This is a genomic window from Microbacterium sp. NPDC057741 (assembly GCF_042798735.1).
Taxonomy (GTDB): Bacteria; Actinomycetota; Actinomycetes; order Actinomycetales; family Microbacteriaceae; genus Microbacterium.
Genome location: NZ_JBHVJW010000009.1, coordinates 1 through 51,192, shown reverse-complemented (window position 1 = coordinate 51,192; position 51,192 = coordinate 1). Strand labels below are relative to the sequence as shown.

Below are 51,192 nucleotides of genomic sequence, written 5' to 3'. Positions count from 1 at the left end.
GCGCACCCGCGCTGCCGGGCCGCCGCAGGCACACAACCCACCCGACACCACACGAGGAGCCCTCGATGACCACCACCGCGAAGGCCGCCGCACCGGCGGCGACCGCGAAGCAGCGGCCGGGTGACCGCTGGTTCTCCGGGGCGGCTCTGTTCGCCGGGTCGATGATCCTCGTCACCCTGGCCGCCGTGGCGGTGTTCCTGGTCGTGCAGTCCATCCCCGGACTCACCGCGACCCCCGACGACGCCACGATCCTCAAGACCGACTTCTGGGCCTACGTCGCACCGCTCGCCTTCGGCACGATCTGGGCCGCGGCCCTGGCGCTGCTGTTCGCCGTGCCGCTCTCCATCGCCGTCGCCCTGTTCATCTCGCACTACGCCCCGCGCCGACTCGCACAGGGGCTCGGCTACATCGTCGACCTGCTGGCAGCCGTTCCGTCCGTCGTCTTCGGCATCTGGGGCATCGCGGTGCTCGCACCGGCGGCGCTGCCGGTCTACACCTGGCTGAACCAGAACATGGGCTGGATCCCGCTGTTCGACGGAAACCCGTCCGGCCGCAGCATCCTCACCGCCGCGATCGTGTTGGCCGTGATGGTGCTGCCGATCATGACCGCCATCTGCCGCGAGATCTTCCTGCAGACCCCGCCGCTGCACGAGGAGGCCGCTCTGGCCCTCGGTGCGACCCGCTGGGAGATGATCCGCATGGCGGTGCTCCCCTTCGCCCGCGGCGGCATCGTCTCGGCCGCCATGCTGGGCCTGGGCCGCGCGCTCGGCGAGACCATGGCCGTGGCCATGGTGCTCTCGGCGTCGGGAGGCATCACCTGGCGGCTGCTCACCGCACAGAACCCCAACACCATCCCCGCCAACATCGCGCAGACCTTCCCCGAGGCCTACGGTCTCAGCGTCAACGTGCTGATCGCGACCGGCCTCATCCTCTTCGTGGTCACGTTCCTCGTGAACGCCGCCGCCCGCTGGATCGTGAACCGCCGCAAGGAATTCTCGGGAGCCAACTGACATGACCCTCACCGCCACTCCCCCGGTCGCCCCGGCGCCGGCCGCATCGATGCGCATCACGAACGGACATCTGCCGGCGTGGAGCCCATGGGCGATCCTCGGCCTCGCGCTCGTCGTCTCCGGAGCCGTCTTCGGGGTGGTCGCCGTCAGCGGCGGCGGCTTCAACTTCGCCGGCTGGCTGATCGTCGCCGCGCTGCTGTACATCGTGCTCATCGCCGTGATCTCCACGGTCGTCGAGGGCCGTCGCAAGGCCACCGACCGGGTCGTCACAGGCCTCGTCAGCGGCGCCTTCCTGCTCGCGATGGTCCCGCTGATCTCGGTCGCGATCACCGTCATCGAGAACGGCGTCAAGGGCCTGTCCGCCGAGTTCTTCACCAGCTCGATGCGCAACGTGGTCGGCGAGGGCGGCGGCGCGCTGCACGCCATCATGGGCACCGTCGAGATCACACTCACCGCAGCGGTGATCTCGATCCCGATCGGCCTGCTCACCGCGATCTACCTCGTCGAGTACGGTCGCGGCCGGCTCGCCCGCGGCATCACGTTCCTCGTGGACGTGATGACCGGCATCCCGTCGATCGTCGCCGGTCTGTTCATCTACGCCCTGTTCGCGCTGATCATGGGGCCGGGCATCCGCCTCGGAATCATGGGCGCGCTGTCGCTGGCCGTGCTGATGGTGCCGGTCGTGGTGCGCTCCAGCGAGGAGATGCTGCGGCTGGTGCCGAACGAGCTGCGCGAGGCGTCGTATGCACTGGGTGTGCCGAAGTGGCTGACGATCCTCAAGGTGGTGCTGCCGACCTCGATCGCCGGCATCGTGACCGGCGTCATGCTGTCGATCGCCCGCGTGATCGGCGAGACCGCCCCGCTGCTGATCACCGCCGGATTCACCGCTTCGATGAACTACAACCTCTTCGACGGCCGCATGATGACTCTGCCGGTCTTCGTCTACACCCAGTACATGAACCAGGGCATCCCGCCCGAGGCGTACGTGAACAGGGCCTGGGCCGCTGCGCTCGTCCTGATCCTCATCGTCATGGCGCTCAACCTCATCGCCCGCCTCATCGCCAAGTTCTTCGCCCCGGCCAAGGGCCGCTGAGCGTAGGTTTTCAGACAAGGAACCCGATATGTCCAAGAGCATCGAAGTCAACGACCTCAACGTCTACTACGGCGACTTCCTCGCCGTCGAGGGCGTCTCCCTCGACATCCAGCCGCGCAGCGTGACGGCCTTCATCGGCCCGTCCGGCTGCGGCAAGTCGACCTTCCTGCGCACCCTGAACCGTATGCACGAGGTGATCCCGGGCGCACGCGTCGAGGGCGAAGTGCTGCTCGACGGCCGCGACCTGTACGCCCCCGGCGTCGACCCGGTGCTCGTGCGCCGCCAGGTCGGCATGGTGTTCCAGCGCCCGAACCCGTTCCCGACGATGTCGATCAAGGAGAACGTGCTCGCCGGCGTGAAGCTGAACAACAAGCGGATGTCGCGGTCGGACGAGGACGCGCTCGTGGAGCGCTCGCTGGTCGGCGCGAACCTGTGGAACGAGGTCAAGGACCGTCTGGACAAGCCCGGGTCCGGCCTGTCCGGCGGCCAGCAGCAGCGTCTCTGCATCGCCCGTGCGATCGCCGTCTCGCCCGAGGTGATCCTGATGGACGAGCCCTGCTCCGCTCTGGACCCGATCTCGACCTACGCGATCGAGGAGCTCATCGGCGAGCTGAAGAACGAGTACACCGTCGTGATCGTGACGCACAACATGCAGCAGGCATCCCGTGTCTCAGACCGCACGGCCTTCTTCAACATCGCCGGCACCGGCAAGCCCGGCAAGCTGATCGAGTACGACGACACCGCGACGATCTTCACGACCCCGTCGGTGCAGGCCACCGAGGACTACGTCTCGGGACGCTTCGGGTAGGACCGAGCACTGCTGATGGATGCCGCGGCGTACACGCCGCGGCATCGTCATTTCACGCCCGATACGCTGACGGCATGAGCGACGAGGCAGATGCGGGCGACGGTCCCGTGACCGCCCGCCCGCAGGAGCCGCTCCGGTCCCGCTCGTTCACGCTGTTCTGGAGTGCCACGACCATCCGCGCGTTCGGCGGAGCGATCGCGGGAGTCGCCTTCCAGATCCTGGTCGTCACGGTCGTCGACGCGACGCCGATGCAGATCGGCATCCTCGGTGCGCTCGGCGTCGTGCCCTATCTGTTCCTGGGATTGATCGTCGGCGCGCTGATGGACCGCTGGCGCCGGCAGCGAACGCTGGTCATCACCAGCATCGGACGGGCGGTCACGCTCGCGTCGCTGCCGGTGCTGCAGCTCACGGGCACGCTGACCTTCTGGTCCCTGGCCGCTGTCGTTCTCATCCTCGGGGTGCTGACTCTGTTCGCGGACTCAGCCGCGCAGCCCCTGCTCCCCCGCATCGTGCCGAGGGGCCAGCTGGTGATGGCCAACGCCCGCCTCGGCCAGAGCCAGACCGTCGCGGCGACCGCAGGACCGGCGCTGGGCGGAGCACTTCTGCACCTCGTCGGCACATCGCTCCTGTTCGCGTTCGAGGCGTTCATCAATGCGATCGCGGCGATCCTGCAGTGGCGCATCCCGGTCGAGGAACCGCGTCCGGAGCCCCGGGCCGCCGGCAGCCACGTCGGGCAGGACGTCATCGAGGGCCTGAAGTACACGTACCGGCACCGCACCCTGCGTCCGTTGGCACTGTCAGTGCACGTCTGGTTCCTCGGCAACAGCATCGTCACCACGACATTCGCGGTCTTCGTGCTGCGGGAGCTGCATCTGCCGGGATGGGCATACGGAGTCGCGCTCGCCGTCGGCGGCGTCGGCGGCTTCCTCGGCGCGCTGTTCGCTCCCGGGGTCGGAACCCGTCTCGGCGCCGGGCGGGCCATCCTGCTCGGCCGTGCGCTCGTAGTCGTGCCGTGGCTTCTGCTCGCCACCGTCCCGCTGACCAGCACCAGCGGCACCACCGTCGTTCTCGTGGCCGCTGCCGTAGCGCAATTCATCTATTGCCTGGCGATGGGAATCGAGGACACCAACGACATCTCTTACCGTCAGTCGGTCGCCCCCGACCTCCTTCAGGGTCGGATGAACTCGACGATCCGCACGGTCAACCGCGTCGTATTCTTCTTCGGCGCCCTGCTCACGGGAGTGCTGATGACGCTCGTCGGCTACCGGATCACGCTTGGCATCGGTGCCGCCGCGTTCCTCGCCGCGGCACTCGTGGTGATGCTCTCGCCGCTACGGGATGCTCGGCATGAGGAGACCGTCGACTGAGACCCCCGGAACGGTCAGAGCCCGGGCACCTCGGTCAGCTGGTCGGCCGTCGGCGCCTCGATGGTCACCGGCTCCCCCCACTTGGAATAGTCGAGCGTCGTCTTCATGACGCCCATGTCGACCACCGAGCGCCGGATGAGGTCGTCGCCGCCGACGTACATGTCGTAGGTCACGGTGTCACCGATGCCGGCCTCCGCCGGGACCTCGGCCCCCTGCGCCGCGAACAGCTTCTTTGTGTCGACGGTGAGCACGTAGTGGGTCGTGTCGACGCCGTCGATCTTCTCCGTGCCGTCCGCGACGGTGAAGTCCGTCAGCGCGGCGGAGAGCCCCTTCATCTGGTCCGCCAGGTTGCTCTGCGAGAGCGTGGACTCAAGCTGCGCCGCGATCGGGTTGTCGTCGTCGGTCGAGATCTTGACGAACTTGTTCTGCGTCATCTCACCCATGCTCAGGTAGATGGTGCCGTCGACGAGGATCATCTCCATCGAGTTGCCCCCGACCTCTGTGCTCAGATGCATCCGCATCTTCTTGGGGTCGCTGTCCACAGCCATGTCACCGGTGGATGCGACGGTCTGCCCCTGCGCGGTCATGTTCTGAACGACGTGCCCGGTGCTCGCCTTCAACTGGGCGTCGCTCAGTCGCTGCACGAAGTCATCGGCAGTCAGCCGGGTGGGCTTCTCCGGCGCCGCTGTCTTCGTCTCGGACGATTTCGAAGCGGTGTCGGACGCGGGCGAGGGCGAGCAGCCGGCGATGCCCAGCGAGGCGACGACGGCGATGGCGGCGATCGCGCACGCGCGACGGAGCGAGAGAGTCATGGAGAAGATCCTATGACCTCGCTGACAGCCCGCTGAACGCGTCGGCCGCACCTCCGGGCATGAAAAGACCGGGCCGCAAGAACGCCTCTCGGCGGAAGGCCGCTCGAAGCGGCAGAAGTTGGAGCCCGGGGTTATGCGGCCCGGCCGATCAAGTGTAACGCGTGTGACGCGGAGGTATTCCCCGCACCCTGCGCTCGCGTGCCGTCGTCTTCGAGACAGCCGCACGTCGTCGGTCGACTCTCAGCGCGGGCTGAGCAGGAACGCGTTGAGCTCGGCTGTCAGCGGGTCGATGGCGAGGACGCGGTCGTCGATCGCGACGATCGGCGCGGCCAGGCGCACGCTGGAGACGAGCCACGCGGCATCCGCCGCTGTGAGGTCGGATGCCGGGATCTGCGCGTACTCGGCCGTGAAGCCTCGCCCGGCGAGGTGTTCGTAGACGCTGAGCTGCGTCGTGCCGTGCAGGATGCCGCCGGACGGTGCCGGCGTGACGAAGCGGTCGCCGAATCGCAGGATCAGCGACGCCGTCGGAGCCTCGAGCACGTACCCGTCGCTGGTGAGGAACACCGCGTCGTTCGCGCCTCGACGGTGCGCCTCGCGGATCGCCGCCATGTTCACGGCGTAGGACAGCGTCTTCGCTCCGAGCAGCAGCCAAGGAGCACTCTCGGCAATGTCGATGCTGTAGCCGCGGTCGAGCGTGACGACGCGGATGCCCTCGGTGCGCGGCACCGTGAAGTCCGCTGCCTTCGCCGCGGTCGCCCAGGCGGTCGGCGTCGGCCCGTGCTCGACGCCTCGACTGAGGATGAGCTTGATCACGGCTTCACCCTTCGGGCACTCCGCCGCAGCCACGGCCACGGCCTGCCGCCACTGCTCGAGGTTCGGGGCGGGCAGCTCGCACAGCTCGGCGGAGTGCGCCAGGCGCTGGACATGCGCCTCGACCTCCTGCGGATGCCCGTCGACGACGCCGATGGATTCGAAGACGCCGTCGCCGCGCTGGGTGCTCAGCTCGCCGACGCTGAGGGCAGGGGCGGAGGCATCCACGGAGCGGAACGAATCGGAGTAGTCCGCGCGCTCCTCCGCGGCGTCCGCGGGCACGATCATCAGGGCGAATCGGGTGGCCATGGTTGAAGCTTAGGCGCCCGGGAGCGGGACGCGGCCGCCCTCACAGCCCGGTCTTCTCCTGTCCGGAGTTCATCTCTCCGCGACAGCCTGCGCCGTCCCTTCGTCGGGAGTCAGCACCGTCGACAGCATCACCCGACGACGCGCCCCTCTCGCTTCGAGGTACGGGGACAGCAGTTCACCGAGCCCCTTCTGTATCGTGGCGAGATCGTCCTCGTCGACGTAGAGCGCGGTGCGGCCGAAACCGGAGAGATCCCGCAGGCCCGGGTCGCCGTCGAGGAACCGGTCGAAGTCCGCGGCCACCTCTCCGAGGAAGGTGAGGAACGCCGTTCTCAGCTGGGAGACATCGAGCCGACGCAGCTCTTCGCGATCGACGTGCGCCATCCGCTCCCCCAGTGCCAGCGTGCGCTCGACCGCCCCGCGCACCCGGCGCTCGTCGACCACGGTGAGGATGCCGGTGTCGACGAGCGTCGCGACATGGCGGTAAAGCGTTGCCTGCGTCACGTCCGGCAGCGCGGCCCGCAGTTGGGCGGTGGTCAGGCTGCGCCCGCCCAGCTGCTGGACGATCCGCAGCCGGACCGGATGCAGGACGACGTGCGCGATCGATGATTCTCCTGGCATGCCGCTTCCCTCATTATTATCAAGCTGATAATGTTCTCAGTACTGCATCGATTCTACGCGGAGGCGGACATGACGACACTGGAGTACACGACGACCGGGCTGCGACTCCGGTTTCCCGGCTGGGAGTCGACGATGGCCGGCAGAAGCACCTTCACGGCCGCGGCGGCCGACATCCGGGGTGCGACCACCGAACCCGGGTGGACCTCGGAGATCCTCGGGATACGATCCGGACTCGTGGTGTCCGGCTTCCGGAAGCTGGGAGTCTTCACGCACCCCTCAGGCACCCGGCGCCTGGTCTCGATGACGCGCGGGCTCCCCCTGCTGCGAGTGCACCTCGATCGCGGTGCCACAGATTTCGACGAGGTGCTGGTGAGCACCCCGGACGCCGAACGCATCGCCCGATCCATCCATGAGGGCGCGCGCCGCTGAGCCCGCCCGGGCGGCCGGCGGCTCAGCGGCGCGTCAGGTCAGCGTGCCCGCGCTCCAGGACTTCGCCGACGCACTGAGATCGTCCGCGTATGCGCTCAGCCGGGCCGCGCGCCGGGTCAGATCGCTCGCACGGTCGGGCTCGGTGACCTCATAGTCGTCGGCGGTGTGCGTGGCGCCGGAGGCCTGCACCCGGCAGAACGACGCGGCGCGATCGAGCGCCACGGCGAAGTCGCCGCGGAACGCGCCGCGCATGATGGTGTCGATTAGCGTCACGAGCTCCTCGGGGCTCGCGGGGACCGGAGCACCCGCGACCAGTGCATCCGCGCTGCGCAGCTGCACTCGCCCGCGCTCGTACAGCAGCGCCGTCGTCGCCGGATCGCCGTGGATCGCGGCCTGAACCAGATACAGCCGCCACAGCGCGCCCGGCAGCGAACGCGCGGGCGCCTTCGACCACAGCTCCGCGATCTCGTCGATCCCATGCTTGCCGGTGTACGCGATCAGCCGCTCGGCACTCACGCCGCTGTCGTCGGCACGCACGCGCGCCAGCAGGGCGGATGCGGTGGCGTGCGCGATCCGGGTCTCCTCGGCCGGGTCGTGCGAGCCGACGAGATTGTCGAAGGCTGCCGCGGGGCGGCGCTCTGGTCGATGGAACTGCGCAGGCATCGCACCAGGGTACGCGCGATGCCCGAACGGGGCGCCCATCCCCGCACTCTAGACTGGAAGGACGGGCCTCTAGCTCAGTTGGCAGAGCATCGGACTTTTAATCCGCGGGTCGTGGGTTCGAGCCCCACGGGGCCCACCGTGTAACCATTCGATCGGATGGCGGCGCAGCGCACAGCAGTCAGGTGCGCGTGCCCTCCATCCGTTGCCGGATGAACCAGGTCCGCCCGCCGTCGCGGGACTCCTCGCCCAGCCAGCGGAACGACTCCTGGGTGATGTCGGAGAAGATCCAGCGGCTGATCGCCCCGTCCGCCTCCGGCTCGCCGAGCAGCACGATCCGATCGGCATCCGCACCGCCGTGCAGCACGACGAAGGCGCCGCTCGAGGCGCCGAACCACACAACGTGCCACGCGCGGGTGGCTGCGTCGAACATCCGCATACTCGACCCGATTCGGCGCTCACCCGCCGCCTCGCCACGGCCGGGCGCCGGCCCACTGAGCACATCCTGCACGGCGCGTCCGTCCAAGACCCAGCCGAACGTCCAGCGCCCCGGTTCGTCGTACACGCACGCGCCGTCGGCTTCGTAGAAGCGCACCCGCATCCGCCACTCCCCCACGAATCGGCCGAACAGGGCAAGCTCATCCGCGAAGTCGGGATGGGCGCCCGTGGCGCGTAGGTCCTCTTCGAACGGGCTTGCATCATCCAGCATGTCCCGGACACTACGCCGAACATCCGACACCGCTATCGTCTGGAACATGGATCCGCATGACCCCGCCTCGATCGCCCGATTCGTCGACGGGATCGGATTCGGCGTGGTCGCGACCGTCTCGCGTGAAGGCGCGCCGGAGGCCGCGCTCGTCGGTCTCGCCGCCGCGGATGACGGCACCCTGATCTTCAACACCCCGAATGCTGCGCGAAAAGTCGACAACCTTCGAGCGAACGCCCGCGTGGCGGTCGTGGTGAGCGAGGGTGACGTGAGCGTGCAGCTCGAGGGCGTGGCGACCGTCTCAGCCGGTGCCGAACGCGACCGGTACGGCCGCGCCTACGAGCACCGCTTCCCTGGATCCCGCGCGTTCGCGGACGGGTTCCTCGTGGTCGTCGTGCGCCCCGACTGGGTGCGGGTCTACGACGCCGGCAGCCGCCCGGCACAGGTCGCCGAGGCCGCCTGGCGAGACTGATCCCAGAAACTTCGGAATACCCCCCTGGGGTATCCAGTTGCTCCTCTTCGAAGCATCCATTCGAGGAGGAATCATGGACACCACCGGCACGACGATCTCTCGCGGCGGGTACCTGCTGACCGACGTCAGCGCTCCGGGCACCGCCGGCGACACGGGAACGCTGTCGTTCACGATCCGCGCCGCCGACGGCACGCCGGTCACCACCTTCGCGCAGAGCCATGGCAAGGCGCTGCACCTGATCGTGGTCCGCACCGACGGCACCGGCTACCGTCATCTGCATCCCGTGCTCGACGTCTCGACCGGCGTCTGGTCGACGCCGGTGACCTGGGATGCCGCGGGCTCGTATCGCATCTTCGCCGACGCGGCCCCGCTCGGCGCCGAGGGCGTCACGCTCTCGCGCACGATCGACGTGGCCGGCGATCTCCGCCCTGTCGAGTACCACGGCGAGCGCCGTCACGTCACGGTCGACGGATTCGACGTTCATCTCGACGGCCCTCTGCGCACCGGAGCAGGCGGCGTGCTGACCGTCACGATCTCCGAGCACGGGCGTCCGGTGCAGCGCCTCGAGCCGTACCTCGGCGCCTTCGGGCACCTGGTCGCGCTGCGCGAGGGCGACCTGGCCTACCTGCACGTGCACGCCCTCGGCGGCGACCCCGCGGACGGCGACCTCTCCGGCCCGGGGATCGAGTTCCACGCGTCCGCACCGACAGCCGGCCGCTACTTCCTCTACCTCGACTTCCAGATCGGCGGGCAGGTGCGCACGGTGTCCTTCGTCGTCGACGCATCGGCTGACCCTGCGTCGGCCGCCGAGCACCACGTGCACCACGCCACCCACGCCCACTGACCCCCACCCATCACGACTGGAGAAAGATCATGACCTCATCCCCCGCTCCGAGCCGCCGCCGATGGTGGGCGCTCGGACTCATCGCCACAGCGCAGTTCATGGTGATCATGGACACGTCGATCATCGGCGTCGCGCTCCCCCGCATGCAGGAGGACCTCGGCTTCACGCCGAGCACGCTCTCCTGGGTGTTCAACGCCTACGTGATCGCCTTCGGCGGCCTGCTGCTGCTCGGCGGGCGGCTCTCCGACCTGTTCGGCGCCCGGCGGCTTTTCGTCACCGGCTGGATCATCCTGCTGGTCGGATCCTTCGTCGCCGGTGCCGCAGGCGATGTCACCATCGAACTCGTCGGACGTGTCGTCCAGGGAGCGGGAGCCGCGCTCATCGCCCCCTCGGCACTCACCCTGCTGATGATGCTCTTCGGCGCGAACTCTAAGGAGCTCACCCGGGCACTCGCACTGTACGGTGCGGCGGCTCCCGCCGGCGGCACCGCGGGCGTCTTCCTCGGCGGCCTGATCACGCAGTACGCGTCCTGGCCGTGGGTGTTCTACATCAACATCCCGATCGCCCTCATCGCGGTCCTCGCCGCCCGCTCGCTGCTGCCAGGCGGAGCATCCGGCGCCCGCGGCGGCGTCGACCTGCTCGGCGCGCTCACCGCCACGCTCGGCCTCGGCGCGCTGGTCTACGGCATCGTCCGCGCCCCTGAGGCAGGCTGGACCTCGGCCGAGCCGCTGATCGCGATCGGCGGCGGCGTGCTGCTGCTCGCCCTGTTCCTGGTGATCCAGTCGCGCTCGCGCAGCCCGCTGATGCCGCTGTCGATCTTCCGTGCGCCGCGACTCGGCGCCGCGAACCTCGCGCAGTTCTTCCTCGGCGGCGCGTGGATCCCGATGTGGTTCTTCCTGAACCTCTACCTGCAGCAAGTGCTCGGCTACAGCGCGTTCCCCAGCGGCGCCGCGCTGCTGCCGATGACGGCGCTCATCATGGTCGGCATGATCGTCCTGGCACCGCGCGTGATCGCCCGGTTCGGCATGAAGACTCCGATCGTCGCAGGGCTCGCGCTTCTGGCGGCCGGACTCGGATGGCTGTCGCTGGTGCGCCCTGACGGCAACTTCCTCGTCGACGTGCTGCCCGGTTCCCTGGTCACCGCACTCGGCATGTCGCTGGCCTTCATCCCCTCGCTCGGTACGGCCATCTCGGCCGCCCGCGCGGAGGAGGGCGGACTGGCCTCGGGCATCGTGAACACCAGCTACCAGGTCGGCTCGGCCCTCGGGCTGGCGGCGATGACCGCCCTCGCGGCATCCTTCGGGGCCGAGCAGCTCGGCGACCTCCCGGCGCTCACCGACGGATACTCGGCGGCGTTCCTCGGCGCCGCGGCGATCGCGCTGGTCGGCGGCCTGCTCGCATTGGCCTTCTTCCGCCGCACGCCGGCGGCCGCACCGGCCGCCGAGCCGGCTCTGGAGGCGGCCGGCTGAGACGGGCAACCCGGATGCGGCGGTACGCGACAGCGGACCGCCGCATCCGACCTGCATGGACATGACGTATGTCATGGCCGATAGATGACATCGTTCATGACGCGCCATCTCTCGGCTGTCGAAGACTGGAGTCATGACAGAGACAGCCACCACATCGGCATCGGTCGCACCGAGCGCCGCGCCGCGGGCATCCGCCGGCCGGCAGACGCTCCCCGCGATCGACGCGACAGGACTCACGAAGACGTTCCGCGGCATCACCGCCGTGGACGGCGTGGACCTGCGAGTCCGCCAGGGCGAGGTCGTCGCGTTCCTCGGCCCTAACGGCGCTGGCAAGACCACCACCATCGACATGCTGCTCGGGCTCTCGCAGCCCGATCGCGGTGAGGTCAGCCTGTTCGGCCTCAGCCCACGGCAGGCGATCAGCCGCGGCCTCGTCTCCGCCGTCATGCAGACCGGCGGCCTGCTCAGCGACATCACCGTGCGCGACACGATGAAGCTCACCGCGTCGCTGTTCGCACAGACCACCGGCATCGATGCGGCGCTCGAGCGCGCCGGCATCCTCGACATCTCCGACAGGCGCGTGTCGAAGTGCTCCGGCGGTCAGCAGCAGCGTCTGCGCTTCGCGATGGCTCTGGTCTCGGATCCCGGGCTGATCGTGCTCGACGAGCCCACGACCGGCATGGACGTCGAGGGCCGGCACTCGTTCTGGCAGGCCATCCACGCCGACGCGCAGCGCGGCCGCACCGTGCTCTTCGCCACGCACTACCTCGAAGAGGCGGACCAGTACGCCGACCGCATCCTGCTGATCCGCAAGGGGCGGATCGTCGCGAACGGCACCACCGCCGAGATCAAGGCGATGGCCTCGGGCCGCACGATCGAGGCGGAGTGGGCTGACGCCGATCAGGTCGCCCTGTCGCGGCTGCCAGGGGTCGATTCGGTCGAGGTGCGCGGAACGCGCGTGATCGTTCGCTCCGGCGACTCGGATGCCGTGGCCCGCTACCTGCTCGGCCGAACCGACGCCCACGACGTCACGATCACCAGCCAGAACCTCGAGCAGGCGTTCCTGCGCCTGACCGGCGACGACTCCGACGCCGAGATCTCCGAAGGAGCATGACATGACCACCACAACGCTCGGGCGCCTCGACGCGATCGACCCGGCTGCCCGCCGCGCGCCCCACTACGGAGGCTTCAGCTGGACCTTCCTCTCCGTCGAGCTCAAGCGCCTGTTCCGCAACTCCAGCGTCGTGATCTTCACCCTGATCTTCCCGGTCGCGATGCTGATCATGGTGGGCCTTCCGAACAAGAACGTGCCGATCAGCGATGTGCCTGTGTCTCAAGGCGGCATGTCGGCGGCCGTGCCGATCATGATCTCGATGGCCGTCTACGGCGCGATGGTCGCCAGCACGATGACCGGCGTCACAGTCGCCGCAGAGCGCACCCAGGGGTGGAGCCGGCAGCTGCGGCTGACGCCGCTGAACCCCGTCGTCTACATCCTGGTGAAGGTGCTCTGCGGGTTGGTGCTAGGGGGTATCGCCGTGCTGATCACGCTCATCCTCGGTTCCGCGCTGGGCATCACCGCCCCGCTCGGCAACCTCATCCTCGCCGGTCTCCTGGCATGGCTGAGCTCGCTGATGATGACGAGCCTCGGGCTCGCTGTCGGATACGCCTTCCCCGCGCAGAACGCGATGCGCTACCTCGGCCCTATCCTGCCGATCCTCAGCTTCATGGGCGGACTGTTCTTCCCTCTGGCCCTGATGCCGGAGGGCGTGCAGATCGCCGCGAAGTTCACCCCCGTATGGGGCATCGCGAACCTGTCGCAGTCGGCGATCATGGGCATCGCGCCCGATGTCTGGGCGATCCCCAACCTGGTCGTCTGGTTCCTGCTGTTCACAGGATTCGCCGTGCTGATGTTCCGCCGCGACACCAAGCGCGTCTGACCACGTGATCGATCCGGCCGGGACGTGACGAGCCCGGTCGGTTCGATGCATCCGTGCGCGCCGACCACCAGCACGAGAGGATGAGGGGATGAGCGAGAATCGCGACGGCGACCGCGCCGCACTGCACCGCGACGTCGAACGCGCCGTGCGCAGCGCCGATTGGATCCCCGCCCCGCGAGACGAGCCCGCGTCCGGCGGCCCCCCGGCCTCGCACGCCGCCCGCGGCTCCGCAGTCACGCGCGGTCTGACCTGGCTGAGAGATGCCCTCCTCGCCCGCGGCGCGCGCCGCTGGTACTCCGGCGCCGCCATCAGCATCGGCTTCACGATCCTGTTCTTCCTGCTCCCGATGATTCAGGATGAACCCCCGCACACCGCGGTGCTGTGGACGTTCGCACTCGCCGTGTTCATCGTGCTGTTCCTGGTCTCCGCGCCGATCGCAATGGCACTGCCTGCCCGCTGGCGATGGGCACCGGCGACAGCACTGCTGATGCTCTCCACGGTGTTCGCCCTCGAGCTCGACTCAGGGTTCACCGGGCTGTGGGCGTATGTGGCCGTCTCGTACGCGATCTCCCTCATGCGGCCGCGCGCATCACTGCTGATCGTCATCGGGCTCGCCCTCGCCGCATTCGGCCTCGCCCTGTGGCATCCGCTCGGCGACCTCCCCGCCTGGGCGATGCCGCTGATCATCCTCTCCACCGGGGTGCTCATGATCGCGTTCGCACGCAACATCGCGACGGTGCGTCTGCTGCACGCGACGCGGAACGAACTCGCGGCGGTCGCCGTCGAGGAGGAGCGCAACAGGGTGGGGCGCGACATGCACGACATCCTCGGGCACTCTCTCTCGGCGATCGCCGTCAAGGCCGATCTCGCGGCAGCCCTGTCCGAACGCGACCCCCAGGCAGCGGCGCGCGAGATCCGTGAGGTGCAGACCCTCGCACGCTCCACGCTCGGCGACATGCGCGCCGTCGTCTCGGGCTACCGGCAAGTGCGGGTGGCGAGCGAGCTCGCGTCATTGCGCACCCTGCTGCCTGCGTCCGGTCTGACCGCGCACCTGCCGTCGACGACCGACGAGGTGCCGGAGCAGAACCGCGAACTGTTCGGCTGGGTACTGCGCGAGGCCGCCACGAATGTCATCCGGCATGCGCAGGCGCGGCAGTGCTGGGTCACGCTCGCGCCGCATCGCATCACCGTGGAGGACGACGGCATCGGTCCTGCGGAGGATCCCGGAGCTGCCGGCAACGGGCTGCGCGGACTGTCCGAACGGGTGCAGGACGCCGGTGGCGCTCTGCGCATCGGCCGCTCCCGCCGTGGCGGGTTCCTGCTGGAGGTGACGGCATGACCGTACGTATCCTCGTCGCCGACGATCAAGCCCTGGTGCGCGGGGCGCTGGCCACACTGCTGTCCCTCGAGGACGACCTCGAGGTGGTCGCCCAGGTGGGGCGGGGCGACGAGGTTCTGGATGCCGCACGCGAGCATCGTCCCGACGTCGCGCTGCTCGACGTCGAGATGCCCGGGATGGACGGGCTGGGTGCCGCGGCGCTGCTGCGGAAGGAGCTGCCGGACACCAGGGTGGTGATCGTGACCACCTTCGGGCGCGCGGGGTACCTGTCGCGAGCCCTCGCCGCGGGCGTGACCGGCTACGTCGTGAAGGACACTCCGTCGGCGGAGTTGGCCGACGTGGTGCGGCGCGTGATGCGCGGCGAGCGCGTGATCGACGCGGCGCTGGCGACCGATGCCCTCACCGCCGGGCAATCACCGCTGACGCCCCGCGAGGCCGACGTGCTTTCGGCTGCCCGCGGCGGCGGCACGATCGCCGACATCGCCGCCGAGCTGCACCTCTCCGAGGGCACGACGCGCAACTACCTGTCCTCCGCGATGCAGAAGCTCGAGGCGCGCACCCGCGTCGATGCCGCCCGCATCGCCGAGGAGCGAGGCTGGCTGGGCTGAGTCTGATCAGCCGCGCGATCAGGCCTGCCGCGCTCGGTGCCTGCGCACCGCATCGCGATTCGCGCATCGTACCGAGCAGTACCGCTGCCGGCCGTTGCGTGTGACATCGACCACCACCTTGCGGCAGGGCTCGGCCGCGCACCGGCCGAGCCGCCCCATGCCGCGACCGGCCAGGTGGAGGGCGGTTCCGACGCTGAGCACTGCTCCGAGCACGAGCGGCAGCGTGGCGGCGTCGTCTCGGTAGTGCAGATGCCAGCCTTCACCGTCGTGATCGGTGAGCTGCGGATAGGTGCCGCGAGCGGCCATCTGGGCGTTCAAAAGCGCCGCGCGCTCGGTCGCGGTGTCCGCGTCCACCACGCGCAGCCATTCGTCGAGCACCGCACGGGTCGCTGCGTGGTCGTCGTCGCTGTTCGAGAAGACCATCGTCATCCCGAAGTCGCGGGTGCGCGCCTCGATCCCGTCGCGGTCTTCGGGCCAGTCGTTCGCGAGCGAGGCCGCGAGCAGGACGGCGTACTCACCGTAAGGGTTGAGATGCATAAGAGCATTACATCATCGTGGAGGACATGACCGCATCTCGACCACTCTCCGCACCCACCCGGGCGTTGCCCGCCATCCATGAGCACGGCTGGATCAGCGAGTCCAGGCACAGAACGTCCGAGGGCGTGATCGTCTATGTGCGATGCGCCGGGTGCGGCGTTCGGCGAGTCGATCTGGTCGTCGCCTGCGGAGTGCCGCCCACCGCGTTCAGCCGGACCGCACCCCGCGCCGAATGACTCCGCAATCAGCGCGGCACGTCGATCACGCGCGAGGCGCCGGTGACGAGCGGATGCCACGCCCCGGCCGACAGCGCCGCGATGTCGGCCTCGAGAGCCGGCAGCTCGGCGGCGGGCGCCCACAGCTCGAAGACCGCGTCAGCCGCATAGGCCGTCTCGCCGAGGATCGCGCCGTGCGCGCCCACCCACTCGCGCAGCGCATTGTCGAACCGGCCGGCGTCGGCGTGCGGCACCGCGACGGTCGCCTCTGAGAGCAGCATCCGGTCCCGCAGCGACGCGAGGTCGAGCGCCTCCGAGACCGCGGACGAGTACGCGCGCACCAGTCCCCCGGCGCCGAGCTTCACCCCACCGAAGTAGCGCGTGACCACGGCGACCACGTCGGTCAGCTCGCGGCGGCGCAGCACCTCGAGCATCGGCATGCCGGCGGTTCCGGACGGCTCACCGTCATCCGATGACCGAGCCCGGTCGCCGAGCAGCCCGGTGACCTGCGCGGAGCAGTTGTGCCGGGCATCCCAGTACTGCTTCTTCACGGCCGAGATCACCTCATCGGCCTCCTCCGGCGAACCGACCGGCGCGACGTGCGCGAGGAAGCGGGACTTCTTGATGACCAGCTCGTGATCGACGGCGGCGGCGATGGTGGCCGGGTAGCCGGTCACGTCGGCAGCCAGCCGAGCTCGCCCGAGTCCAGCCGGGCGGCGATGCCGGCGAACCACTCGCGCTCGGCGGCGAGCTGGTGGCGGTCGTACTCCGCTTCGATGAGCAGGATCGGGGGCACGTCGGATGCTGCGGAGAGGTCCGCGGCGGCGAGCGCGATCGCCGCGTCCAGCGCGGCGACCCGCGCGTGCAGCGCGATCACCGCGTCGTCCCGACCGAGGATGCCGAGGAACGACAGAGCGGCGACGGTGACGGTGCGATCGCTCTGGGGCGTGGACAACAGGGCGAACACGCGCCGCCTCGCCTCGGCACGGCCGGCGTCGGTGAGGGCGAACACCGTGCGCTCGGGGCGGCCCCCGGCCTGCTCCGAGCCGATCGGCTCGATGAGGTGTGCGGCTTCGAGTCGCTGCACCGCGTGATAGATGCTGCGCGGAGCGCCGCCGACGAAGTCCTTGCGCGTCTCGACCACGAAGCGATGGATGTCGTACGGATGCCTCGGTCCGACAGTCAGCAGCGCGAGCACCGTGAGCGCCGGCAGATCGCGCTCTGCGCGGGTCAGCGGACGGTTCGGCTCGGTCATCCCTGCGAGTCTAGGGCTTGACAGCAACTTAGTGCATCCTGCACCATTACTTATTGCACTTTGCACTAAGAGGAGATGAGATGATCGAGTACCCCGCAGGCATCGACGAGGCCCTCGACCGCATCCGCCGCGCCTGGGACGCCGGCGACGCCACCGCGTACGCCGAGGAGTTCACGGACGACGCCAGCTACGTCATCTTCGCCGGCCTGATCAGCACCGGGCGCGACGAGATCCGCGCCGACCATGTGCCCGTCTTCGAGCGCTGGCAGCGCGGCAGTCGCATGTCGATGAAGGTCCTCGACGTGCGGATGCTGGGCGAGGACGCCGCCGTGATCGTCACGGAGGGCGGGATCGGCAAGGGGCGCGGCATCCGACAGGCCGGCGACATCAAACACGACAAGGTGCAGACCTACGTGCTCGTGCGCGAGGGCGACCGCTGGCGGTGCGCGGCCTTCCAGAACACGAAGCGCAACCGGCTGTTCGCCGCCGTGAACTCGCGCGAGAAGCAGCGCCTGGCCTCGGTCTGACCGGTTTCAGTTGCGCTTCAGCCTGCAACGGCGAGACTGGTCGGATGCGGATCCTGCTGGTCGATGACGAGGTGCGGCTCGCCGACGGCATCCGCCGCGGCTTGGAGGCCGAAGGCATGGTGGTCCGTGTCGCTCATGACGGGATGTCGGGCCTCGATGCCGCTCGCGACGGCGACTACGACGCGATCGTGCTCGACGTGATGATGCCCCGTATGAGCGGCTACCGGGTCTGTCAGACCCTGCGCGCCGAGGGTGACTGGACTCCCGTGCTCTTCCTCACCGCCAAGGACGGCGAGTGGGATGAGGTGGAGGGTCTGGACACCGGCGGTGACGACTGGCTGACCAAGCCGTTCTCATATCCGGTGCTGGTCGCACGGATCCGGGCGCTGGTCCGCCGCGGAGGCCGGGAGCGGCCGGCCGTACTCGAAGCGGGGGATCTGAGACTGGATCCCGCCGCCCGTCGCGTGTTCCGCGGCGAGGAGGAGGTGACCCTCACCGCCCGGGAGCTCGCCGTGCTGGACTTCCTGCTGCGGCGGCGCGGCGAGGTCGTCACCAAGCGCGAGATCATCGCGAACGTCTGGGGCGACGACTTCGACGGCGACGCGAACATCGTCGAGGTCTACATCGGGCATCTGCGAGGGAAGGTCGACCGCCCGTTCGACCGTGCCGCCATCGAGACCGTGCGCGGGGCCGGGTACCGGCTCGCCGCGATGGGCGGCTGAGGTGGCGGTTCGGAAGGTGCGGATCACGCGATCGATCCGCGCGCGGATCACGCTCGGCGCACTGATCGTGGTCGCGCTCGCACTCGGCATCGGCTCGGTCGTCGCCGTGCGCATCATGGAGGGGTCGCTCACCGCGGGCGTCTCGGTCGCGCTGGAGCAGAACCTGAAGACGATCGCCGATCAGGTCGACCGGGATCCATCCGCGGTCAAGGAGCTCGACAGCGACGTGCTCGTGCGTCTCGACCCCGCAGGCGACAAGGGCGGCCATGGAACGGACGACGATGACGAGGACGAAGAGCCCGACGACGACGCCGCCGGTCTGCCCACCGCTTCGGAGTCCGACCCCGCGCGGGTCGTCATCGACGGGGAGCCGTATCTCGTGGCGTCGGAGGAGACGGATGCCGGTCTGCTGACCGTCGCGCAGCCGCTGGAGCACGTCGACGACGCGGTGTCCACCGCGACCGGCCTGCTCCTGGTCGCCGTGCCGCTGGTGCTGCTGCTGATCGGCGGGGTGCTGTGGGTTGTCACCGGGCGCGCGCTCGCCCCCGTCGAAAGACTGCGCAGACAGGTGGACGGCATCGATGCGACCGACCTCGACGAGCGGGTCGACGCCGGGCGCGACGAGCTCGGCGCACTCGCGGGCACGATGAACGGTCTGCTGGACCGGATTCAGGCCGCGCAGCTCACGCAGCGCCGGTTCGTGAGCGATGCCTCGCATGAACTGCGCTCTCCGCTGGCGACGATGCGACAGCACGCGGAGCTCGCCGAGGCGCACCCGGAGGCCACGTCCCTCGCGGCGCTGAGCGACGTCGTGCTCGCGGAGGGGTTGCGGATGCAGGAGCTCGTCGAGGGTCTGCTGCTGCTCGCGCACCTGGATGAGCGCCGCGAGCGTGCGACCGCCCCCGTCGACCTCGACGACCTCGCGCTCACCGAGGCGCGTCGGCTTCGTGGGACGGGAGTCGCCGTCGACGCGACCGGCATCGGCCCGGGGCGGGTGATCGGCGATCCCGCCCTGCTCGGCCGCGTCGTGCGCAACCTTGCGGACAACGCCGCGCGTCACGCGCGCTCGACGGTCGCGATCCGCGTGACCACGCAGGCGGGCCGGGTGCTGCTGCAGGTGCAGGACGACGGCGGCGGCATCCCCCCTGCTGATCGCGAGCGCGTGTTCGATCGCTTCGTGCGTCTGGATGAGGGGCGCGCCCGCGACCAGGGCGGGAGCGGTCTGGGGCTGGCGATCGTCACCGAGGTGGTCGGTGCGCACGGGGGGACGGTGACGGTGGCGCATGCTGCGGACGGCGGTGCCCTGTTCAGTGTCGATCTGCCCGCCGCCTGAACGGTCCTTCAGGATGCTTCAGGAGCGGTTCACCCCCTCTCGGACAGGCTGAAGTCATGGATACCGAGAAGAACACACCCCAGGACGACGCCCCGACCGCCCGGATGTCCGAGCAGTCGGCGGATGCCGCCAACACGACCACGACCGAGCAGAAGCCGAGGCGACGGCCGGGACGGATCGCCCTGATCGCGGCCGCTGCGGCCGTGGCCCTGCTGGCGGTCGGAGGCGGTGCCTACGCGGTCACCGGTGGCTTCGACGACGACCGCGGGTCGCAGGAGGCTCCCGCTGACGACCATGACGGGGACGACGACGGGCGGCACGACGGCGACGACGGGCGGCACGACGACGCGGCCGATGACGACACGGCCGACGACCGCGGAACCGGCGCGCAGGCGCCCTCGGATGCCGCATCCCTGCGTGCGGCAGCAGAGAAGGCCATCGCAGAGACCGGCGCGCAGGGTGCGACCTCGATCAAGGCGGAGCACGGCGGCTACGAGGTGGAGCTGCGGCGCTCCGACGGTACCGAGATCGACGCGTTCGTCACCTCCGACGGTGCGGTGCGGGTGACCGACGACCAGGACGACCGCTCTGACGACGCCCTCATCGACCTGAGCCGGCTTCCCGCGCTGACCGGCGCGGCTGTGAAGGCCGCGAACGGGACCGTCGACAAGGTCTCAACTACTTCGCAGCCCGGCGCCGCGTACGAGGTCGAGGTGCGCGCGAACGATGGACGCGACGCCGAGGTCCTCCTGGGCGCGGACGCCGCGGTGGTCGGGGTCGACCTCGACGACTAAGCGACCTGTGCGGTCAGCTCGACCAGGGTTCTCACGGTGCGAAGGTTGCGCGCAGTGCCCGCCACACCGAGAGCCCGGTCGAGCACCGGACCGGTGAGCTTGGTGGACTGCACGCCGCCGTCGCCATAGTCGATCCACAATTCCCGTCCCACGAGCGAGATCCGCTCCCACGGCTGGAGCCGGGGCGTCAGCGCCTCCACAGCCTCAGGATCCGCTGGGCCGTCGAGGAACATCGCGTGCAGCATCTTGTCCGCCGCGGCATCCGGGAACGGGTTCTCGGCCAGCACCGCGACCAGCTCGTCGTGACTGCGCTGCACCACCGGCGTGTCGACGCCGAACTCCGTGGCGATCAGTGCGCGCACCTCCGCAGGATCGGCGGGCAGGTCGCAGAACACGTTGCCGCTGGCGATGTAGGTGGTCACATTCCGCAGCCCGAGCCGATCGGCGAGCAGCTCGCGCAGCTCGGCCATGGGCACCCTGTTGCGGCCGCCGACGTTCACCGCGCGCAGCAGCAGCGCGCAGCGGTCGGTCACCGGGACCCTGAGCTGGACGAAGGGCTCTCGACCAGCTCCGCGCCGACGTGCGCGAGCTCGGCCAGCGCAGCGGCGCTGGAGTCCTCCCCCACGCCCGCGACCAGGTCGGTCAGGATGCGCACGTGCACGCCGTGGGCGACCGCATCGAGAGCGGATGCGCGGACGCAGTGATCCGTTGCGATGCCGACCACGTCCGCCTCTACGATGCCGTGCGCTGTGAGGATCTCGGCGACGGTGGCCCCGTCCTCGGCGGTGCCCTCGAACATCGAGTACGCCGGGCGTCCCTGTCCCTTGCGAACGTGATGGGTGATCGCCGCCGTCTCCAGCAGCGGGTCGTAGTCGGCCCCGCTGCTGCCTGCGACGCAGTGCACGGGCCAGGTGTCCACGAAGTCGGGCTCGGCGGCGAAGTGCCCGCCATTGTCGCTCTCGGCGTCGTGCCAGTCGCGCGAGGCGATGATCACGTCGTAGTCGCCGACGCGCTCGGCGAGCAGGCGAGAGACACCGGAGGCCACGGCGTCGCCGCCCTGCACCGCGAGCGCTCCGCCCTCGGTGAAGTCGTTCTGCACATCGACGATGAGTAGTGCTCTGGACATGGCTCGAGCCTACGCCGCAGAGGGATCCAGAACACGGCGAAGGCCCGGGATGCTGCATCCCGGGCCTTCTGCGGAGCCACCTGTCAGATTTGAACTGACGACCTGTTCTTTACGAGGGAACTGCTCTACCCCTGAGCTAAGGTGGCCTGCGCCGCGAACCGCGGCACGATCAACGATCTTACCTGCTCACGGCACCACCGCGAAATCAGCCGCAGCGCAGGCCGTCCTTCGGCACCGTGTCATCGAGGAAGAACGAGTTCACGGCGTCGTCGACGCAGGAGTTGCCCTTGTTGTACCCGGTGTGCCCTTCGCCGACGCGGGTGATGAGCACGCCGTTCTCGAGCTGGTCTGCCAGCGACACCGACCACTCGTAGGGCGTCGCAGGGTCGTTGGTCGTGCCGACCACGAGGATGGGACCGGAGCCGGGTGCGACGATCTTCTCCCGCTTCCCGGTGGCCGGGTACGGCCACTGCAGGCACGGGTCAGGGGCGTTCCAGTACGGCGCCAGCGTGGGCGCACCCTTCTCCACCTTGGCGCGTGCGGCCTTCTCATCGGCGGGGTCGGTGTCGACCGGATAGTCCATGCAGTTGTACGCCGAGAACGCCTCGGTCTGGTTGTCGGCATAGGTGCCGTCCTCGCCGCGCCCGTTGTAGTTGTCGGCGAGGAAGAAGAGATCGGTGGGATCGCCCTGCAGGGCGCCGTTCAGCGCCTGACTGAGATAGTCCCAGTAGTCCTCCGAGTACAGCGCCTGGATGATGCCGGTGAGCATCGTGTCGGCGCCCATCAGCCGGCCGTCGCCGCCCTCGAGCGGGTTGCGGTCGACGGCGGCGAGGAGGGCGGAGAGATCGGTGCGCGCCTCGTCGACGGTTCCGTTGAAGGGGCATCCCTTCGAGGACACGCAGTGCTTGAGGTAGGCGGTCAGCGCCGACTCGAATCCGAGGGCCTGGGTGGTGCCGACCTCGAGCCCGGGAACCGAGGGATCGATCGCACCGTCGAGCACCAGGTGCGTGGCCCGCTCGGGGTACAGCTTCGCGTACGTGGCACCGAGGAACGTGCCGTACGAGTAGCCCAGGTAGTTGAGTTCCTTGTCGCCCAGGACCGCACGCAGCAGATCCATGTCGCGGGCCGCGTTCACGGTCGTGACGAACGGCAGGATGCCTTCGGAGTTCTCGTCGCATGCGGCCCCGAACGCCTTGTTACGGGCGTTGAGCTCGGCCTCCCACGCAGGGGTGTTCCGCGGGGACTTCGGGATGCCGTAGAGGTACTGGTCCATCCGCTTCGCATCGAAGCACTTCACGGCGGTCGATTCGCCCACTCCGCGCGGGTCGAAGCCGATCACGTCGAAGGACTTCTCCAGGTCTTTGCCGACCGCGTAGTCCAGGCTGCTCTGCACGAAGCTCTTGCCGCTCGCGCCGGGACCGCCGGGGTTCACCAGCAGCGATCCCTTCGCGGTGCCGCTCGCCCGATGCCGCACGATCGCGAGCTCGACCTCGCCCTTGCCAGGGTTGTCCCAGTCCAGCGGGGCCTTCACGTCGGCGCAGTCGAACGAGGGGCCGCAGCCGCTCCAGTCGAGCTGCTGGTCGTAGAACGGCAGCAGGTTCTCCGCGACGCCCGAGGTGTCGGGAGCCTTCGTGGCGGCGGGCGGCGACTCGGCGGGGATCATCGAGTACAGGCATCCGCTCAGCACGAGTGCCGCAGCAGCGGCACCGGCGACGACGGCGGCGATCCGGCGCAGCCCGGAGGTCGATCGGTTCTTCACGGTGTCCTTCCGCTCGTGACTGTCACGAGAAGGCTCTCCAGGGCGAGCAGCGGAGCGACGTTGCGCTCCAGAGACTCGCGCGTGTCGGCGAGATGGTCGAGGACGATCAGCGTGCGCTCGATCGGCCAGGATTCGGCGAGGCCGCGCAGTTCGCCCTCGAGCTCGCGGTTGATCAGATCGTCACCGCGGCCGTACTGCAGCATGATGACGTCGCGGAACATCGACTGCAGGTCGGTGAGCACCCGGTCGATGCCGTCGCGCAGGCTGCGGGTTGCGCGCTTCTTCTGGTCGTCCTCGAGCGCCGAGATCTGGGTGCGCAGCGCGGGCGGCACGGCCTGTCCCTCGGCGATGCCGACCGTGCGCAGCAGCGCTGCGCGCTCTGCAGCATCCCGCTCGGCGGTGAGCGATTTGGCGTCGTCGGTGGCGGCTTGGATGACGCGACCTGCGACGTCGACCGCATCGCGGACTCCGCCGACGCCGAGCACCGCGCGCAGGGTCTCATCGCGGCGGCGCCGCGCCGCCTCGTCGGTGGCGAGACGCTGCGCCATGCCGATGTGCCGCTGCGCGTGGCGCGCTGCCTGCTCGGCGATCTGCTCATCGACCCCGGTGCGCTCCACGATCAGGCGCGCGACGTCGGCGGCATCCGGCTCGCGCAGCCGCAGCGCGCGCACCCGGGAGCGGATGGTGGGCAGCAGATCTGCCTCGCTGGGCGCGCAGAGCACCCACACCGTCTGCTCAGGGGGCTCTTCGAGGGCCTTCAGCAGCACGTTCGAGGTGCGCTCGACCATGCGATCGGCGTCCTCGACGACGATCACCCGGTAGCGACCTGCGGAGGGGGCGAAATAGGAGCGGGCGACGAGATCGCGCGCCTCTCTGATCGTGATGAGCACCTTCTCGGTGCGCAGCACGGTGACGTCGGGATGCGTGCCGGCGAGCACCTGGCGCATGGTGTTCTCGTCGTCGGGACTGTCTGCGATGAGTGCGGCCGCGAAGGCGTACGCGAGGGTGGAGCGCCCGGACCCGGGCGGCCCGGTGAGCAGCCAGGCGTGCGACAGCGCGGCGGGGTCGGATGCCGCATGGCGCAGCGTCTCGACCGCGGCATCCTGCCCCCAGACATCCGTCCACGGAAACGGGGCGGTGGTCGTGAGGGTCATGCGCTCCAGCCTAATCGGAGGGTCCGACGCGCGCCGCTCAGAGCAGGGGCTCGACGCGGTCGCGGATCTGTGCAGCGATCTCGTGCGCGGGAAGCGCGGCGTCGACCACGAGGAAGCGCTCGGGCTCCGCTGTCGCCAGCCGCAGGTAGGCCTCGCGCACCCTGGCATGGAACTCCTCCTTCTCCGCCTCCAGGCGATCGAAGGGTTTGTCGTCGGCGTCCAGCCGCAGACGCGCCGTGGCAGGGTCGAGGTCGAGCAGCACCGTGAGATCGGGCAGCGCTCCCTCGGCCGCCCACAGCGACAGGTCGCGCACCTCGGTGCCGTCGAGCACCCGTCCTGCGCCCTGGTAGGCGACGGAGGAGTCGAGATATCGGTCCTGGATGACGACCTCGCCTCGCGCCAGCGCCGGGCGGACGACCGTCGCGACGTGATGCGCACGGTCAGCCGCGTACAGCAGCGCCTCGGCGCGCGGGGCGATGTCGCCGCGGTGGTGCAGCACGATGTCGCGGATCAGACTGCCCACCTCGGAACCGCCAGGCTCGCGAGTGTGCAGCACGCTGCGCCCGCCCGCGCCGAGCCAGGTCGAGAGCAGCTCGGACTGGGTGGTCTTCCCCGACCCGTCGCCACCCTCGAACGTGATCCAGAGTCCGGAGGTCACGAACCTGCCTGCTCTGCCGCCTTCTTGGCGGCGCGCGTCGCCGCCGCCTTCTTCGCTGCGGCCGACCGCGCGGCCGCCTTCTCGGCATCCGTCTTGGCGGGCGCCTTCTTCGCGGGCGCCTTCTTCGCGGCAGGCTTCTTCGCCGGAGTCTTCTTGGCACCGCGCTTCGGAGCCGGCCCCTTGGCGCGCTTGTCGGCGAGCATCTGCACGGCGACCTCGAACGTGATGTCGGTGGGCTGCTGGCCGCGCGGGATCGTGACGTTGGTCTCGCCGTCGGTGACGTAGGGCCCGAACCGGCCATCGCGGATGCGGATCGGCTTGCCGCTGACCGGGTCGGCCTCGAACTCGGCGATCGCGCTGGACGCCCGGCGTGAACCGGCGCCGTACTTCGGCTGCGCGTAGATCGCCAGCGCCTCATCGAGCGTGATGTCGAAGATCTGCTGCTCGCTCTCCAGCGAGCGGGAGTCGGCGCCCTTCTTCAGGTACGGGCCGTAGCGGCCGTTCTGCGCCGTGATCTCATCTCCGGACTCGGCGTCGACGCCGACGACGCGCGGCAGGCTCAGCAGCTTCAGCGCGGCGTCGAGGTCGATCGTGTCGACGGACATGGAGCGGAACAGCGACCCGGTGCGCGGCTTGGGCGCGGCATCCTTCTTGGCCTTCTTCTTCGGCTTGTCCTCTACGAGCTCGCCGGTGGCGGCGTCGACTGCCGCATCATCGGTGACCGGGTCGTTCTCCTGCACGTATGGACCGAACCGGCCGTCCTTGACGACGATGATCTTGCCGTTCTCGGGGTTCTCGCCCAGCACGCGGTCGCCCGCGACCGGCGCATCCACGAGCTCGCGCGCCTTCTCGGCGGTGAGCTCGTCGGGTGCGAGGTCCTCGGGGACGTTCACGATGCGGGGCTTGGCCTCGGGGTTCGCCGGATCGGCGACCTCGAGGTAGGGGCCGTACTTGCCGAAGCGCAGCGTGACGTTCTCGGCGATCGGCGTCGAGTTCAGCGCACGCGCGTCGATCTCGCCGAGGTTGTCGACGACCTGCCGCAGACCGACATGCTCGTCCGAGCCGAAGTAGAACGAGTTCAGCCACTCGGCCCGCTTCTGCTCCCCGCGCGCGATGGCATCGAGGTCGTCCTCGAGTGCGGCGGTGAAGTCGTAGTCGATCAGCTCGGCGAAGTGCTGCTCGAGCAGCCGAACCACACTGAACGCCATCCAGGTCGGCACGAGCGCCTGCCCGCGCTTGGTCGCGTAGCCGCGGTCGATGACGGTGCCGATGATGCTGGCGAACGTCGACGGGCGGCCGATGCCGTGCTCCTCGAGCGCCTTCACGAGGGATGCCTCGGTGTAGCGCGGCTTAGGGCTGGTGCGGTGTCCCTTGGCCTCGGACTCGGCCATGCCGAGAGCGTCGCCGACGGCGACGGCCGGCAGCGACTGGTTCTCGGCGGCGTCCTGCGAGTTGCGCTTCTCGTCGCGCCCTTCTTCATAGGCCTCGAGGAAGCCCTTGAAGGTGTAGACGGTGCCGGAAGCGGTGAACTCGACGCGCTTGCCCGCGGCATCCGCCTCGAGGGTGACCGTGGTCGTCTCGTACTTCGCGTCGGACATCTGGCTGGCGACGGTGCGCTTCCAGATCAGGTCGTACAGGCGCTGCTCATCGCGATCCAGCTGCGAGGAGACGGACGCCGGAGTGCGGAAGGTCTCGCCGGAGGGGCGGATCGCCTCGTGCGCCTCCTGCGCGTTCTTGCTCTTGGACTTGTACACGCGCGGCTTCAGCGGCACTGCGGCATCGCCGTACAGCGCGACCGCCTGGTTGCGCGCGGCCTGGATGGCCTGCGTGCTCAGCGCGACCGAGTCGGTGCGCATATAGGTGATGTAGCCCTTCTCGTACAGACGCTGGGCGGTGCTCATCGCCTGCTTCGCGCTCATCGAGAGCTTGCGTCCGGCCTCCTGCTGCATGGTGGAGGTGGTGAACGGGGCGTACGGGCTGCGGGTGCCGGGCTTGGCCTCGACCTTGGTGACGGTCGCGCGGGCCGCGGCGTCCACGGCGGCGGCGATCTCAGCGGCCTGCTTCTCGCTGAGGACGACGACGGCCTTCTTCAGCTTTCCGGTGTCGTCGAAGTCGGTGCCGCGCGCGAGCTGGCCGCCGTCGACGCGCACCAGGCGCACGCGGAACCCTTCATCTCGCTGCGCTCGCTCAGGGACCGACACGAATGCAGTCGACTCGACGTCCCAGTACTCGGCCGAGGTGAACGCCATGCGCTCGCGCTCCCGGTCGACGATCATCCGGGTGGCGGCGGACTGCACCCGGCCGGCCGACAGACCCGTCTTGACCTTGTACCAGAGCACCGGCGACACGTCCCAGCCGTACAGACGGTCGAGGATGCGCCGGGTCTCCTGCGCGTCGACCAGCGCGAGATCGAGCTCACGGGTCTTGCCGACGGCGGCCTGGATGGCGTCCTTGGTGATCTCGTGGAAGACCATCCGCTTGACGGGCACCTTGGGCTTGAGCGTCTCGAGCAGGTGCCACGCGATGGCCTCGCCCTCGCGGTCCTCATCAGTGGCGAGCAGGAGCTCGTCGGCGGACTTCAGAGCGCGCTTGAGCTCCGCGACGGTCTTCGTCTTGCGATCCGAGACGACGTAGTACGGGTCAAACCCGTGGTCGACGTCGATCGAGTACTTTCCGTACGCCTGCTTGTCCGCAGCCGGGATGTCCTTCTTGTCGGCGAGGTCGCGGATGTGACCCACCGAGCTGAGCACCTCGTAACCGTCGCCGAGGTATCCCTGAATAGACCGCATCTTCGTCGGGGACTCGACGATGACGAGCTTCTTGCCTTCAGCCAAGGGTGCGTCCTTTCTTCGAAGCACACCATACACACCGCGTTCGTGTCGTGAACACAGCGTCGATGAGGGGAGGTTCCGCAGTCAAGTCCCGTCGGGTGGCCCTGCTCGGGCCCGGGAGACGGCGGCGAGACCAGCGTACGCCGCCCTGACCTGCACCGTCGCCACCAGCCCGTCGACCGAGCACTCCACGAGGGACGCACCGGACGCCGCGGCCACCCGTTCCGCGACGACGCAGGGGTCGTCGGCGGCGGGCACGGCACCAGAGGCCGTGTCGGCGGCGGCGAGCGCGGCGGCGTCCGCCGCGGCGGCGGACCGCTGTGCCGTGACGGATGCTCCGCCCACGGCCGCGAGGCCGAGGGCGAGCGTCGCGGTGACGGCGAGCACCCCGGTCGCGAAGGCTGTTCCTGCCATGATCTCCTCCTTCCCTCACAGTCCTCCGGAGAGCGCGCAGCTCGAGGCGCGCAGCGGCACCGAGATCAGGCGACCGACGGAGAGTTCGGCGCTTGCGGTGACGCAGATCAGGTCGCCGCGCTGCTCGGATGCCGCCGCCGCACCGTCGACGGCGGCGCTGACGGCGCCGAACGCGCGATCCGTGCTCTCACCACGGCCGAGCAGCCGTGCGGCATCCGCCGCGGCATCCTGCAGGGAGACCTGGCGGGCGGCGGCTGCGAGCGCACCGACGCCCAGCATCATGACCAGGAGGACGGCGGGGACGGCGATGGCGAGCTCCGCCGCCACTGATCCCCTCTCGTCCGGCATCCGCCGCCCGCACGGTCGCATCATGACACCGTGAGCGCCCGGCGCACGAGGTCCGTGAGGATGCCGCGCACCTCGTCGGACTTCATGATCACGACCAGCAGCCCGGCGAAGGCAACAGCAGCCACTATTGAGCCGATAGGGCGTTTACCGTTTGCGGCCGATGCGCCAGAAGCGCCGCCTCCGCTGCTGGCGTGCGACTGCCTCGACCCCACCTAGCTTCTCGATCTCCGCACGCCGCTGCAGCTCGGCTTCATCAAGCTCTGACGGATCGACCTCTGCGCCGTTGGGGCGCATCGTTCCCGAGACCACGCCGTCGTATGTCATCTGCCACACGTCGACGGCCTCTTGCTGAAGCCCCTTCGGGGACCGCTCGCCCCGATACCAAGCCGCGACCTTGCTCGTCGTTGCGGTGACCAGCCAATGGTTGGCCGAGTTCGTTACCTTCGTCCCGTCGGCATAGGCGTGTATCAGTGCGATGCCGAGCACCCCCGCGATCTCGCCTTCGCCTTTCCCGAGCAGGTAGCCGAGTCGCGAAATCTGCTCGACCGCCTTCTCGCGGGTGTCCCACCAATCCCGCTCCGATGCGTCTCGGCTGAGCCGGAGCATCTTCATCAGGAGCGCGTCGACCTTCGCGAGAATCTCGCCGATCTCCTTTGCGCGTCTCGTCGCGCCGCTTCGCTCGGCGGTCGAGGCGATCTTTCGCCAGCGGCCCGAATACGCCACCGGCCAGCGTCCCGGCGACGCCGATCAGCGCAACAATCACGACGTCGGTCATACGGCCAGGCTAGCGGCGGCTCGACGTCGCCTTATATGTGGGTCATCGTCGCCAAATATGTGGGGCTCCCATATATTAGGTCTGACCAGGGCTTTTTGACTCGACTCGCCGCCGAAGCTTCGCTAGTCTTTAGGCAGTCAGCACCGCCCCGCATCGCCACTGAGAAGGTCGCCTATCGTCCGACTCCAGCGGGTTCCGTAGGAACCGTTTGGAATGAGACGAAATGGAATCCCGACCCCGTGTCGCGACCAGCCGCTACGGCGCTGCTGTCCGATATCACGGTCCCGAGTCGCCTGAGGCGGTGGATGCCCGCCGCGACCTCGCCGCTGCCAAGATCAGCGCCTCGATCGACTCGGCTCTGGCCGCCTCCGGCGCGCCGCTGAAGCCCGAGCACGCTGCGGCACTGGCGGCTCGCCTGCAGGGCGGTGCACGATGAACGCCGCGCCCGCTCCCGTCGACGACGGCACCGTCGCTCGGCTCGTCGCTATGGCTCCGCCTCTCTCGGTGGATGCTCGCGCCCGTCTCGCGGCGTTGCTCGCGCCGAGCAAGGGGGCGAAGCGGTGACTACAAGCGAAACCGCCCCGGTTGTGGCGACCAGGGCGGTTCAGAAAGATCGTTGCGACGCGACCGGTATCCACGATACCGCGCCCCTCGGACATTCGCTCCTGGCGCGCTACCTCTCCGAGTTCGCCGACGCTCGTCGAGCGCTGCGCGGTCAGCTCGTCTGCGTGCGCTTCTCCGGCTCCGCGCTCGACGCTGGCCTCTGCGACGTCACGGGCCGCGTGAAGGCCGCCGACCGCACCGGCCTCCTGCTGGTCACGCCTGGTCACGTCGAGCTGGACGGCTCCGAGGTCGTCGTGCTTATCCCGTGGGTTCAGGTCGAGCGGGTCGTCGTCGGCTGGTCCGCCGACGTCTTCCCCGAGGAGGTCGCATCGTGAGCGGCAAGCGCAAGAAGCGTCCCTACGCCGATGCGGTCACGGGCTACGTCTCGCGGGCCTGGCCGTCGGTGATCCCCGTCGTCGGCAAGGGCGGCAAGGGCAAGCTCCCGACCGGCTGCACCGGGTACGACGGCACCGTCTCGCGCGCCGACCGCGACGCCTGGGCAGCCTCCTCCTCCTGGCGCGCAGCCAACATCGCTATCCGTCACGAGCTGACGCTCGCGTTCGACGAGGACTCGGCCACGGTCGACGACCTCCGCGCGCTGCTCGAGGCTGAGCGCGGCGAACCTCTGCCCGACCTCGCGCCCACCTGGTCGTCGACCGCGCGCGGGAAGGACTCGCCTCGGCGTCAGCGCTTCTACCGGCTGCCGAGTGCGGTCCCGGAGGGCATGCGGATCCGATCGCGACCTCTGGTCGGGATGGAGATCCCGTGGCGCGGTCACCGCTATTCGGTCGTCTCCCCGAGCGTGCATCCGGTCACTGGGAAGCCGTACCACTGGTACTCGCCGACCGGTGAGCGTTGCGAAGCGCCCGCTGTCGCGGACCTCCCGCTGCTGCCCGTTGAGTGGTTCGAGGCGCTGCTGGAGCCGCGCGAGGATCGCTCCTCGGCCCGCTCCGTTGATCTGGACGAGTGGCACGATCGCGGCCGCACGAAGCCGACCAAGCGCGTCCGCGCTGCGGCGAAGTCCGTTCCGACCTCGGGCGTCGACAACAACGCTCTGATGTCCATCGTCGGTCCCGTGGTCGCTGCTGCGTGGGAGGACCGCGCCGGGCGTCGCTGGGCGCATGACAAGGCGCTGGAGCGCTACTCGGGCGGCTACGGACGCGACTCCGCCGCCCACTTCGAGCGCGCCTGGGCGCGAAAGGTGGCCGAAATGCCCGACGATCTGACGGCCACGTTCCCGCTCTCGAAGGAGGAGCGCAAGCGGGCTGCCGCTGCTCCTGCTGCGCCCGTGCCCGCCCCGGCGCGTGCCTCCTCGCGCGAGGTCCAGCTCGACGACGAGGAGCTCCTGCTGGATGCCCGCCGGGCGGAGGCGATTGCCGCCGACCTGCGCGGCCAGGTGCTCTACGTCGACGGTCATACGCCGTACGTCTGGGACGGCACCCGCTGGCAGATGCGGGATGCCGCCTACGTGCTCGAGCTGGTCCGGGGCTGGCATCTGGATCATGTCCCCGATGTGCGCGCGGGCGAGCTGTCGAGCTTCATGTCGGCGTCACGGATCCGGGCGTCCGAGGTGCTCATCCGGGGTCAGCTCGCGGTGCGCGCCGACCAGCTCGACGCTCATCCGCACCTGCTCAACGTCCGTAACGGCGTGCTGGACCTCCGCACCGGCGACCTCGCCGCACACGATCCCGAGCTGCGCCTGACGCACGTCACCGCGGCGCGGTATCTTCCCGGCGCGCGTCATGCCGACTGGGATGCCGCGCTGACGGCTCTGCCGGGCGACGTAGGCGAGTGGCTGCAGGTGCGACTGGGGCAGGGCCTCACCGGGCATCCGACGCCCGACGATCGCCTGCTGGTGCTCCACGGCGGTGGCAAGAACGGCAAGTCCGTGTTGCTCACCGCGATCAACTCGGCGGTAGGCGACGGGTTCTCGCGAGTGGTCCCTCACAAGGTGTTGCTCGGCTCTCCGAGCGATCACACGACCGAGCTGACGACGCTGCAGGGCGCGCGCCTCGCGTGGCTCGAAGAGCTGCCCGAGGGTAACCGCCTGGACGTCGTGCGCCTCAAGTCCGTGCTCGGCACCGAGTGGATCACAGCCCGCCGGATGCGCCAGGACAACTCGACCTTCCCGACGACGCACTCGCTCTACGTCACGACGAACTATCGCCCCTCGATCTCGGAAACCGACCACGGCACCTGGCGTCGCCTCGCACTGGTCGAGTTCCCGTTCACCTTCGTCACCGGTCGCCAGGTGCCCGATCCTTCTCGCGGGGAGCTGGTCGGTGATCCAGGCCTGCGGGGTCGACTGAAGGCGGGTCGGGCGGGTCGCGCTGAGGCCGTTCTGGCCTGGCTGGTCGAGGGCGCGATGCGCTTCTACGCGGCGGGCGAGGAGTTCTCGCCGCTGCCGCTGGAGGTCGAGGCGGCCACCACCGACTGGCGCGCGAGCGCCGACTCGGTGCACGGGTTCCTCGTCGAGAACGTGATCTTCGACGAGGCCGGGTTCGCCTCGTCGCAAGACCTGTACCGGCGGTTCTCCGCCTGGCTCGGCGATCGGGGTCATGCGAAGTGGTCGGAGACGCTCTTCGCCGAGCGCCTCGCGCGTCACGAGCTGATGCGCAGCGCGATCAAGGGTCGGCCCCGCATCGGCGGGAAGCAGACCACGGGCTGGACGGGGCTGTCGCTCCGCCCGAATCAGGAGGCGCTCACCTCCTGGGATACGAAATCGGAGGACGAATCATGACCAAGCTGACCGTTCACTCGATCGGTGCCCGACGCATCGAGAAGAGCCTCGAACGCGAACGTCTGCAGCTCGAGCGCCTGCAGCGCGAGATGGATGCGCCTGCTCCTCCACCCGGCGGCTGGGTCGAGGCCGCCCCGGTTCCGGTCGACGTCATCCACGCTCGCATCAACGCCTCGGCGGTCGCGCCACGCGCGCTGCAGGTCGAGTGCGTCGATCACGCCGCGGCGGTCGGCGTGCCGTGCTGGGGCGGGGCGTCCTCCGGCGTCGCCGGGGTCTGCCGCGACCGGCTCTCGCGTCGATCGGCGGTGGCATCGTGACCGCCGCGGCTCCGCTGCTCTCGGTCGCGGAGGTGCGCGTGCGCGTGCTGTCGTGCACGACCTGCGGCGTCGGCCCCGCCCATGAGTGCCGGACGTCGGAGGGTGTGCTCGGCTGGCTGGGCGTGCATCCGGATCGCGTCGTGGACGCACTGGTGCGCGGCTCCGAGGTCGACGAGCGGCTGTTCTGGGCCGCCGAGACGAGCCGCGACCCTGGGGTGATCGCTGCGGCGGCTCGCGCCCGCCTCGACCGGGCAAACCGTGGCATCGCCGCGGTCGCCTCCGCCGGGGGTGCATCATGACGCGCCGCTCCGGCTTCGTCGGCTTCATCCCCGCCGCTGCTGACCGCGCCGCCGTCGAGCACGCCTCGGCCGCGCGGCAGGGGCGGCTCGAGCGGGCCGCAGAAGAGGCGCACGCTGCCGCTGAACGTGCCCGCGCTGCCTCTCGGCGCTCCGCTGCGGCCGCTGCCGCGGGTCGCCGCGTACAACCGGCCCCAGCGCCCGCCCCGGCGGCTCCTGCGGCCCCTGCGGTCCCCACGCGCGTGGTCCCCGAGTCCGAGTACCAGCTCATGATGCGCGCGGTGCACACCGTGCTCAAGAAGTTCTGATCCCCGAAGGGAAGTTCTCTCATGTCCACCACCACCTCTCCCGCGGCCGTCCCGGTCGCCGTCCAGCTCTCCGGCTCGCTGCTGCCCTGCGGCATTTGCGGCGTCGCCGTAGAGGGTCCGCATCTGCAGCGCGATGTCGTCGAGCTGACGATCTCGGCCGTCGACGATCCGCGTCTCGGCGTCCGCGACCTGCACCCGCCTCGTGCTCTCGCCGTCACGCGCTGCGCGGCGTGCCGTGGCCGCCTCGAGCGTGCCCGTGCCGCCGTCGACGTGTTCGGCGCGTTCGCTGCCCGCCTCGGCTCCCGTTCCCTCATCGTCGAGCGTCTCGAGGCGGTGCTCGCCGTCGAGGGCATCACCGGCACCGCCGTGCGCCTCGACTCGCCGCGCGACCTTTCGACCGCGCTCGAGCACCTGAACGTCGCCGGGGCCGCGGCGCTGTGGTCGACGCGCTTCGCGCCGGTGCAGGCGTCGGGTGCTCGGCTCGGCGTGGCGAACGCCGCGCCCTTCGCCCACGTCGACGCCGAGGTGCGCCAGGCGGCCCGCGACGGCCTGGCGGCGCTGCTGCGTTCGCACATCCTGCGCACCGGGCCGGTGGCGGTCCCACTCGGCCCTCCCGCCGACAGCGCCCGTCGCGGCTGCCTGCTCTGCGGCGTAGCAGCGAGCACGGTGTGGGAAGCGCTCACGGCGTCGACGCGCTCGCTCGGGGGCCGCCCGTCGCCCGAGCCGGTCGAGGGTGATGTCTGCTCCGCCTGCTCGGACGCGCTCGCCGACGTCGGCTCCGTCGGTCAGACCTCGCTTCGCCGCGCGCTGCTGCAGCACCTCGGGATGACGCGCACCTTCGCCCTCGACGCGATCGAGATGACCGTCGTCGGCTGGGGCGCTCTCCCGGACGGCACGCCGCCGAACGCGGCGCCGTGGGCGCACGTCGACGTCGCGGCGCTGCGGCGCGACCTCGCCGACGTGCAGGAGCGCGGCTACGTGAACGCGGGTGCGCGATGAGCGGCGTGGGCGTGGTCTGGGCGGCGCTGGCGGAGCGTGCGACGCTCTCCGGCGTCGACCTCGCTTCGCTGCCGCGCTCGGCGTTCCTCGACGCCGCGATCGACGACCTCATCGAGCGCGTCGACCCTCGCGTGGACAGCCGGAAGTCGCTGGCGGCGATGTGCTCTCACCTCGGCGCTACGGAGGAGGGCGACCTCCCCGACATGATTGCCTTTCCGGGTCACGCCTTCGTGGGGTGCCCGGCGTGTGCTGCCGACTTCCGCGACGAGATCGAGTCGGGCCGCCGTCGTACCTGCGAGCGTTGCGACACGGCTCGGGCCTCGGCGCTGCACAAGGCGCTCGTGCCTGTCGAGGTGGCGCGGCCGCACGTCGTGTTCGCGATCGCCCTCTGCGAGGCCTGCGCGGTCGCCGAAGGGCTGCGCGGCACGGATCTGGCGGTGCTGCCGTGAGCGCGGCGGACGTGGCGATGCTGCTGGCGGTGCGCTCGATCGCGCCGCCGTCGGTCGCCGATGTGCGCGCGGACTTCGCCCAGCTCGGGGATGCGCCCAGCGAGGCGGCGCTGGACCGCTTCGGGACGGCGCTGACCGTCGCGTGGGTGACCGGCACGCCGGGGCGCGGTCGCGCGTGGCGGCCGGAGATCGCCGCTCCCCGCGAGGAATGGCGCGAGTGGTTCGCCGCGACCGGATATCTGCACGTCGGGCTCCGGCTTCCTCGGCTTCGGCCGCGGTCGCCGCTGGTGCTCTACCGGGCGGCGACGCCGGGTCATGAGCGCGGCATGGCCTGGACGCCGGATCGGTCGTGGGCGGAGATGTTTCAGGCGATCCACGCCGCCGACGGGCTGCGGTCGACGATCTGGACCGTGCGCGCTGAGCCGGGCTGGGTCCTGGCGAAGGCGGAGCACCCTGGCGGCAACATCGAGTACGTGCTCGACCTCCCCGACTCGGCTTCGGTGGTCGAGGTGCCTCCCGGCGCGGTGCCGGGCATGTCGACGTGGGGTCGCTCCGCGGCGGGGCTGCTCATCCACGATCGTGGGCGCGTGCTCCTGCAGCGGCGCTCGTCATGGGTCCAGCAGGGCGGCACCTGGTCAATCCCCGCAGGGGCGGTCGAGCGCGGCGAGACGAGCCTGCAGGCGGCGCTGCGCGAGGTCGCCGAGGAGTGCGGCATCGGGCGGGATGCTCTCAAGGTGTCCGGGCGGCAGCATCGCGCCGAACCGGTCGAGGGCTGGCGCTTCACCACGCACGTCGCCCGGCTCCGCAAACGCGCCCGCGGCGTCGCCGCGGCGAACACCTGGGAGTCGTCGGGTCACGAGTGGGTGCCGATTGCCGAGGTGGCGAGGCGGCCGCTGCATCCGGGATTCGCGGCCTCGTGGCCGGACGTGCGCGATCTCCTGCCGGATCGCCCGGTGCGGGTGCTCTTCGTCTGCGCGGGCAACATCTGCCGCTCGCCCACCGCGGAGCTGCTGCTGCGGCGCATGGCCGCCGATGCGGGTGTGGCGGTGGAGGTCGCCTCGGGCGGTGTCGCCGTCGGGGTGGGGCGGGGAATGGATCCGGGGTCGCTCGCCGAGGCTGCTCGTCACGGGCTGGACGGCTCTGGCCACCGGGCGCGGCATGTCTCGCTGCGGGAGATCGGTCGGGCGGATCTGATCGTGGCGCTGGACCGCGAGGTCGGCGAGACGGTGCGCCGGATCGCCTCGACCGTGGAGGCGGCTGCGGTGGTCCGCGTGGCGCACGTCCCGAATCCGTGGCGCGGCTCGGCTGCGCTCTACGAGGTCGCTTACCGGGCGATCACCCCCGTCTGCGCCGACGTGCTCGATGTCGTGCGCTCTCTCGAAAGGAGCAGGCCATGAGCGATCAGGACCGGATCGTCAGCAAGCATCCGCGGCCCCCGCAGGAGGGCGGTAACCCCATGCAACCCGTCGCGGAACCGTCGGGCGAGGTTGACGAGTGGGGTCGCCGGATGTGCGGCGCTCGGACGCGGGAGGGCGGCTCGTGCCGCGCCCCGGCGATGGACGGCCAGGCGCGGTGTCGGCTGCACGGTGGCGCGTCGCCGCAGGCTCGGCGCAAGGCTCGGCTCAAGCTCATCGAGCTTGTCGACCCGGCGATCGCCACCATCGCGCGCGTCATGGTGTCGGCTGAGAAGCCTGCCGACAAGCTCCGCGCTGCTGAGGCGATCCTGGACCGCGCCGGGCATCCTCGCGCCTCTCGCGTCGAGGGCCACATCTCCGTCGAGGACTCCCGCGAGCTGCTCGTCGAGAAGCTGCTCCAGCTCCGCGCTGGTGCCTCGCCTGCAGCGCTCGACGCGGCTGCGCTCGAGGTGGTCGACGCCGAGGTCATCGACGACGCCGAGTAGGGCGGCAACGACGAGGGCGAATCGCGCTCTCGCGGCGGGTCGGGTGGCGCATCCCGGCCCGCCGTTCTCGTCGTCAGCCCTTGTACTTGGGGTTCGGGCGGCGCAGCACCGCCTGGTAGTCGCTGCCCATCACCCAGTTCTCCTTGCCCGAGGTGGATACGACCTCCCAGCCCTGCGCGACGAGCTTCTTCACGTCCTTCGCGCGGCGGACGATCTTCGTCTCGTAGGGTTCCTTCTTGCTGGCCACGGTGGCTCCTCTCTCGGCGGTGTTGCCACCATCATCGCGGAAGCTGGGATAAGCCCTATCGACAACAGCGGGCGCGGTGGACCACACGGCGTATCCGGGGCGGCTCTATCCGCCGCGGATACTCGGCCCTTCGAAGCTCGGCGGGAGCGGCCCCTGCTCGACCGGCTCGAAGCGGCGGCACTCCGGGCAGCTCCAGCCACCCTCCTCGCCGCGCATCACGACGCCGCAGTCCGGGCATCGCGGCTCGGTGCTCCCGAAGTCGTCGGCGTAGGTCATCCCGCTACCGTAATCCTTTACGCGCTCCGAATCGTCGCCTTAGTGCGGCTGGGGGTCGAGGGGGTCGCCCTTCGCGGGCATTTTCAACTTCCGACCGCCGCAATCGCCAATCTCGCGCCGCCCGACTTCCGCGTAATTCCGGGGGGTGTGCAGGGTGTGCAGCCTCTCTATATTGACGCGCCCACGCGCGCGCATTTCTCGTCAATGTTGAGTGCCTGCACACCCTGCACACCCTCTTAACGTCGCGTCGGCGCTCCCTTTAAGCGACGCGCCCCGACGGCGGTGGCGATCCCGTCCGCCCCGGTGTCGCGCGCCTCGGGTACGGTCGGGCCATGAGACTGCTGACCGAGGGCTGGTGCGAGCGCGGCCCCTCTCTCTCCGAAGCCGCCGCCGCGGTGCCGCCTCCCGCCTCCGCATGGTGGGACTCGGCCGAGTTCCTAGACGGCCCCGACGACGACCGCCGCGCCGCGATCAACCTCTGGCTGCTCACCGGCCTCACGCCCGAGCGCCGCGACGTGAAAGGCGAGCGCGACGGCGACGGCCGCGTCGACCTACTGCTGCGCCCACTCGACGCTCCGGTCGAAGTCGTCGAGGTGCTCACGACGCTGGACCGCGACCACCAGGACGCCGTGCCGCGCGCCGCTGCTCTCGTCGCCGAGCTGAACGGCGACGCGCCTCCCGCGCTCCTGTTCCCGGTGCATCTGGAGCGCGGGTGGGAGCCGCCCCTGACGCGCGGCCGGAAGGGCAAGGCGACCGGTCGGCGATGGGCTGCGGTGGTCGAGCGCCTGCAGCGCGAGGCGGCTGCCGGTGCGATCAGCGCTGAGGTCGCGGCGGAGGCGGCTGCCGTGTTCCCCGGCATCGAGTTCCGCGACCCGATCGACGATCCCGAGCGCGGCGGGTTCTGGCTCAGCTCGCTCAACGCCGCGGTGCGCGATCCCGAAGACGTGCCCTACCTCGAGCGCCTCTCCGCGTATCTGGCGGCCGAGGAGCGCCCCGTGCACCACGTCGCCAAGCTCGCCCGCGAGGCGGCCGCTCTGGGCGCGCAGCGGCGGCATCTGTATCTTCTCGTGGCCTCCGCCGGGGAGTGGGGCGATCTGCTGCCGACCTCGCCGAGCTGGTTCACCGACGGCACCTTCACCGCGCCCGACGACCTCACCGACCTCTGGCTCGACGGCGGCACCGGCTACATCATGCGCTGGCGGCGCGAGAACGGCTGGACCTACCACGACACCCGCTGAGGCGCGTCGAACGTCTGGGCGTCCGGCCGTCCACCTATCCTGATCTCATGCTGCACGCGTTCATCGATGAGTCCGGTCAGCGCGGGCATACCGACAACGCCTCGCCGCACTTCTTGCTGAGCGCGGTGGTCATCCGCGATCGCAACCTTCCGTTTCTGGGGACCGTCCTCGAGCAACTGCGCGGCGACCTCAATCGCCCTGCGGGCACCTACCTGACGTGGAAGAACATCCGCTCACATGCCGAACGGCTGCAGATCGCGGAGACGATCGGTGGTCAGTTCTGGCTCAAGACGATCACCGTCGTGGCCTGCAAGCTGCATCTCCCGCCGTCGGATATGACGGTCGATCAGATGTACATGTACCAGTTCCGGCTCCTGCTCGAACGGCTCTCCTGGCTGGCTCGGCAGCATCAGGAGGTCGCGACCTACACGCTCGCGCATATCCGCGGGTTCAAGCTGTCGACGCTTCGGCAATATGAGGCGGCTCTGCGCAACATCCCCACCCAGATCGCGTGGGATCACCTGGATCCGAACGGCGGCTCGATCGACCAGCCTCAGCGCGATGAGCGTCTGCAGCTCGCAGACCTCGTGGCATCGGGCACTGCGCCCGCCTTCAACCCGGACCGGTTCGGCCGTACGGAGTCGCGCTATCTGGAGCTGCTGCGCCCGGCGATCTACCAGCACTCCCCGTCGAGCGAGCTGACCTCGTATGGGCTGAAGCTCCACCCCTGGAACGCGAGCACGAGGGCCGCGTATCCGTGGATCGGAAACTTGTAGCGCGTGGCGACCGGCGAATCGCTTTCGCGACGGCAACTTGACAGCTGCTGACGATCGTCCACGCACTTCAGAAGGTAGCACGCCCGGATCCGGGGATCCTGTAGGCGCGACCTGCATACGCTCTACGCGTGCCAGAGGATGCTCAGCGTCCCCGCCATTGCGGCGTCGGGCATGTTGCGCCGGTTCCCCTGCCCGACGCTGTAGACGACGATCGTCATCAGCGCCTCGATCACCGCGCGCTTGCGCCCGAGTGTCAGGCCGTCCCACGCGGCGCGCACGTCGTCCGCGCCGACCAGATCGCGCAGCGGCTCGACGACCGCGCCGCGCTCGAGCTTCCCGCGCACCTCGGCGAGCTTCGTGTCGACACGCTTGAGCCGCCGCTGGTACTCCGCACGGCCGATGAGGCCTTCGTCGCGGTCGTCGCCCAGCTCTCGCCGCACCGCCTCCAGGCGCGTCAGCTCAGCGCTCAGCGCCTCCGCGTCGGGCCGCTCGCGGTCGATGAGCAGATCGGCCGCGTCCGGCGCTGCGAGGCGCGCGACGACGAGCCGCGTGATGAAGTCGTCGAGCGGGTCGCCTCGCCGCATGAAGTGCGCCATGCTGCCGCACCGGTACGAGTGGATGCCCTTCTCTCCGCCGCCTGCGCGGATCGGCATGCCGCACCGCTCCTCGGCCAGCGCGGCCGCGGCCTCCGCGATCTCTTGCGGCGTCAGCTCGGCAGCGTCGTCGCGGCCGGTGGCCTGCAGCGCCCGCGCTTCGATCGCGGCGTCGTCGCGCTTGCCCTGTCCTCCGCAGATCGCCAAGCCGCTGAGCAACCACCGCCGCGTCGGACCAGGCGAGGTCTTCCGCTCGGGGTGCTCGAGCTTCTTCTTCGCGGCCTGCCACTGCTCCGGCTTCACGATCGCGGGCCAGCGCCCCCGCACGCAGTCGTCGATGCCGATCGCGCCCTGGTCGTAGTGCTGGCCGTCCTTCGGTGCTTCGCGGGGTAGGAGCGCGGCGTAGTACGGGTTCATCAGCATGCGGCGTACCGACGTCGGCGAGAACGGTACACCCTCGGGGTGCCGCTTCGTCGGCATCGTGCGCTTCCCGGCCGTGTTCAGGTCGCGGGCGATCGACCCGAGCGGGACGCCGCCGAGGAAGGCCTCGAAGATCCCGCGCACGTCTGCAGCACGCTCGCCGTCCAGCTCGTAGGCCTCATCCGTGCCGCGCTCGGCGCGCTCCTTCGTCGTGACCCAGCGGTAGCCGTACGGCACCCGCCCCGACGTAGGGATGCCGCTGTCGCGTCGGCTGTTGTTGCGGTTCACTCGGCGCTCGGCTTTCGTCTCGCTCTCGGCCCTCGCCACCGACGTGAGCAGGTTCGCCATTAGGCGTCCGTTCACCGTCGTCAGGTCGACCTCTCCGTCGGCGGTGACCACCTGCGCCTTCGCCGTCGTCAGCGCCTCGAGCGCGGAAAGCGACCGGCCGAGGCGGTCGAGCTTGCGGACGATCACGACGTCGAATCGCCGCGCTCTCGCGTCGTCGAGCATCCGCGCGAACGCGGTTCCCTCCTCGCGTGCGGCGTACCCGCTCACGCCGTCGTCGATGTACTCGTCGACCACCTCGAAGCCTCGCCCGACGGCCGTCGCCCGCCCCTGCTCGAGCTGGATCGCGATGCCCTCGCCGTCGGAGACGGACTGCCGCGCGTAGATCGCGGCGCGGGTCTGGTGCTTCTTCGGCGTCATGGCTCAAGTATGCGCTAACTACTCTACAGCCGCCATCGTGGTGATCGCGTACTCCGCGGTCGCCGCGCCGGACTCGTCGGTGAACAGCGACGCGGCTCGGCGCCGAGTCAGCTCAGGGATCGGATTCTCCATCATCTCTTCTTCTCTCTTCTGGCGCGCGCCGGTCGCGCACGCACGTTCAGATCGGCAGCGGTGTCGACGCGAGCACGCTGAGCATGAGCGGGGCGACCCCGAGCAGCAGGAATGCCGGCAGCGTGCAGGCGCCCAGGGGCAGCAGCAGCCGCGATGACAGTCGCGCGGCTCGCAGCCGGCCCTGCACGCGGGCCTCCTGACGCTGTTGTGAGGCGGATGCCCGCAGCAGCTCCCCGGCCGGCACTCCGGCCGACCTGGACAGCTCCAGCACCGAGGCAGTGCGATCCGCGTCGTCGCCGAGCGAGGCCGGACTGCGATCGACGAGCAGCAGCGCGCGCGGGATCGCCGCACCACCGGCGAGGGCGACCGACATCAGCTCGGCGTGCATCCCCGGCGTGCCCGCGGCCGGCTGCGCGCGCCGCACGAGCGCGGTCGTCCACCCGCGCGCGGCCAGCACCAGCAGCACTCCGGCGATGACGCACCCGGCGCCGAAAGGGTTCGTCACCAGCACGCCGATCGTGTCGAAGCCGAGCGCGAACCCGAGCAGCAGGCCGGCGAACGGCAGCCAGAGCAGCAGCCGTGCCGTGCCGGTGGGCTCGGCCAACGCGATCCGCACATCGTCGGCCGCGGTCGCAGCGTCCTGCAGCGACTCGGCCAGCGACCTCAGCACGTCGGCGAGGGGCGCCCCCACCGTCGTCGCGATCTCCCACGCGGCGGCGACGTCGGCCCAGGCGCCGCCCTGAGCGGCGATCTCGGTCACCAGCTCGCCGCCCTCATCGCAGCCGGAGACGATGCGCTCGGCGTGGGTGTCACCGGACTCGGCGAGGTGCCGCCACGCCGTCATGGGACGGGCGCCGGCCTGCAGCAGCACTGCGAGGGTGCGCACGGCTGCGGCCGCCTGAGCCGCCTCGACGCCCGCATCCGGCTTCGTGCGCGCCCGGCGCCCCGCCCTCACCACGGGCGCACCTCCTCGATGCCGAGTCGTTCGCCCTCGAGCACGAACCGGCCCGTCTGCACGATCTGCCTGGTGCCATCCGGACGCCGCGCGAGATGCACCACCACGGTGAACGCGCTGACGACCTGGCGCGCCAGCGCCGGAGCATCCATCCCGGCGAGCGCGCCGAGCGCCTCCAGCCTGGCCGGTACGTCACCGAGGCCGCTGGCATGCAGTGTGCCGGCACCGCCGTCGTGACCCGTGTTCAGCGCGGTGAGCAGATCGCGCACCTCTTCGCCGCGGCACTCCCCGACGATGAGCCGGTCCGGCCGCATCCGCAGCGATTCACGCACGAGCATCGCGAGCGTGATCCGCCCCGCTCCCTCGAGATTCGCCTGCCGCGCCTCCAGCGCGACATGGTGCGGATGCGGCGGTCGCAGCTCGGCGACGTCCTCGATCGTGACGATCCGCTCCCCCACGGGGACCGCCGCCAGCATCGCAGACAGCAGGGTCGTCTTGCCCGTCCCGGTGCCCCCGGTGATGAGCACGTTGGCGCGCTCCGCGACGAGTGTCCGCAGCCACGCGTGCTGAGCGGCGTCGAATGCGCCCAGCGCGGCGAGCGCGCCCAGGTCGGCAGCCCGCACCCGCGGCACGCGGATCGAAAGAGCCGTGCCCGAGGTCGAGACCGGTGCGAGCACGGCATGCACGCGGATGCCGGAGTCGAGGCGCACGTCGACGCAGGGCGCTTGATCGTCGAGGTGACGGCCGCCGAGGCCGACGAGCGCAACGGCCAGGTCTCGCACCTCGCGCTCGGACGCCCTCCACTCCGGCACCCGCTCGGCGCCGTGACCGCGGTCGACGAAGAGCCCACCGGCGCCGTTGACGAAGATGTCGGTGACCCGCTCGTCGGCGCAGTGCTCGGCCAGCGCGCCGAACGCCGGGTCCACCTGCAGCGGCGCTGCACGGTCGCCTGCGGCTGCTGGTGTGCGGCGGGGACGGAGCACGAACGGATCGGTCATGCCCCGACGCTAGGAGCCCGCGGGGACGCCGGAGGGCCGCGAGCACACGCCCTGTGCAGAAGAGATCGCAGAACGCGATTGTGGAGAGCAGCTACCTGGCGACCGCGGGAGCGCTCCCAAGAAAGTGGGCGGCATCTCACGGGGGGAATGAGATGCCGCCCAGTGCGCGCCACCGAATCGGGGGGTATCGGGCGCGCAAAAGCCGGAATACGATTACGGCTGAGCAAGAGTGTACGCAAGGAAGGCGTCCTCACAAAACGAACACGCAGTACTGACTTTCGGCAGTATGCGGTGCCGGGCGCCGGGGATAGATTCGCCGTGTCACGGTCGTGTCCCTGCACGACCCCCATCCGCGCAAAGGAGCGAGCGCCCATGAGCAGCCAGATCGATCATCTTCTCAACGAGTCCCGGCAGTTCCCGCCCTCGCCCGAGTTCGTCGCCCAGACCATCGACGATCCCGCCCTGTACGAGCGCGCGGCCGCCGACCGTGAGGGATTCTGGGGCGAGCAGGCCCGCGAGCTGCTGCACTGGCATAAGCCCTTCACCGAGGTGCTGGACTGGACCAACCCGCCGTTCGCGAAGTGGTTCGGCGACGGCGAACTCAACGTCGCCTACAACTGCCTGGACCGCCATGTCGAAGCCGGCATCGGCGATCGTGTCGCCATCCACTGGGAGGGCGAGCCGGGCGACTCCCGCAGCATCACCTACGCCGAGCTGACCGATGAGGTCAAGCGGACCGCGAACGTGCTGGCCGACCTCGGCGTCGGTCACGGCGACCGCGTCGCCATCTACCTGCCGATGATCCCCGAGGCCGTCATCTCGATGCTGGCCGTCGCCCGTCTCGGCGCGATCCACTCCGTCGTCTTCGGCGGATTCAGCGCCGACAGCCTGCGGTCACGCATCGACGACGCCGGCGCGAAGGTCGTCATCACCGCCGACGGCGGCTACCGCAAGGGCAAGGTGTCCGCACTCAAGCCGGCCGTCGACCAGTCCCTGGCCGATCGCAACGGCGAGGGCGAGCAGCAGACCGTCGAGCACGTGCTCGTCGTCAAGCGCGGCGGCAACGACGTGGACTGGACCGAGGGTCGCGACGTCTGGTGGCACGATGTCGTGCCCGCGGCATCCGCCGACCACGAGGCGCAGGCGTTCCCGTCCGAGAACCCGCTGTACATCCTTTACACCTCGGGTACGACAGGGAAGCCGAAGGGCATCCTGCACACGTCCGGCGGCTATCTGACACAGGCCGCGTACACCCACAAGTACGTCTTCGACCTGCACCCCGAGACCGACGTGTACTGGTGCACGGCGGACATCGGCTGGGTCACCGGCCACTCCTACGTCGCCTACGGCCCGCTCGCCAACGGCGCCACGCAGCTCATGTACGAGGGCACCCCGGATGCCCCGCACCCCGGCCGCTGGTGGGAGCTGGTGCAGAAGTACGGCGTCACCATCCTGTACACCGCGCCGACCGCGATCCGCTCCTTCATGAAGATCGGCCGTCAGGTGCCGAACGAGTTCGACCTGTCCAGCCTGCGCCTGCTCGGCTCGGTGGGCGAGCCCATCAACCCCGAGGCATGGATGTGGTACCGCGAGGTCATCGGCGGCGGCAAGGCTCCGATCGTCGACACCTGGTGGCAGACCGAGACCGGCGGCATCATGGTCTCGCCGCTGCCCGGCATCACCGCCGCGAAGCCCGGCTCGGCGCAGGTGCCGCTGCCCGGCATCTCGATCGACGTCGTCGACGAGCAGGGCAAGGAGGTCGAGAACGGCGCCGGCGGGCTGCTGGCGATCACGAAGCCGTGGCCGTCGATGCTGCGCGGCGTCTGGGGCGACCCCGAGCGCTTCAAGGAGACGTACTGGGAGAAGTTCGAGGAGCAGGGATTCTACTTCGCCGGCGACGGCGCCCGCCTCGACGAGGACGGCGACCTGTGGCTGCTCGGCCGCGTCGACGACGTCATGAACGTCTCGGGCCACCGGCTCTCCACCGCCGAGATCGAGTCCGCACTGGTCGCGCACGAGGCCACTGCCGAGGCCGCAGTGGTCGGAGCCTCGGACGAGACCACCGGTCAGGCCGTGGTGGCGTTCGTGATCCTCAAGGAGAGCTTCCTCGCGGAGCACACTCCCGAGGGCCTCGCCACGCAGCTGCGCGGCTGGGTCGGCGAGCAGATCGGCCCGATCGCCCGTCCGCGCGACGTCTACATCGTCGGAGAACTGCCGAAGACGCGCTCCGGCAAGATCATGCGCCGGCTGCTGCGCGATGTCGCCGAGGGACGTGAGGTGGGCGACACCACGACGCTGGCCGACACCGCGGTGATGAGCATCATCTCGGCGCAGGTCAAGTAGGTCGACGCTTCATCTCAGAGATGGAAAAGGCTGGTTCCCGGCATCCGGGACCAGCCTTTTCCATCTCTGGGGGTGTTCAGCCGAGCAGGAACGCGACCTCGACCTCAACGGGCGCGTCCAGCGGCAGCACCGAGACGCCGACGGCGGCGCGGACGTGCACGCCGGCGTCGCCGAAGATCTCGCCGAGCACCTCGCTGGCGCCGTTGGCGACTCCGGGCTGACCGGTGAAGGAGGGGTCGGATGCCACGAACGCGCCCACCCGCAGCACGCCGACGATGCGGTCGACACCGCCTGCGGCGGCCGCAGCCGCGGCGAGGGCGTTGAGCGCGCACGTGCGGGCGTAGGACTTGGCATCCTCGACCCCGATGCCGGCGCCGACCTTGCCGGTCGCGGGGAGCGCGCCGTTCTCGAACGGCAGCTGACCGGAGGTGTAGGCGACATCGCCGTGCACCGTGGCGGGAACGTAGGCGGCGACGGGCGCGGCGACGGCGGGCAGCTCGATGCCGAGCTCCGCGAGACGTGCGGTGGTGCTCATCGGATCACTTCCCTTCGAACTGGCGAGCGGCCTCTGCCGCGGCTGCGAGGCCGGCGTTCTCCGTCGCGGCCTCCTGGACGGGGCGCTTGAAGTAGGCCACGAGCCCGCCCTCGGGGCCGGTGACGACCTGCACCAGCTCCCAGCCCTGCTTGCCCCAGTTGTTGAGGATCGCCGCCGTGTTGTGGATCAGCAGCGGGGTGGTCAGATACTCCCACGTCGTCATGGCACTCCTGTGCGTCAGCAGGCCGGCAGCGGCCTGGCGTTCGGGCTGTTATTCAGGGAACTCCCCTACCATCAAGCGTATGCCCCAAACGAAACGCACGGTGAAGGGTGTGCTCGGAGGACTGCTCGGCCTGGTCGGCCTGAGCGCGGTCGCCGGCCTCCTCGTCACTGCGACGGTCACCCCTGCCATCGCCATGGCCGGTTACACCGGCTCGCAGGCGCTGACCCTTTTCGAAGAGCTGCCGAGCTATCTGAAGCCGTCCGAGCCGATGGCTCCGACGACGATCTACGCCAACGACGTGAACGGCAAGCCGTTCAAGCTCGCCACCTTCTACGAGCAGAACCGCACGCCGGTCACATTCGGCCAGCTTTCGCCGACCCTCGTCGACGCACTGCTGTCCAGTGAGGACAAGAACTTCTACTCTCACGGCGGCGTGAACCTGCTGTCGACGGTGAAGGCCGCGGTCGACAACTTCAAGGGCACCTCGTCGCGCGGCGCGTCGACCATCACCCAGCAGTACGTCAAGAACGTGCTCATCCAGCAGTGCGAGCAGGACGTCCCGTCCGACGACCCGGAGTATGACGCCAAGATCCGTGCCTGCTACAACGACGCCGCGGCTGCGAAGGGCTCGAAGGGCATCGAGCGAAAGCTGCAGGAGATGCGTTACGCGCTGCAGGTCGAGAAGGACTACTCCAAGAACGACATCCTGCTCGGCTACCTGAACGTGTCGAACTTCGGCGGCACCACCTACGGCATCGAGGCCGCGGCGCAGCGCTACTTCAGCACCTCGGCGGCGAACGTCACGCTGGAACAGGCGGCGACGCTGGCCGGCATGGTGCAGGAGCCCAACTCGCTGCGCATCGACCAGCCCAAGGGGACTTGGACCGACAAGGACGGCAAGGCGCACAACAGCGCCGAGGACGGCTATCAGACCACGAAGACACGCCGCGACTACGTGCTCGGCAACATGTACACCAACGGCCAGATCACCAAGGCGCAGTACGACGCGGCCAAGGAGGCGCCGGTCACCCCGAAGCTCTCGAACACCACGCAGGGCTGCGGCAACGCCGGTGACAACGGTTACTTCTGCAAATACGTGCAGAGCGTGCTCAAGGACGACCCGGCATTCGGCGCCACGGCGGAGGAGCGCGCCTCGAACCTGAAGCGCGGCGGGATGAACGTGTACACGTCGCTCGACATGCGCCTGCAGGGACCCGCGATCCAGGCCGTGCACGACCGCGTGCCGCCGACGCTTCCCGGCATCCTCGTCGGCGGCGCCGGTGTCTCGGTCGAGGCGAGCACTGGACGCATCCTCGCGATGGCTCAGAACACGTCGTTCAGCGAGGCTGCAGACGCCTCGCTCGCCAAGGGCCAGTCCGCTCAGGTTTTCGCTGCGGACAAGAAGCACGGCAGCGCGACGGGCTTCTCGGTCGGTTCGACGTACAAGCTCTTCACGCTGATCGACTGGCTTGAGAAGGGCCACTCCGTCAACGAGGTGCTCGACGGCCGGGCGTCTCAGGTGCACGGCACCTTCAATCGCGACGGCTGCGGCGGCCCGTACACGCTGGCCGCGAAGGACATGATCAACAACTCGGGCAAGGTCGGCGGCTATGTGGGCAGCGTGATGAAGTTCACCGCGGCATCGCTGAACTCCGGCTTCCTGGCGATGGCGCAGCAGCTGAATCTCTGCGACATCAACCAGGTTGCGAAGCGGATGGGCGTGCACCTCGGCAACATGGCCGATGTCACGAAGGACAGTAAGGCCAACCCCGGCGCCAACGACCCGTTCCCCTCGGTGCTGGGATCGAAGAACATCGCCCCGCTCCAGATCGCCGGCGCCTACGCGACCGTCGCGAACAAGGGCAAGTACTGCGAGCCTCGCGTGATCGACAAGGTGATCGGCCAGGACGGCAAGGAGATCGCCCCGCCGAAGGAGTCCTGCACCCAGGTGATCGCTCCGGAGATCGCCGCCACCGCCGCCTACGCGCTGCGCGGCGTCATGAACGGCGGCACGGGTGGAAGAGCCAACCCCAACGACGGCACTCAACTGATCGGCAAGACCGGTACTGCTGAGAAGGCGCACACCATGCTCGTCGAGTCGAGCACCAAGGTCGCCACGGCGGTCTGGGTCGGAAACGTCACCGGCGACAAGTCGCTGCGGAACTTCTCCTGGAAGGGCACCGCGCTCAACAACATCCGATTCCCCCTGGCGAAGGCGATCCAGGGCGCAGCCAACAAGATCTACGGCGGCGACGCGTTCCCGAAGCCCGACCAGAACCTCACCCGCAAGGTGCTCAAGGATCTGCCCAGCGTCGTCGGCATGCCCGTCGACGCCGCCAAGAAGACGCTGGAGGATGCCGGATTCCAGGTGAGCGTCGGCCCGGCTGTGGACAGCCCCCAACCGGCTGGCGCCGTGGCCACTCAGGCACCCGGCGCCGGCCAGGTCGCTGCCGGCACCACGGTGACGATCTCGCCCAGCACAGGCAAGCAGGCGCAGACCGGCACGCCGGTGCCTGACGTGAAGGGCAAGTCCGCCGCCGAGGCGATCGTCGCGCTCAACCAGGCCGGTTTCACGAACATCGACTGGGGCGGGGGCAGGTGCCAACCCGACTCGCAGGTAGCCGACACCGATCCGCCGGCCGGCTCGACAGCTCAGCCCGACCAGCGAATCAAGCTGCAGTGTGACAAGGGCAACGGCCGTTGACCACGCGTAGCGCCCATCCGGCCCTCATCGCGCTCGGCGCGGTGGGGGCCGTCGGCGTTGCGGCGGCGACCTGGGGAATCGGCATCGAGCGATACCTGTTCACCGTGCGCACCGCGACCGTCCCCGTGCTCTCCCCCGGCTCCGCGCCGATCCGTGCGCTGCACCTGTCTGATGCGCACATGGCCCCGTGGCAGCACCGCAAGCAGCAGTGGCTGGCCTCACTCGCTGCGCTCGAGCCCGACCTGGTCGTGAACACGGGCGACAACCTCGGGCACGTGGACGGGCTCGCCGGCATCCGCAACGCGTTCGCGCCGCTGGCCGGCATCCCCGGCGTGTTCGTGCACGGGTCGAACGACGTGCACGTGCCGTCGCCGCGCAACCCGTTCAAGTACTTCATGGGTCCTTCGAAGCGGCGCACGAAGACGCCGCTGCTCGACACGGCCGCGATGGACGGCTTCTTCACCGACGAGCTCGGCTGGACCGATCTCAACAACGCCGCGGCCCGCCTGACGGTCGCGGGTCAAAGCGTCGACTTCTTCGGCGTCGACGACCCGCACCGCGACTGGGACCGTCTGGACGCCCTGCCGGAGCAGATCACCGCTCTCGGGCCCCGTGATCCCGGAGCATCCGTGCTCGCCGTCGCGCACGCGCCCTATCAGCGCGTGCTGAACGAGTTCATCGATCTCGGGGCCGACATGCTGATCGCCGGTCATACCCACGGCGGACAGGTCTGCCTGCCCGGCTACGGCACGATCGTGGCCAACTGCGACATCCCGCTGAAGCAGGCCAAGGGGTTGAGCACCTGGTCGCACGGCGGACGCTCGGTGCCGCTGAACGTCAGCGCCGGCTGCGGCACGTCGATCTACGCACCGGTGCGCTTCGCCTGCCGACCGGAGGCATCGTTGCTGACGCTGGTCGCACGCGACGAGAGCTGATCGGCGGCCTATGTCCACTCCCGCCGGGACGCAGTCGCTGCGCTGGGAAGTGGGCGTTGTCTATGTACTGGTCACGGTAGGCGTCTACTTTCTGACCATCCCGACGCTGAGCGCCTCGATGAGCGCGCTCGAATAGGGGCCCCTGATGGCGTCGGCCCAGATCGTCGCGATCTTTCTGCTTGTGGTCACACTCCCTGCGCTCCGGAGCATTCCCCAGATCGAGCGTCGTGTCTCAGCCCGCCCCGCGTCGGTCCTCCTACTCCTCGGCATCTTTGCTGCGATCATCTGGATCTCGGTACTGGTGTGGGCGCTGAACATCGCCTTCGCCTCCGATGCTCCGCGAGACTGGCAGACCCATCTTCAGTACGGCAGCCGGTTGCTCCTGTGGAGTTGCACGTCGTGGGGGCTCGTGCTGTCCGGATGGTGTGCCACGTGGTCCGGCCGCCGACGAAGAATGCTCGGCGCCTCGATCGTCGCCGTGCTCGGAAGCGCGCTCATCATCACGTGCGCTCGATTCGTCGTTACGGCCCCGGCCATGTAGACTCGAACAGTTGCAAAAACGGGGTGTGGCGCAGTTTGGTAGCGCGCGTCGTTCGGGACGACGAGGTCGCAGGTTCAAATCCTGTCACCCCGACAGTAAGCGAGAAGGGGGGGGGGGCCCCCGGCGGGGGGGCCCCCCCCACGCGCCGGGCCCCGGGGGGGCGCCGGGGCCCCCCGCCCCCGCGGCGCCCCCCGCCCGCGCCCCCCCCCCCCCCCCCCGG

At 69.8% G+C, this 51,192-nt stretch carries 57 protein-coding genes, 3 tRNA genes and 1 pseudogene; 34 read left to right on the top strand and 27 right to left on the bottom strand.

From position 1 onward, the window contains the following. Window positions 1-65: 65 nt before the first annotated feature. The 4 genes from pstC to ACFVDO_RS19570 all read left to right on the top strand — a co-directional run bounded on the left by pstC (window position 66) and on the right by ACFVDO_RS19570 (window position 4,278). The gene (gene pstC, locus ACFVDO_RS19585) at window positions 66-1,010 is read left to right on the top strand and encodes a phosphate ABC transporter permease subunit PstC (RefSeq protein WP_378860090.1); all 945 of its coding nucleotides are present in this window, start codon (window positions 66-68) and stop codon (window positions 1,008-1,010) included. Window position 1,011: 1 nt separating this feature from the next. Further along, window positions 1,012-2,103 (top strand): phosphate ABC transporter permease PstA, encoded by a 1,092-nt coding sequence (gene pstA, locus ACFVDO_RS19580; RefSeq protein WP_378860091.1) that lies wholly within the window; start codon window positions 1,012-1,014, stop codon window positions 2,101-2,103. 28 nt (window positions 2,104-2,131) lie between these two features. Beyond that, the gene (gene pstB / locus ACFVDO_RS19575; protein WP_157310602.1) at window positions 2,132-2,911 is read left to right on the top strand and encodes a phosphate ABC transporter ATP-binding protein PstB; all 780 of its coding nucleotides are present in this window, start codon (window positions 2,132-2,134) and stop codon (window positions 2,909-2,911) included. 74 nt (window positions 2,912-2,985) lie between these two features. After that, entirely contained in the window at window positions 2,986-4,278 is a 1,293-nt protein-coding gene (locus ACFVDO_RS19570) for an MFS transporter (protein ID WP_378860092.1), read from the top strand. Window positions 4,279-4,292: 14 nt separating this feature from the next. On the opposite strand, the gene ACFVDO_RS19565 is transcribed toward ACFVDO_RS19570, so the two are convergent. The 3 genes from ACFVDO_RS19565 to ACFVDO_RS19555 all read right to left on the bottom strand — a co-directional run bounded on the left by ACFVDO_RS19565 (window position 4,293) and on the right by ACFVDO_RS19555 (window position 6,827). Next, on the bottom strand, window positions 4,293-5,090 hold the full coding sequence (locus ACFVDO_RS19565; protein WP_378860093.1) for a DUF6612 family protein: 798 nt from the start codon (window positions 5,088-5,090) through the stop codon (window positions 4,293-4,295). 240 nt (window positions 5,091-5,330) lie between these two features. Continuing rightward, entirely contained in the window at window positions 5,331-6,209 is an 879-nt protein-coding gene (locus tag ACFVDO_RS19560) for an aminodeoxychorismate lyase (protein WP_378860094.1), read from the bottom strand. A 69-nt stretch (window positions 6,210-6,278) separates the two neighbouring features. Beyond that, window positions 6,279-6,827, bottom strand: coding sequence for a helix-turn-helix domain-containing protein (locus ACFVDO_RS19555; RefSeq protein ID WP_378860095.1), 549 nt, complete (start codon window positions 6,825-6,827; stop codon window positions 6,279-6,281). Between the two features lie 69 nt (window positions 6,828-6,896). On the opposite strand from ACFVDO_RS19555, the gene ACFVDO_RS19550 reads away from it, so the two are divergent. Next, complete coding sequence (locus tag ACFVDO_RS19550; RefSeq protein WP_378860096.1) at window positions 6,897-7,256, top strand: hypothetical protein; 360 nt, start codon at window positions 6,897-6,899, stop codon at window positions 7,254-7,256. Between the two features lie 33 nt (window positions 7,257-7,289). On the opposite strand, the gene ACFVDO_RS19545 is transcribed toward ACFVDO_RS19550, so the two are convergent. After that, the gene (locus tag ACFVDO_RS19545) at window positions 7,290-7,919 is read right to left on the bottom strand and encodes a DNA-directed RNA polymerase subunit beta (protein ID WP_378859241.1); all 630 of its coding nucleotides are present in this window, start codon (window positions 7,917-7,919) and stop codon (window positions 7,290-7,292) included. A gap of 63 nt (window positions 7,920-7,982) precedes the next feature. Between ACFVDO_RS19545 and ACFVDO_RS19540 the strand changes: the two genes are divergently transcribed. Then, window positions 7,983-8,055 (top strand) — tRNA-Lys (locus ACFVDO_RS19540). Window positions 8,056-8,097: 42 nt separating this feature from the next. Here ACFVDO_RS19540 and ACFVDO_RS19535 read toward each other — a convergent pair. Then, window positions 8,098-8,625, bottom strand: coding sequence for a hypothetical protein (locus tag ACFVDO_RS19535; protein ID WP_378859242.1), 528 nt, complete (start codon window positions 8,623-8,625; stop codon window positions 8,098-8,100). A 46-nt stretch (window positions 8,626-8,671) separates the two neighbouring features. On the opposite strand from ACFVDO_RS19535, the gene ACFVDO_RS19530 reads away from it, so the two are divergent. From ACFVDO_RS19530 to ACFVDO_RS19500, 7 genes are all read left to right on the top strand, one after another. Then, complete coding sequence (locus tag ACFVDO_RS19530) at window positions 8,672-9,094, top strand: pyridoxamine 5'-phosphate oxidase family protein (RefSeq protein ID WP_378859243.1); 423 nt, start codon at window positions 8,672-8,674, stop codon at window positions 9,092-9,094. 73 nt (window positions 9,095-9,167) lie between these two features. Next, on the top strand, window positions 9,168-9,938 hold the full coding sequence (locus ACFVDO_RS19525; protein ID WP_378859244.1) for a hypothetical protein: 771 nt from the start codon (window positions 9,168-9,170) through the stop codon (window positions 9,936-9,938). A gap of 29 nt (window positions 9,939-9,967) precedes the next feature. Then, entirely contained in the window at window positions 9,968-11,407 is a 1,440-nt protein-coding gene (locus ACFVDO_RS19520; protein ID WP_378859245.1) for an MFS transporter, read from the top strand. Between the two features lie 133 nt (window positions 11,408-11,540). Next, window positions 11,541-12,521, top strand: a complete 981-nt coding sequence (locus tag ACFVDO_RS19515; protein WP_378859246.1) for an ABC transporter ATP-binding protein — start codon at window positions 11,541-11,543, stop codon at window positions 12,519-12,521. Between the two features lies 1 nt (window position 12,522). Further along, the gene (locus tag ACFVDO_RS19510; RefSeq protein WP_378859247.1) at window positions 12,523-13,344 is read left to right on the top strand and encodes an ABC transporter permease; all 822 of its coding nucleotides are present in this window, start codon (window positions 12,523-12,525) and stop codon (window positions 13,342-13,344) included. Window positions 13,345-13,432: 88 nt separating this feature from the next. Next, window positions 13,433-14,683: a sensor histidine kinase gene (locus ACFVDO_RS19505; RefSeq protein ID WP_378859248.1), complete on the top strand. Its 1,251-nt coding sequence runs from the start codon at window positions 13,433-13,435 to the stop codon at window positions 14,681-14,683. Further along, window positions 14,680-15,291, top strand: a complete 612-nt coding sequence (locus ACFVDO_RS19500; RefSeq protein WP_378859249.1) for a response regulator transcription factor — start codon at window positions 14,680-14,682, stop codon at window positions 15,289-15,291. The genes ACFVDO_RS19505 and ACFVDO_RS19500 overlap by 4 nt, the downstream gene beginning before the upstream one ends. An 18-nt stretch (window positions 15,292-15,309) precedes the next feature. Here the strand turns inward: ACFVDO_RS19500 and ACFVDO_RS19495 are convergent, their stop codons facing one another. The 3 genes from ACFVDO_RS19495 to ACFVDO_RS19485 all read right to left on the bottom strand — a co-directional run bounded on the left by ACFVDO_RS19495 (window position 15,310) and on the right by ACFVDO_RS19485 (window position 17,298). Next, entirely contained in the window at window positions 15,310-15,828 is a 519-nt protein-coding gene (locus tag ACFVDO_RS19495; protein ID WP_378859250.1) for a CGNR zinc finger domain-containing protein, read from the bottom strand. Between the two features lie 244 nt (window positions 15,829-16,072). Further along, window positions 16,073-16,720 (bottom strand): IMPACT family protein, encoded by a 648-nt coding sequence (locus ACFVDO_RS19490; protein ID WP_378859251.1) that lies wholly within the window; start codon window positions 16,718-16,720, stop codon window positions 16,073-16,075. Next, complete coding sequence (locus tag ACFVDO_RS19485; protein WP_378859252.1) at window positions 16,717-17,298, bottom strand: PadR family transcriptional regulator; 582 nt, start codon at window positions 17,296-17,298, stop codon at window positions 16,717-16,719. The genes ACFVDO_RS19490 and ACFVDO_RS19485 overlap by 4 nt, the downstream gene beginning before the upstream one ends. Before the next feature lie 80 nt (window positions 17,299-17,378). On the opposite strand from ACFVDO_RS19485, the gene ACFVDO_RS19480 reads away from it, so the two are divergent. Genes ACFVDO_RS19480 through ACFVDO_RS19465 form a run of 4 tightly spaced genes read left to right on the top strand, consistent with a single transcriptional unit; the run spans window position 17,379 to window position 20,674 of the window. Beyond that, window positions 17,379-17,825, top strand: a complete 447-nt coding sequence (locus tag ACFVDO_RS19480; protein ID WP_378859253.1) for an SgcJ/EcaC family oxidoreductase — start codon at window positions 17,379-17,381, stop codon at window positions 17,823-17,825. A 44-nt stretch (window positions 17,826-17,869) separates the two neighbouring features. Continuing rightward, on the top strand, window positions 17,870-18,547 hold the full coding sequence (locus ACFVDO_RS19475; protein WP_378859254.1) for a response regulator transcription factor: 678 nt from the start codon (window positions 17,870-17,872) through the stop codon (window positions 18,545-18,547). A gap of 1 nt (window position 18,548) precedes the next feature. Beyond that, entirely contained in the window at window positions 18,549-19,880 is a 1,332-nt protein-coding gene (locus tag ACFVDO_RS19470) for a sensor histidine kinase (protein WP_378859255.1), read from the top strand. Window positions 19,881-19,936: 56 nt separating this feature from the next. After that, the gene (locus ACFVDO_RS19465) at window positions 19,937-20,674 is read left to right on the top strand and encodes a hypothetical protein (RefSeq protein ID WP_378859256.1); all 738 of its coding nucleotides are present in this window, start codon (window positions 19,937-19,939) and stop codon (window positions 20,672-20,674) included. Here the strand turns inward: ACFVDO_RS19465 and ACFVDO_RS19460 are convergent. The 11 genes from ACFVDO_RS19460 to ACFVDO_RS19410 all read right to left on the bottom strand — a co-directional run bounded on the left by ACFVDO_RS19460 (window position 20,671) and on the right by ACFVDO_RS19410 (window position 29,687). Further along, window positions 20,671-21,207 (bottom strand): DUF1697 domain-containing protein, encoded by a 537-nt coding sequence (locus ACFVDO_RS19460; RefSeq protein WP_378859257.1) that lies wholly within the window; start codon window positions 21,205-21,207, stop codon window positions 20,671-20,673. The two genes, ACFVDO_RS19465 and ACFVDO_RS19460, sit on opposite strands and share 4 nt — an antisense overlap. Beyond that, window positions 21,204-21,800 (bottom strand): isochorismatase family protein, encoded by a 597-nt coding sequence (locus ACFVDO_RS19455; protein WP_378859258.1) that lies wholly within the window; start codon window positions 21,798-21,800, stop codon window positions 21,204-21,206. Before ACFVDO_RS19455 ends, ACFVDO_RS19460 begins: the two co-directional genes overlap by 4 nt. A gap of 74 nt (window positions 21,801-21,874) precedes the next feature. Further along, a tRNA-Thr gene (locus ACFVDO_RS19450) sits at window positions 21,875-21,946 on the bottom strand. Between the two features lie 59 nt (window positions 21,947-22,005). Then, a complete protein-coding gene (locus tag ACFVDO_RS19445; protein ID WP_378859259.1) occupies window positions 22,006-23,559 on the bottom strand; it encodes an alpha/beta hydrolase in 1,554 nt (517 codons plus the stop codon). Then, window positions 23,556-24,713, bottom strand: coding sequence for a DNA polymerase III subunit delta' (locus tag ACFVDO_RS19440; protein ID WP_378859260.1), 1,158 nt, complete (start codon window positions 24,711-24,713; stop codon window positions 23,556-23,558). Before ACFVDO_RS19440 ends, ACFVDO_RS19445 begins: the two co-directional genes overlap by 4 nt. Window positions 24,714-24,750: 37 nt before the next feature. Further along, window positions 24,751-25,371: a dTMP kinase gene (gene tmk / locus ACFVDO_RS19435; protein WP_378859261.1), complete on the bottom strand. Its 621-nt coding sequence runs from the start codon at window positions 25,369-25,371 to the stop codon at window positions 24,751-24,753. After that, entirely contained in the window at window positions 25,368-28,205 is a 2,838-nt protein-coding gene (gene topA / locus ACFVDO_RS19430; RefSeq protein ID WP_378859262.1) for a type I DNA topoisomerase, read from the bottom strand. The genes tmk and topA overlap by 4 nt, the downstream gene beginning before the upstream one ends. A gap of 81 nt (window positions 28,206-28,286) precedes the next feature. Beyond that, window positions 28,287-28,616: an Rv3654c family TadE-like protein gene (locus ACFVDO_RS19425; protein WP_378859263.1), complete on the bottom strand. Its 330-nt coding sequence runs from the start codon at window positions 28,614-28,616 to the stop codon at window positions 28,287-28,289. Between the two features lie 15 nt (window positions 28,617-28,631). Beyond that, entirely contained in the window at window positions 28,632-28,943 is a 312-nt protein-coding gene (locus tag ACFVDO_RS19420) for a TadE family type IV pilus minor pilin (protein WP_378859264.1), read from the bottom strand. 41 nt (window positions 28,944-28,984) lie between these two features. Continuing rightward, window positions 28,985-29,176, bottom strand: a complete 192-nt coding sequence (locus ACFVDO_RS19415) for a DUF4244 domain-containing protein (RefSeq protein WP_378859265.1) — start codon at window positions 29,174-29,176, stop codon at window positions 28,985-28,987. Further along, the gene (locus ACFVDO_RS19410; RefSeq protein WP_378859266.1) at window positions 29,109-29,687 is read right to left on the bottom strand and encodes a hypothetical protein; all 579 of its coding nucleotides are present in this window, start codon (window positions 29,685-29,687) and stop codon (window positions 29,109-29,111) included. The genes ACFVDO_RS19415 and ACFVDO_RS19410 overlap by 68 nt, the downstream gene beginning before the upstream one ends. A 275-nt stretch (window positions 29,688-29,962) precedes the next feature. Between ACFVDO_RS19410 and ACFVDO_RS19405 the strand changes: the two genes are divergently transcribed. The 10 genes from ACFVDO_RS19405 to ACFVDO_RS19360 all read left to right on the top strand — a co-directional run bounded on the left by ACFVDO_RS19405 (window position 29,963) and on the right by ACFVDO_RS19360 (window position 37,351). After that, on the top strand, window positions 29,963-30,175 hold the full coding sequence (locus ACFVDO_RS19405) for a hypothetical protein (protein WP_378859267.1): 213 nt from the start codon (window positions 29,963-29,965) through the stop codon (window positions 30,173-30,175). A gap of 124 nt (window positions 30,176-30,299) precedes the next feature. Then, window positions 30,300-30,677, top strand: a complete 378-nt coding sequence (locus tag ACFVDO_RS19400) for a hypothetical protein (RefSeq protein ID WP_378859268.1) — start codon at window positions 30,300-30,302, stop codon at window positions 30,675-30,677. Continuing rightward, window positions 30,674-33,082, top strand: a complete 2,409-nt coding sequence (locus ACFVDO_RS19395; protein ID WP_378859269.1) for a phage/plasmid primase, P4 family — start codon at window positions 30,674-30,676, stop codon at window positions 33,080-33,082. The genes ACFVDO_RS19400 and ACFVDO_RS19395 overlap by 4 nt, the downstream gene beginning before the upstream one ends. Then, window positions 33,079-33,399: a hypothetical protein gene (locus ACFVDO_RS19390; RefSeq protein ID WP_378859270.1), complete on the top strand. Its 321-nt coding sequence runs from the start codon at window positions 33,079-33,081 to the stop codon at window positions 33,397-33,399. The genes ACFVDO_RS19395 and ACFVDO_RS19390 overlap by 4 nt, the downstream gene beginning before the upstream one ends. After that, complete coding sequence (locus ACFVDO_RS19385) at window positions 33,396-33,698, top strand: hypothetical protein (protein WP_378859271.1); 303 nt, start codon at window positions 33,396-33,398, stop codon at window positions 33,696-33,698. Before ACFVDO_RS19390 ends, ACFVDO_RS19385 begins: the two co-directional genes overlap by 4 nt. Beyond that, complete coding sequence (locus ACFVDO_RS19380) at window positions 33,695-34,003, top strand: hypothetical protein (RefSeq protein WP_378859272.1); 309 nt, start codon at window positions 33,695-33,697, stop codon at window positions 34,001-34,003. Before ACFVDO_RS19385 ends, ACFVDO_RS19380 begins: the two co-directional genes overlap by 4 nt. A 21-nt stretch (window positions 34,004-34,024) precedes the next feature. Next, complete coding sequence (locus ACFVDO_RS19375; RefSeq protein ID WP_378859273.1) at window positions 34,025-35,002, top strand: hypothetical protein; 978 nt, start codon at window positions 34,025-34,027, stop codon at window positions 35,000-35,002. Beyond that, a complete protein-coding gene (locus tag ACFVDO_RS19370; protein WP_378859274.1) occupies window positions 34,999-35,451 on the top strand; it encodes a hypothetical protein in 453 nt (150 codons plus the stop codon). The genes ACFVDO_RS19375 and ACFVDO_RS19370 overlap by 4 nt, the downstream gene beginning before the upstream one ends. After that, window positions 35,448-36,848 carry an NUDIX domain-containing protein gene (locus ACFVDO_RS19365; RefSeq protein ID WP_378859275.1) on the top strand — a complete coding sequence of 467 codons (1,401 nt, stop codon included), beginning with the start codon at window positions 35,448-35,450 and terminating at the stop codon, window positions 36,846-36,848. Before ACFVDO_RS19370 ends, ACFVDO_RS19365 begins: the two co-directional genes overlap by 4 nt. Next, complete coding sequence (locus tag ACFVDO_RS19360; protein WP_378859276.1) at window positions 36,845-37,351, top strand: HGGxSTG domain-containing protein; 507 nt, start codon at window positions 36,845-36,847, stop codon at window positions 37,349-37,351. The genes ACFVDO_RS19365 and ACFVDO_RS19360 overlap by 4 nt, the downstream gene beginning before the upstream one ends. A 73-nt stretch (window positions 37,352-37,424) precedes the next feature. Here ACFVDO_RS19360 and ACFVDO_RS19355 read toward each other — a convergent pair whose 3' ends face one another. Together ACFVDO_RS19355 and ACFVDO_RS19350 are read right to left on the bottom strand one after the other, a co-directional pair. Beyond that, the gene (locus ACFVDO_RS19355) at window positions 37,425-37,598 is read right to left on the bottom strand and encodes a hypothetical protein (RefSeq protein WP_378859277.1); all 174 of its coding nucleotides are present in this window, start codon (window positions 37,596-37,598) and stop codon (window positions 37,425-37,427) included. Between the two features lie 105 nt (window positions 37,599-37,703). After that, entirely contained in the window at window positions 37,704-37,874 is a 171-nt protein-coding gene (locus ACFVDO_RS19350; RefSeq protein WP_378859278.1) for a hypothetical protein, read from the bottom strand. Between the two features lie 332 nt (window positions 37,875-38,206). Here ACFVDO_RS19350 and ACFVDO_RS19345 point away from each other — a divergent pair, with 332 nt between their 5' ends. Next, on the top strand, window positions 38,207-39,112 hold the full coding sequence (locus tag ACFVDO_RS19345) for a hypothetical protein (protein ID WP_378859279.1): 906 nt from the start codon (window positions 38,207-38,209) through the stop codon (window positions 39,110-39,112). A 47-nt stretch (window positions 39,113-39,159) separates the two neighbouring features. Further along, window positions 39,160-39,888, top strand: a complete 729-nt coding sequence (locus ACFVDO_RS19340) for a DUF3800 domain-containing protein (protein ID WP_378859280.1) — start codon at window positions 39,160-39,162, stop codon at window positions 39,886-39,888. 122 nt (window positions 39,889-40,010) lie between these two features. Here the strand turns inward: ACFVDO_RS19340 and ACFVDO_RS19335 are convergent, their stop codons facing one another. The 4 genes and pseudogenes from ACFVDO_RS19335 to ACFVDO_RS19320 all read right to left on the bottom strand — a co-directional run bounded on the left by ACFVDO_RS19335 (window position 40,011) and on the right by ACFVDO_RS19320 (window position 43,691). Then, the gene (locus ACFVDO_RS19335; protein WP_378859281.1) at window positions 40,011-41,606 is read right to left on the bottom strand and encodes a recombinase family protein; all 1,596 of its coding nucleotides are present in this window, start codon (window positions 41,604-41,606) and stop codon (window positions 40,011-40,013) included. A gap of 24 nt (window positions 41,607-41,630) precedes the next feature. Beyond that, window positions 41,631-41,741: pseudogene (locus ACFVDO_RS19330) on the bottom strand (DUF4244 domain-containing protein); the annotation flags it as partial. Between the two features lie 43 nt (window positions 41,742-41,784). Further along, the gene (locus ACFVDO_RS19325; RefSeq protein WP_378859282.1) at window positions 41,785-42,696 is read right to left on the bottom strand and encodes a type II secretion system F family protein; all 912 of its coding nucleotides are present in this window, start codon (window positions 42,694-42,696) and stop codon (window positions 41,785-41,787) included. Beyond that, a complete protein-coding gene (locus ACFVDO_RS19320; RefSeq protein ID WP_378859283.1) occupies window positions 42,690-43,691 on the bottom strand; it encodes a TadA family conjugal transfer-associated ATPase in 1,002 nt (333 codons plus the stop codon). The genes ACFVDO_RS19325 and ACFVDO_RS19320 overlap by 7 nt, the downstream gene beginning before the upstream one ends. A 372-nt stretch (window positions 43,692-44,063) precedes the next feature. Here ACFVDO_RS19320 and acs point away from each other — a divergent pair, with 372 nt between their 5' ends. Beyond that, entirely contained in the window at window positions 44,064-46,034 is a 1,971-nt protein-coding gene (gene acs, locus ACFVDO_RS19315; protein ID WP_378859284.1) for an acetate--CoA ligase, read from the top strand. Between the two features lie 76 nt (window positions 46,035-46,110). Here the strand turns inward: acs and ACFVDO_RS19310 are convergent, their stop codons facing one another. After that, window positions 46,111-46,569 carry a RidA family protein gene (locus ACFVDO_RS19310; protein WP_378859285.1) on the bottom strand — a complete coding sequence of 153 codons (459 nt, stop codon included), beginning with the start codon at window positions 46,567-46,569 and terminating at the stop codon, window positions 46,111-46,113. 4 nt (window positions 46,570-46,573) lie between these two features. Then, the gene (locus ACFVDO_RS19305; RefSeq protein ID WP_378859286.1) at window positions 46,574-46,792 is read right to left on the bottom strand and encodes a hypothetical protein; all 219 of its coding nucleotides are present in this window, start codon (window positions 46,790-46,792) and stop codon (window positions 46,574-46,576) included. Window positions 46,793-46,871: 79 nt separating this feature from the next. Between ACFVDO_RS19305 and ACFVDO_RS19300 the strand changes: the two genes are divergently transcribed. The 4 genes from ACFVDO_RS19300 to ACFVDO_RS19285 all read left to right on the top strand — a co-directional run bounded on the left by ACFVDO_RS19300 (window position 46,872) and on the right by ACFVDO_RS19285 (window position 51,065). Then, complete coding sequence (locus ACFVDO_RS19300; protein ID WP_378859287.1) at window positions 46,872-49,496, top strand: transglycosylase domain-containing protein; 2,625 nt, start codon at window positions 46,872-46,874, stop codon at window positions 49,494-49,496. Further along, the gene (locus ACFVDO_RS19295; RefSeq protein ID WP_378859288.1) at window positions 49,493-50,431 is read left to right on the top strand and encodes a metallophosphoesterase; all 939 of its coding nucleotides are present in this window, start codon (window positions 49,493-49,495) and stop codon (window positions 50,429-50,431) included. Before ACFVDO_RS19300 ends, ACFVDO_RS19295 begins: the two co-directional genes overlap by 4 nt. Before the next feature lie 145 nt (window positions 50,432-50,576). Next, complete coding sequence (locus ACFVDO_RS19290) at window positions 50,577-50,972, top strand: hypothetical protein (protein ID WP_378859289.1); 396 nt, start codon at window positions 50,577-50,579, stop codon at window positions 50,970-50,972. Window positions 50,973-50,991: 19 nt separating this feature from the next. Beyond that, window positions 50,992-51,065 (top strand) — tRNA-Pro (locus ACFVDO_RS19285). Window positions 51,066-51,192: the final 127 nt, after the last annotated feature.

Bases quoted from the DNA above. Each gene is read 5' to 3' on its own strand.
- pstC (WP_378860090.1), top strand. From the start codon at position 66: ATGACCACCACCGCGAAGGCCGCCGCACCGGCGGCGACCGCGAAGCAG.
- pstA (WP_378860091.1), top strand. From the start codon at position 1,012: ATGACCCTCACCGCCACTCCCCCGGTCGCCCCGGCGCCGGCCGCATCG.
- pstB (WP_157310602.1), top strand. From the start codon at position 2,132: ATGTCCAAGAGCATCGAAGTCAACGACCTCAACGTCTACTACGGCGAC.
- ACFVDO_RS19570 (WP_378860092.1), top strand. From the start codon at position 2,986: ATGAGCGACGAGGCAGATGCGGGCGACGGTCCCGTGACCGCCCGCCCG.
- ACFVDO_RS19565 (WP_378860093.1), bottom strand. From the start codon at position 5,090: ATGACTCTCTCGCTCCGTCGCGCGTGCGCGATCGCCGCCATCGCCGTC.
- ACFVDO_RS19560 (WP_378860094.1), bottom strand. From the start codon at position 6,209: ATGGCCACCCGATTCGCCCTGATGATCGTGCCCGCGGACGCCGCGGAG.
- ACFVDO_RS19555 (WP_378860095.1), bottom strand. From the start codon at position 6,827: ATGCCAGGAGAATCATCGATCGCGCACGTCGTCCTGCATCCGGTCCGG.
- ACFVDO_RS19550 (WP_378860096.1), top strand. From the start codon at position 6,897: ATGACGACACTGGAGTACACGACGACCGGGCTGCGACTCCGGTTTCCC.
- ACFVDO_RS19545 (WP_378859241.1), bottom strand. From the start codon at position 7,919: ATGCCTGCGCAGTTCCATCGACCAGAGCGCCGCCCCGCGGCAGCCTTC.
- ACFVDO_RS19535 (WP_378859242.1), bottom strand. From the start codon at position 8,625: ATGCTGGATGATGCAAGCCCGTTCGAAGAGGACCTACGCGCCACGGGC.
- ACFVDO_RS19530 (WP_378859243.1), top strand. From the start codon at position 8,672: ATGGATCCGCATGACCCCGCCTCGATCGCCCGATTCGTCGACGGGATC.
- ACFVDO_RS19525 (WP_378859244.1), top strand. From the start codon at position 9,168: ATGGACACCACCGGCACGACGATCTCTCGCGGCGGGTACCTGCTGACC.
- ACFVDO_RS19520 (WP_378859245.1), top strand. From the start codon at position 9,968: ATGACCTCATCCCCCGCTCCGAGCCGCCGCCGATGGTGGGCGCTCGGA.
- ACFVDO_RS19515 (WP_378859246.1), top strand. From the start codon at position 11,541: ATGACAGAGACAGCCACCACATCGGCATCGGTCGCACCGAGCGCCGCG.
- ACFVDO_RS19510 (WP_378859247.1), top strand. From the start codon at position 12,523: ATGACCACCACAACGCTCGGGCGCCTCGACGCGATCGACCCGGCTGCC.
- ACFVDO_RS19505 (WP_378859248.1), top strand. From the start codon at position 13,433: ATGAGCGAGAATCGCGACGGCGACCGCGCCGCACTGCACCGCGACGTC.
- ACFVDO_RS19500 (WP_378859249.1), top strand. From the start codon at position 14,680: ATGACCGTACGTATCCTCGTCGCCGACGATCAAGCCCTGGTGCGCGGG.
- ACFVDO_RS19495 (WP_378859250.1), bottom strand. From the start codon at position 15,828: ATGCATCTCAACCCTTACGGTGAGTACGCCGTCCTGCTCGCGGCCTCG.
- ACFVDO_RS19485 (WP_378859252.1), bottom strand. From the start codon at position 17,298: ATGACCGAGCCGAACCGTCCGCTGACCCGCGCAGAGCGCGATCTGCCG.
- ACFVDO_RS19480 (WP_378859253.1), top strand. From the start codon at position 17,379: ATGATCGAGTACCCCGCAGGCATCGACGAGGCCCTCGACCGCATCCGC.
- ACFVDO_RS19475 (WP_378859254.1), top strand. From the start codon at position 17,870: ATGCGGATCCTGCTGGTCGATGACGAGGTGCGGCTCGCCGACGGCATC.
- ACFVDO_RS19465 (WP_378859256.1), top strand. From the start codon at position 19,937: ATGGATACCGAGAAGAACACACCCCAGGACGACGCCCCGACCGCCCGG.
- ACFVDO_RS19455 (WP_378859258.1), bottom strand. From the start codon at position 21,800: ATGTCCAGAGCACTACTCATCGTCGATGTGCAGAACGACTTCACCGAG.
- ACFVDO_RS19440 (WP_378859260.1), bottom strand. From the start codon at position 24,713: ATGACCCTCACGACCACCGCCCCGTTTCCGTGGACGGATGTCTGGGGG.
- ACFVDO_RS19425 (WP_378859263.1), bottom strand. From the start codon at position 28,616: ATGGCAGGAACAGCCTTCGCGACCGGGGTGCTCGCCGTCACCGCGACG.
- ACFVDO_RS19405 (WP_378859267.1), top strand. From the start codon at position 29,963: ATGGAATCCCGACCCCGTGTCGCGACCAGCCGCTACGGCGCTGCTGTC.
- ACFVDO_RS19390 (WP_378859270.1), top strand. From the start codon at position 33,079: ATGACCAAGCTGACCGTTCACTCGATCGGTGCCCGACGCATCGAGAAG.
- ACFVDO_RS19380 (WP_378859272.1), top strand. From the start codon at position 33,695: ATGACGCGCCGCTCCGGCTTCGTCGGCTTCATCCCCGCCGCTGCTGAC.
- ACFVDO_RS19375 (WP_378859273.1), top strand. From the start codon at position 34,025: ATGTCCACCACCACCTCTCCCGCGGCCGTCCCGGTCGCCGTCCAGCTC.
- ACFVDO_RS19370 (WP_378859274.1), top strand. From the start codon at position 34,999: ATGAGCGGCGTGGGCGTGGTCTGGGCGGCGCTGGCGGAGCGTGCGACG.
- ACFVDO_RS19360 (WP_378859276.1), top strand. From the start codon at position 36,845: ATGAGCGATCAGGACCGGATCGTCAGCAAGCATCCGCGGCCCCCGCAG.
- ACFVDO_RS19350 (WP_378859278.1), bottom strand. From the start codon at position 37,874: ATGACCTACGCCGACGACTTCGGGAGCACCGAGCCGCGATGCCCGGAC.
- ACFVDO_RS19345 (WP_378859279.1), top strand. From the start codon at position 38,207: ATGAGACTGCTGACCGAGGGCTGGTGCGAGCGCGGCCCCTCTCTCTCC.
- ACFVDO_RS19340 (WP_378859280.1), top strand. From the start codon at position 39,160: ATGCTGCACGCGTTCATCGATGAGTCCGGTCAGCGCGGGCATACCGAC.
- ACFVDO_RS19335 (WP_378859281.1), bottom strand. From the start codon at position 41,606: ATGACGCCGAAGAAGCACCAGACCCGCGCCGCGATCTACGCGCGGCAG.
- ACFVDO_RS19320 (WP_378859283.1), bottom strand. From the start codon at position 43,691: ATGACCGATCCGTTCGTGCTCCGTCCCCGCCGCACACCAGCAGCCGCA.
- acs (WP_378859284.1), top strand. From the start codon at position 44,064: ATGAGCAGCCAGATCGATCATCTTCTCAACGAGTCCCGGCAGTTCCCG.
- ACFVDO_RS19310 (WP_378859285.1), bottom strand. From the start codon at position 46,569: ATGAGCACCACCGCACGTCTCGCGGAGCTCGGCATCGAGCTGCCCGCC.
- ACFVDO_RS19305 (WP_378859286.1), bottom strand. From the start codon at position 46,792: ATGACGACGTGGGAGTATCTGACCACCCCGCTGCTGATCCACAACACG.
- ACFVDO_RS19300 (WP_378859287.1), top strand. From the start codon at position 46,872: ATGCCCCAAACGAAACGCACGGTGAAGGGTGTGCTCGGAGGACTGCTC.
- ACFVDO_RS19290 (WP_378859289.1), top strand. From the start codon at position 50,577: ATGGCGTCGGCCCAGATCGTCGCGATCTTTCTGCTTGTGGTCACACTC.